At 62.1% G+C, this 53,973-nt stretch carries 54 protein-coding genes, 2 tRNA genes and 1 riboswitch; of the genes, 31 read left to right on the forward strand and 25 right to left on the reverse strand.

Going from position 1 to position 53,973, the window contains the following annotated elements:
• Positions 1-117 precede the first annotated feature (117 nt).
• Positions 118-570, reverse strand: coding sequence for a hypothetical protein (locus B5F94_RS10360; RefSeq protein ID WP_158100277.1), 453 nt, complete (start codon positions 568-570; stop codon positions 118-120).
• Positions 571-765: 195 nt separating this feature from the next.
• Between B5F94_RS10360 and B5F94_RS10365 the strand changes: the two genes are divergently transcribed.
• The gene (locus B5F94_RS10365) at positions 766-1,860 is read left to right on the forward strand and encodes an aldose epimerase family protein (protein ID WP_242965655.1); all 1,095 of its coding nucleotides are present in this window, start codon (positions 766-768) and stop codon (positions 1,858-1,860) included.
• A gap of 60 nt (positions 1,861-1,920) precedes the next feature.
• Here the strand turns inward: B5F94_RS10365 and B5F94_RS10370 are convergent, their stop codons facing one another.
• The gene (locus tag B5F94_RS10370) at positions 1,921-2,874 is read right to left on the reverse strand and encodes a hypothetical protein (RefSeq protein ID WP_087329957.1); all 954 of its coding nucleotides are present in this window, start codon (positions 2,872-2,874) and stop codon (positions 1,921-1,923) included.
• A 128-nt stretch (positions 2,875-3,002) separates the two neighbouring features.
• Here B5F94_RS10370 and B5F94_RS10375 point away from each other — a divergent pair, with 128 nt between their 5' ends.
• Together B5F94_RS10375 and B5F94_RS10380 are read left to right on the forward strand one after the other, a co-directional pair.
• A complete protein-coding gene (locus tag B5F94_RS10375; protein ID WP_087329959.1) occupies positions 3,003-5,174 on the forward strand; it encodes a Tex family protein in 2,172 nt (723 codons plus the stop codon).
• Entirely contained in the window at positions 5,171-5,539 is a 369-nt protein-coding gene (locus tag B5F94_RS10380; protein WP_087329961.1) for a metallopeptidase family protein, read from the forward strand. Before B5F94_RS10375 ends, B5F94_RS10380 begins: the two co-directional genes overlap by 4 nt.
• A gap of 37 nt (positions 5,540-5,576) precedes the next feature.
• On the opposite strand, the gene B5F94_RS10385 is transcribed toward B5F94_RS10380, so the two are convergent.
• The 5 genes from B5F94_RS10385 to B5F94_RS10405 all read right to left on the reverse strand — a co-directional run bounded on the left by B5F94_RS10385 (position 5,577) and on the right by B5F94_RS10405 (position 7,378).
• Positions 5,577-5,909, reverse strand: a complete 333-nt coding sequence (locus tag B5F94_RS10385) for a cupin domain-containing protein (protein WP_087329963.1) — start codon at positions 5,907-5,909, stop codon at positions 5,577-5,579.
• A gap of 13 nt (positions 5,910-5,922) precedes the next feature.
• Positions 5,923-6,282 carry a DUF6483 family protein gene (locus B5F94_RS10390; protein WP_087188356.1) on the reverse strand — a complete coding sequence of 120 codons (360 nt, stop codon included), beginning with the start codon at positions 6,280-6,282 and terminating at the stop codon, positions 5,923-5,925.
• Between the two features lie 15 nt (positions 6,283-6,297).
• Positions 6,298-6,927: a LexA family protein gene (locus B5F94_RS10395; protein WP_087329965.1), complete on the reverse strand. Its 630-nt coding sequence runs from the start codon at positions 6,925-6,927 to the stop codon at positions 6,298-6,300.
• 278 nt (positions 6,928-7,205) lie between these two features.
• A tRNA-Tyr gene (locus B5F94_RS10400) sits at positions 7,206-7,290 on the reverse strand.
• A gap of 12 nt (positions 7,291-7,302) precedes the next feature.
• Positions 7,303-7,378 (reverse strand) — tRNA-Thr (locus B5F94_RS10405).
• A 259-nt stretch (positions 7,379-7,637) separates the two neighbouring features.
• Here B5F94_RS10405 and B5F94_RS10410 point away from each other — a divergent pair.
• The 4 genes from B5F94_RS10410 (at position 7,638) to B5F94_RS10425 (ending at position 10,302) form a co-directional block, all read left to right on the forward strand.
• A complete protein-coding gene (locus B5F94_RS10410; protein ID WP_087329967.1) occupies positions 7,638-7,871 on the forward strand; it encodes a hypothetical protein in 234 nt (77 codons plus the stop codon).
• Positions 7,852-8,169, forward strand: a complete 318-nt coding sequence (locus B5F94_RS10415; protein ID WP_242955389.1) for a sigma-70 family RNA polymerase sigma factor — start codon at positions 7,852-7,854, stop codon at positions 8,167-8,169. Before B5F94_RS10410 ends, B5F94_RS10415 begins: the two co-directional genes overlap by 20 nt.
• A 97-nt stretch (positions 8,170-8,266) precedes the next feature.
• Positions 8,267-9,631, forward strand: coding sequence for an RNA polymerase factor sigma-54 (rpoN, locus tag B5F94_RS10420; RefSeq protein ID WP_087329969.1), 1,365 nt, complete (start codon positions 8,267-8,269; stop codon positions 9,629-9,631).
• 14 nt (positions 9,632-9,645) lie between these two features.
• Positions 9,646-10,302 carry an HAD family hydrolase gene (locus B5F94_RS10425; protein ID WP_087270005.1) on the forward strand — a complete coding sequence of 219 codons (657 nt, stop codon included), beginning with the start codon at positions 9,646-9,648 and terminating at the stop codon, positions 10,300-10,302.
• Between the two features lie 150 nt (positions 10,303-10,452).
• On the opposite strand, the gene B5F94_RS10430 is transcribed toward B5F94_RS10425, so the two are convergent.
• From B5F94_RS10430 to rd, 8 genes are all read right to left on the reverse strand, one after another.
• Positions 10,453-11,241 (reverse strand): OAM dimerization domain-containing protein, encoded by a 789-nt coding sequence (locus tag B5F94_RS10430; RefSeq protein ID WP_087188351.1) that lies wholly within the window; start codon positions 11,239-11,241, stop codon positions 10,453-10,455.
• Complete coding sequence (locus B5F94_RS10435; RefSeq protein WP_087188350.1) at positions 11,238-12,806, reverse strand: lysine 5,6-aminomutase subunit alpha; 1,569 nt, start codon at positions 12,804-12,806, stop codon at positions 11,238-11,240. The genes B5F94_RS10430 and B5F94_RS10435 overlap by 4 nt, the downstream gene beginning before the upstream one ends.
• 83 nt (positions 12,807-12,889) lie before the next feature.
• The gene (gene ablA / locus B5F94_RS10440) at positions 12,890-14,143 is read right to left on the reverse strand and encodes a lysine 2,3-aminomutase (RefSeq protein WP_087329971.1); all 1,254 of its coding nucleotides are present in this window, start codon (positions 14,141-14,143) and stop codon (positions 12,890-12,892) included.
• A gap of 429 nt (positions 14,144-14,572) precedes the next feature.
• Positions 14,573-15,613, reverse strand: a complete 1,041-nt coding sequence (locus B5F94_RS10445) for an L-erythro-3,5-diaminohexanoate dehydrogenase (RefSeq protein WP_087188348.1) — start codon at positions 15,611-15,613, stop codon at positions 14,573-14,575.
• Positions 15,614-15,692: 79 nt separating this feature from the next.
• Entirely contained in the window at positions 15,693-16,511 is an 819-nt protein-coding gene (locus B5F94_RS10450; RefSeq protein ID WP_087269889.1) for a 3-keto-5-aminohexanoate cleavage protein, read from the reverse strand.
• A 121-nt stretch (positions 16,512-16,632) separates the two neighbouring features.
• A riboswitch (Lysine riboswitch) is annotated at positions 16,633-16,810 on the reverse strand.
• Between the two features lie 204 nt (positions 16,811-17,014).
• Positions 17,015-18,514 carry a MutS-related protein gene (locus tag B5F94_RS10455; protein WP_242965656.1) on the reverse strand — a complete coding sequence of 500 codons (1,500 nt, stop codon included), beginning with the start codon at positions 18,512-18,514 and terminating at the stop codon, positions 17,015-17,017.
• Positions 18,495-19,511 (reverse strand): hypothetical protein, encoded by a 1,017-nt coding sequence (locus tag B5F94_RS10460; RefSeq protein ID WP_087329975.1) that lies wholly within the window; start codon positions 19,509-19,511, stop codon positions 18,495-18,497. The genes B5F94_RS10455 and B5F94_RS10460 overlap by 20 nt, the downstream gene beginning before the upstream one ends.
• 399 nt (positions 19,512-19,910) lie before the next feature.
• Positions 19,911-20,069, reverse strand: a complete 159-nt coding sequence (rd, locus tag B5F94_RS10465) for a rubredoxin (protein ID WP_087188344.1) — start codon at positions 20,067-20,069, stop codon at positions 19,911-19,913.
• 133 nt (positions 20,070-20,202) lie between these two features.
• Between rd and dusB the strand changes: the two genes are divergently transcribed.
• The 7 genes from dusB to B5F94_RS10505 all read left to right on the forward strand — a co-directional run bounded on the left by dusB (position 20,203) and on the right by B5F94_RS10505 (position 28,201).
• Complete coding sequence (gene dusB, locus B5F94_RS10470; protein ID WP_087329977.1) at positions 20,203-21,189, forward strand: tRNA dihydrouridine synthase DusB; 987 nt, start codon at positions 20,203-20,205, stop codon at positions 21,187-21,189.
• Between the two features lie 39 nt (positions 21,190-21,228).
• A complete protein-coding gene (locus B5F94_RS10475; protein WP_087329979.1) occupies positions 21,229-21,825 on the forward strand; it encodes an RNA polymerase sigma factor in 597 nt (198 codons plus the stop codon).
• A 41-nt stretch (positions 21,826-21,866) separates the two neighbouring features.
• Positions 21,867-22,826 (forward strand): anti-sigma factor family protein, encoded by a 960-nt coding sequence (locus tag B5F94_RS10480; protein WP_087329981.1) that lies wholly within the window; start codon positions 21,867-21,869, stop codon positions 22,824-22,826.
• 120 nt (positions 22,827-22,946) lie between these two features.
• Positions 22,947-23,447 (forward strand): RNA polymerase sigma factor, encoded by a 501-nt coding sequence (locus B5F94_RS10485; protein WP_242965657.1) that lies wholly within the window; start codon positions 22,947-22,949, stop codon positions 23,445-23,447.
• Positions 23,440-24,321, forward strand: a complete 882-nt coding sequence (locus B5F94_RS10490; RefSeq protein ID WP_087329983.1) for a DUF4179 domain-containing protein — start codon at positions 23,440-23,442, stop codon at positions 24,319-24,321. The genes B5F94_RS10485 and B5F94_RS10490 overlap by 8 nt, the downstream gene beginning before the upstream one ends.
• A 172-nt stretch (positions 24,322-24,493) precedes the next feature.
• Complete coding sequence (locus B5F94_RS10495; RefSeq protein ID WP_087329985.1) at positions 24,494-26,572, forward strand: elongation factor G; 2,079 nt, start codon at positions 24,494-24,496, stop codon at positions 26,570-26,572.
• A 762-nt stretch (positions 26,573-27,334) separates the two neighbouring features.
• The gene (locus B5F94_RS10505) at positions 27,335-28,201 is read left to right on the forward strand and encodes a DUF6612 family protein (protein ID WP_087329989.1); all 867 of its coding nucleotides are present in this window, start codon (positions 27,335-27,337) and stop codon (positions 28,199-28,201) included.
• A gap of 63 nt (positions 28,202-28,264) precedes the next feature.
• On the opposite strand, the gene B5F94_RS10510 is transcribed toward B5F94_RS10505, so the two are convergent.
• Entirely contained in the window at positions 28,265-29,749 is a 1,485-nt protein-coding gene (locus tag B5F94_RS10510; protein ID WP_087329991.1) for a DUF1846 domain-containing protein, read from the reverse strand.
• Between the two features lie 173 nt (positions 29,750-29,922).
• On the opposite strand from B5F94_RS10510, the gene B5F94_RS10515 reads away from it, so the two are divergent.
• The 6 genes from B5F94_RS10515 to B5F94_RS16480 all read left to right on the forward strand — a co-directional run bounded on the left by B5F94_RS10515 (position 29,923) and on the right by B5F94_RS16480 (position 36,138).
• Complete coding sequence (locus B5F94_RS10515) at positions 29,923-30,288, forward strand: BlaI/MecI/CopY family transcriptional regulator (RefSeq protein ID WP_087329993.1); 366 nt, start codon at positions 29,923-29,925, stop codon at positions 30,286-30,288.
• A gap of 3 nt (positions 30,289-30,291) precedes the next feature.
• The gene (locus B5F94_RS10520) at positions 30,292-32,217 is read left to right on the forward strand and encodes a M56 family metallopeptidase (protein ID WP_087329995.1); all 1,926 of its coding nucleotides are present in this window, start codon (positions 30,292-30,294) and stop codon (positions 32,215-32,217) included.
• Complete coding sequence (locus B5F94_RS10525; protein WP_087329997.1) at positions 32,214-32,750, forward strand: hypothetical protein; 537 nt, start codon at positions 32,214-32,216, stop codon at positions 32,748-32,750. Before B5F94_RS10520 ends, B5F94_RS10525 begins: the two co-directional genes overlap by 4 nt.
• Positions 32,751-33,028: 278 nt before the next feature.
• The gene (locus B5F94_RS10530; protein ID WP_087269844.1) at positions 33,029-33,388 is read left to right on the forward strand and encodes a BlaI/MecI/CopY family transcriptional regulator; all 360 of its coding nucleotides are present in this window, start codon (positions 33,029-33,031) and stop codon (positions 33,386-33,388) included.
• 6 nt (positions 33,389-33,394) lie between these two features.
• A complete protein-coding gene (locus B5F94_RS10535; RefSeq protein WP_087330000.1) occupies positions 33,395-35,980 on the forward strand; it encodes a M56 family metallopeptidase in 2,586 nt (861 codons plus the stop codon).
• Complete coding sequence (locus B5F94_RS16480; protein ID WP_158100278.1) at positions 35,977-36,138, forward strand: hypothetical protein; 162 nt, start codon at positions 35,977-35,979, stop codon at positions 36,136-36,138. The genes B5F94_RS10535 and B5F94_RS16480 overlap by 4 nt, the downstream gene beginning before the upstream one ends.
• A gap of 43 nt (positions 36,139-36,181) precedes the next feature.
• Here the strand turns inward: B5F94_RS16480 and udk are convergent, their stop codons facing one another.
• The 5 genes from udk to selD form a co-directional block, all read right to left on the reverse strand.
• Positions 36,182-36,799, reverse strand: a complete 618-nt coding sequence (udk, locus tag B5F94_RS10540) for a uridine kinase (RefSeq protein ID WP_087330002.1) — start codon at positions 36,797-36,799, stop codon at positions 36,182-36,184.
• Positions 36,800-36,874: 75 nt separating this feature from the next.
• Positions 36,875-37,135: a DUF3343 domain-containing protein gene (locus tag B5F94_RS10545; RefSeq protein ID WP_087330004.1), complete on the reverse strand. Its 261-nt coding sequence runs from the start codon at positions 37,133-37,135 to the stop codon at positions 36,875-36,877.
• Positions 37,113-37,316 carry a sulfurtransferase TusA family protein gene (locus tag B5F94_RS10550; protein ID WP_087269832.1) on the reverse strand — a complete coding sequence of 68 codons (204 nt, stop codon included), beginning with the start codon at positions 37,314-37,316 and terminating at the stop codon, positions 37,113-37,115. Before B5F94_RS10550 ends, B5F94_RS10545 begins: the two co-directional genes overlap by 23 nt.
• A gap of 10 nt (positions 37,317-37,326) precedes the next feature.
• A complete protein-coding gene (gene yedE / locus B5F94_RS10555; RefSeq protein WP_242965658.1) occupies positions 37,327-38,400 on the reverse strand; it encodes a YedE family putative selenium transporter in 1,074 nt (357 codons plus the stop codon).
• Between the two features lie 198 nt (positions 38,401-38,598).
• Positions 38,599-39,642, reverse strand: a complete 1,044-nt coding sequence (gene selD / locus B5F94_RS10560) for a selenide, water dikinase SelD (protein WP_087330006.1) — start codon at positions 39,640-39,642, stop codon at positions 38,599-38,601.
• 72 nt (positions 39,643-39,714) lie between these two features.
• Here selD and B5F94_RS10565 point away from each other — a divergent pair, with 72 nt between their 5' ends.
• On the forward strand, positions 39,715-40,620 hold the full coding sequence (locus B5F94_RS10565; RefSeq protein ID WP_087269826.1) for a selenium metabolism-associated LysR family transcriptional regulator: 906 nt from the start codon (positions 39,715-39,717) through the stop codon (positions 40,618-40,620).
• A 68-nt stretch (positions 40,621-40,688) separates the two neighbouring features.
• A complete protein-coding gene (locus tag B5F94_RS10570; RefSeq protein WP_242965659.1) occupies positions 40,689-41,777 on the forward strand; it encodes a hypothetical protein in 1,089 nt (362 codons plus the stop codon).
• Positions 41,778-41,813: 36 nt separating this feature from the next.
• Here the strand turns inward: B5F94_RS10570 and B5F94_RS10575 are convergent, their stop codons facing one another.
• From B5F94_RS10575 to B5F94_RS10590, 4 genes are all read right to left on the reverse strand, one after another.
• Positions 41,814-41,993 (reverse strand): hypothetical protein, encoded by a 180-nt coding sequence (locus B5F94_RS10575; RefSeq protein ID WP_087188327.1) that lies wholly within the window; start codon positions 41,991-41,993, stop codon positions 41,814-41,816.
• Positions 41,994-42,054: 61 nt separating this feature from the next.
• Complete coding sequence (locus tag B5F94_RS10580; RefSeq protein WP_087330008.1) at positions 42,055-42,465, reverse strand: DUF3842 family protein; 411 nt, start codon at positions 42,463-42,465, stop codon at positions 42,055-42,057.
• 15 nt (positions 42,466-42,480) lie between these two features.
• Positions 42,481-43,494, reverse strand: coding sequence for an aspartate--ammonia ligase (gene asnA / locus B5F94_RS10585; RefSeq protein WP_087330010.1), 1,014 nt, complete (start codon positions 43,492-43,494; stop codon positions 42,481-42,483).
• 71 nt (positions 43,495-43,565) lie between these two features.
• The gene (locus B5F94_RS10590; protein WP_087330012.1) at positions 43,566-44,885 is read right to left on the reverse strand and encodes an MATE family efflux transporter; all 1,320 of its coding nucleotides are present in this window, start codon (positions 44,883-44,885) and stop codon (positions 43,566-43,568) included.
• Positions 44,886-45,056: 171 nt separating this feature from the next.
• On the opposite strand from B5F94_RS10590, the gene B5F94_RS10595 reads away from it, so the two are divergent.
• The 9 genes from B5F94_RS10595 to B5F94_RS16245 form a co-directional block, all read left to right on the forward strand.
• Entirely contained in the window at positions 45,057-46,271 is a 1,215-nt protein-coding gene (locus B5F94_RS10595; RefSeq protein WP_087330014.1) for an NADP-dependent isocitrate dehydrogenase, read from the forward strand.
• A gap of 93 nt (positions 46,272-46,364) precedes the next feature.
• Positions 46,365-47,768, forward strand: coding sequence for a transglutaminase domain-containing protein (locus B5F94_RS10600; protein WP_087330016.1), 1,404 nt, complete (start codon positions 46,365-46,367; stop codon positions 47,766-47,768).
• Positions 47,769-47,920: 152 nt separating this feature from the next.
• Complete coding sequence (gene thiS, locus B5F94_RS10605) at positions 47,921-48,118, forward strand: sulfur carrier protein ThiS (protein WP_087188322.1); 198 nt, start codon at positions 47,921-47,923, stop codon at positions 48,116-48,118.
• A gap of 3 nt (positions 48,119-48,121) precedes the next feature.
• Positions 48,122-48,751 carry a sulfur carrier protein ThiS adenylyltransferase ThiF gene (gene thiF, locus B5F94_RS10610; protein ID WP_087330018.1) on the forward strand — a complete coding sequence of 210 codons (630 nt, stop codon included), beginning with the start codon at positions 48,122-48,124 and terminating at the stop codon, positions 48,749-48,751.
• A gap of 24 nt (positions 48,752-48,775) precedes the next feature.
• The gene (locus B5F94_RS10615; RefSeq protein ID WP_087188320.1) at positions 48,776-49,540 is read left to right on the forward strand and encodes a thiazole synthase; all 765 of its coding nucleotides are present in this window, start codon (positions 48,776-48,778) and stop codon (positions 49,538-49,540) included.
• A 14-nt stretch (positions 49,541-49,554) separates the two neighbouring features.
• Positions 49,555-50,742, forward strand: coding sequence for a 2-iminoacetate synthase ThiH (thiH, locus tag B5F94_RS10620; protein ID WP_242959008.1), 1,188 nt, complete (start codon positions 49,555-49,557; stop codon positions 50,740-50,742).
• A complete protein-coding gene (locus B5F94_RS10625; RefSeq protein ID WP_087330020.1) occupies positions 50,729-51,325 on the forward strand; it encodes a thiamine phosphate synthase in 597 nt (198 codons plus the stop codon). The genes thiH and B5F94_RS10625 overlap by 14 nt, the downstream gene beginning before the upstream one ends.
• A gap of 165 nt (positions 51,326-51,490) precedes the next feature.
• Positions 51,491-53,770, forward strand: a complete 2,280-nt coding sequence (locus B5F94_RS10630) for a VWA domain-containing protein (RefSeq protein WP_087330022.1) — start codon at positions 51,491-51,493, stop codon at positions 53,768-53,770.
• A gap of 14 nt (positions 53,771-53,784) precedes the next feature.
• Positions 53,785-53,973: hypothetical protein (locus tag B5F94_RS16245; RefSeq protein WP_204247483.1), on the forward strand; the 189-nt coding region annotated here is incomplete at its 3' end.

The following is a 53,973-nucleotide window of genomic DNA, read 5'->3' on the forward strand; positions in this document are numbered from 1 at the left end:
GCAAGTAACAGTCCTTACGCAGCTGGCAGACCGTATTACGCGTTGCACGCGTCCGCGAGGAACAGAGGGCTATGCCCGCATAGTGACAACCACCAGCTTCGCTGGTGGATGTGTTCATTAGCGAAAGGCGACATAGTGGTAGGTGACTCCCGCAGTGTTAAATCCGCGCCCCTGTGCGAAAGCGTTGCCGTTGATTTGAAACCCTGAGGAGGTCATATAGAAGATTCCATCCCGGACCCAAGTACTGCCAGTGCCATCAAATGTACATTGGATATCCCCGGTACCCAGAGCAAACTTGTAAATGTAATTGTCGTTTTTGGAATCACAGTTGAACAGATACAACAGCGACGGCTGAAAGGCAAGAGGGATATCCTGCAGTCCCGTGCCGCCGTCCCCGATATAACTGCCCAGGACAAAGACCTTTTTGTCCTCGCCGTATTTTTGGGAAGCCAGCTGGAAAAGAGCCTCATCCACTTTGCTGAGGTCCTCATTGAAGTCCGTCCGCAGAAATGCGTCCCCCGGTTCCCACTGGTGCAGCTGATAATGTTCCGTATAGCTTGCCATGTACATTCCTCCTTGTTTTCGCTTGGGCCGTTATGATCCATCAACAGCGTCAGATGGCGATCTGTTGCACAGGCAAAAAACAACTGGCAGACTGCCGGCAAGGAGTGCCCTTGCGGAGCGTCTGGCTATTGGCATGGGACGCAAAATATGTTATCATTTCCTGTAAGGCTGTCCCGGGAACGGGACCAGATATGGAGTGGAATGATCAGGCGGAACGGGCTGTGCTCACAGGAAGGGGAGGCCCGCTTCGGCCGGGAGAAAGGTGGAACCATGGCAGACTGGACAAGAGAACCTTTCGGCGTCACCGCCGGGGGCAAGGAAGTGGAACAGTGGACCGCTCAGGCGGGCAGCTATACGGCCAAGATCCTCACCTATGGCGGCATCCTCCGCAGCTTTATGGTGGAGGACAGAGACGTGGTGCTGGGGTGCGACACCCTGGCCGACTATGAGAAGCAGGACAAATATTTCGGCGCCCTGGTGGGCCGGGTGGCCAACCGCATCGGCGGCGCCTCCTTTGACCTGAATGGGAAGCACTATTCCCTGGCCGCCAACAACGGCCCCAACTGCCTCCATGGCGGCGTTCACGGCTTTCATGAGGCCGTGTGGGAGGCGGCGGTCCGGGAGGGCAGGCTGGTGCTCTCCCACACCAGCCCCGACGGAGAGGAGGGCTTCCCCGGCACCCTGGAGGTGCGGGTGAGCTACGACCTCACCGCCGACGGCGTACTCTCCCTGGATTACTGGGCCAAGAGCGACAAGGATACCCTGTGTAACCTGACCAACCACAGCTACTTCAATTTGATGGGCCACAACTTCGGGTCCCTGGAGGGCCAGCGGGTCCAGGTGTATGCCAGTGCTATCACCGAAAACGACGCCGACAGCACCCCCACCGGCTCCCTGCTGGCGGTGGAGGGCACCCCCTTTGACCTCCGTTTCCCCCGGGCGTTCCTGCAGGGACTGGCCATGCAGCATCCCCAGCTGACCCTGGGCAACGGCTACGACCACAACTTTGTGCTGCGGACCCAGCCCAATGCCCCTCTGGGGCTGGCCGCCCGGGTCATGGGCGGCGGGCTGTGCCTGGAGTGCTACACCACCCAGTGCGGCCTCCAGCTCTACACCGCCAACTATCTGGACGGCGTGTCCGGCAAGGACGGGGCGGTGTACGGGCCCCGGTCGGCCTTCTGCCTGGAGACCCAGGGCTGGCCCGACGCCATCCACCACCAGGGCTTCCCAAGCCCCATCCTGCGGGCGGGGGAGGAGTACCGCCACACCACCACCTACCGGCTGGCTACCATTTAAGCCGGGCGAACGCAAGCAAAGAGCCGGTCTGCCCCATTGGCAGGCCGGCTCTTTTGCGCTTTAAGATGAGACCGAATCCAGCAACTCTTCCCGCTCTCGCTTCAGAGAAGCCTGCTGGTCGTTCAGGTCCTGAGAGGTGGCCTCCAGATCCCGGAGTGCGGCGGTCAGCTTCATGTGGACCTCCGATACCCCCTCCTGGGCCTTTTTGATGCTGGACTGGACGTACCAGTCGGAGAAAATGCCGTCAAAGAAGTAATCGGCAAAGGTGGCAAACTCCCCGATCTGGATGCTGGGCACCTGGAGCTGACTCACATCGGCCAGCTCGGTGCGGAAGTCGCTCAGGGCCCGCTGAGCCGCCCGGATGCTGGACTGGGCGCTGTCCAGCCGGTCATACTTGGCCATGGTGGCGATGAGTCCGCCCCCCAGCATATCCCAGGTGCCCCAGCCCCGGGCGCTGTCCAGATCGTCCTGGACCTGGCCCAGCAGCCGCTTGGCGTTCTCGCCGGCGGAGAGTGCCTCCTCCAGTTCCTTCTGCTGATGGGTCACGTCAGACAGCTGGCGGTCCAGCTCCACCAGCCGGGCCCCTGTCTGGCCGCCCATGGCCTTCACCAGCTCTGCCTTCTCCGTCCACAGTGCCTCCAGCTGCTCGGGGGCGTCCCGCAGGCCGTCCCGCTCCCGGATCAGGCCGTTGAGCTTGTTCTCCAGATATTCCAGGTCCGACCTGGCCTGGTCGTACTGGAGTTTGGCGGCCAGAGCCTCCCGGCGCTCCTTGTCCAGCCGCTCCTCCTTATGACCAATCAGGGTAAGGAGAAAGGCGTGCACGCCGCCCTTCTCCAGCTTGTCCACGTCGTCCTGCTCCTTGCGGAAGCTTTGGGTGGTCTCGTCCACCTTGGCCTGCCGCTCCCCCCGCTGACGGTGGAGTTCCTCGATCTGGGCATCCAGCTGCTTGCGGCGGGCCTGGGCGGCGGTCAGGGCCTCGATGGCCTGGTCGATCTCATAAAGGCGTTGATTCATGACGTCTCTCCCCCTTCTTTCCCCTTGATTTTACACGCAACGACGGGGGAAAGCAAGGAGATACCCTGGACTTGCGGTCCAAAACCGGGTAAAATATTGATGACAAGCCCGCTGCAAAGGAGAACGCTATGGATACCATCATTCAGATCCTGGCCAGGGAACTGGGCCAGAAGGAGACATACATTCAGAACGTGGTGAACCTCATCGACGAGGGCAACACCATTCCCTTTATCGCCCGCTACCGCAAGGAGCTCCACGGCGCCATGGACGACACCACCCTGCGCACCCTGGCCGACCGGCTGCAATACCTGCGGAACCTGGACAAGCGGCGGGAGGAGGTCAAGGGGGCCATTGAGGCCCAGGGCAAGCTGACGGAGGAGCTTTCCGCCGCCATTGACTCCGCCGCCACCCTGGCGGAGGTGGAGGACCTATACCGCCCCTACAAGCAGAAGCGGCGCACCCGGGCCACCATGGCAAAGGAGAAGGGGCTGGAGCCCCTGGCCGATCTGCTCTTCGCTCAGGCCATGGACGGCCCTGTGCCGGAAGAAGCTGCCGCCGGGTATGTTGACCCGGAGAAGGGTGTGGAGACGGTGGAGGACGCCCTCCAGGGCGCCAACGACATCATTGCAGAGCGCATCTCCGACGACGCCGACATCCGCAAGCTGCTGCGGGAGCTGGTGTGGAAGAAGGGCTATCTGGCATCCGCCGCCGCGGCTAAGGAGCGGTCGGACACGGTATACCGGCTGTACTACGACTTCCGGTCTCCCATCAACCGCCTCCAGGGCCACCAGATCCTGGCCATCAACCGGGGCGAGCGGGAAGATATCCTGAAGGTGAGCGTGGAGATGGACCGGGAAGCCGCCCTCATCCCCGTTCGTCGGCGGGTGCTCAACCCCGGCACCCCCGCTATGGCCTTTGTGCGTGCAGCCGCCGAGGACGCCTACGACCGGCTCATCTTCCCCTCGGTGGAGCGGGAGATGCGCAACCTGCTTACCGAACAGGCCGACGAGGGGGCCATCAGGATGTTTGGCCTCAACCTGAAACCCCTGCTGATGCAGCCGCCGGTGAAGGGCTTTGTCACCATGGGCCTGGACCCGGGCTACCGCAACGGCTGCAAGGTGGCGGTGGTGGACGCCACAGGCAAGGTGCTGGACACGGCGGTGGTGTACCCCACCTTCAATGAAAAGAAGAAGCAGGAGGCCATTGACATCCTGTCCAAGCTCATCCGCAAGCACGGCGTGGCCCACATCGCCATTGGCAACGGCACCGCCAGCCGGGAGACCGAGCAGATGGCAGTGGAGATGATCCGCAAGCTGGGCGGCGGGGTGAGCTACATGATCGTCAACGAGGCGGGCGCTTCGGTGTATTCCGCCTCCAAGCTGGCGGCCGAGGAGTTCCCCGACTATGACGTGAACCTGCGCTCCGCTGTGTCCATTGCCCGGCGGCTCCAGGACCCCCTGGCCGAGCTGGTGAAGATCGACCCCAAGTCCATCGGCGTGGGCCAGTACCAGCACGATATGCCCCAGGCACGGCTGGACGAGACGCTGGGCGGCGTGGTGGAGGACTGCGTCAATGCGGTGGGCGTGGACCTGAACACCGCCTCGGCGCCCCTGCTGGCCTATGTGGCGGGCCTCAATAACACCACCGCCAAGAACATCGTCAAGTACCGGGAGGAGAATGGCGCCTTTGCCACCCGGAAGGGGGTACTCAAGGTGCCCAAGCTGGGCCCCAAGGCCTTCGAGCAGTGCGCCGGCTTCCTGCGGGTGCCGGAGAGCAAAAACGTGCTGGACCACACCGGCGTCCACCCGGAGAGCTATGAGGCGGCCCAGAAGCTGCTGGAGCTGTGCGGCTACACCCTGAAGGATGTGGGGGCCGGGAACATCGCTGACCTGGACCAGCGGGTGCAGGCCTATGGCCGAGAGAAGGCGGCCCAGGACTGCAGCGTGGGCCTGCCCACCCTGGATGACATCGTGAAGGAGCTGCTCAAGCCGGGCCGGGACCCCCGTGACGAGCTGCCCAAGCCCATTCTGCGCACCGACGTGATGGAGATGAAGGACCTGAAGCCGGGGATGGAGCTCACCGGCACGGTGCGCAACGTTATCGACTTTGGCGTGTTTGTGGACATCGGCGTCCACCAGGACGGACTGGTCCACATCTCCCAGCTGTCCAACCGCCGGGTGCGCCACCCCAGCGAGGTGTGCGCCGTGGGGGACATCGTCACCGTCTGGGTGCTGGAGGTGGACGAGAAAAAGAAGCGCATCTCTCTCACCATGAAAAAGCCCAAGGAGGGAGCGGTATGATCCTCAGCTTTGACCAGGTGGGGGACCTGCTGGACGAAATGGCGGAGGAGTTCCCGGAGGAGTTCTATCAGGACCTGAACGGGGGCATCTCTCTGCTGCCTGAGGCGGTGGAGGACCCGGCGGGGGAGGACCTCTACATCATGGGGGAGTACTGCAACGACATGATGGGGCGGTACATCAACCTCTACTACGGCTCCTTTGCCGCCCTGGCGGAGCAGGAGGACTGGACGCATGAGGACTGGGAGGACGAGCTGTACACCACCCTGTCCCACGAGTTTACCCACCATGTGGAGGGCCTGGCCGGCGAGCGGGGCCTGGAGATCAAGGATGAGCTGGAACTGGAGCAGTACCGGCGGGAACAATAAAAAAGCGGCGGACGCATCGCGTCCGCCGCTTTTTTGTTTAGTTGTGCTGAGGTACCACAGCAAAAAAGACCAGGTCGGCCCCGCCGTCGTTGATGAGGGTATGGGCGTGGCCCTCCGGGCAGTAGTGGCAGTCGCCGGGGCCCAGACGCTCCTCCACGCCGTCGCAGATGGCTTTTCCGGTGCCGGAAAGGATGTACATGACCTCGCTGTTGCCAGTGTGGGTGTGCAGGCCGATGGAGGCGCCGGGTTCCAACCGGTTCATCATGATGCGGTTGACGCAGTCGTCCACAAAACGGCTGTAGGTAGTCTTTTCGCCCCCCTTGAACTGAGGCATGGGGGTCTCTTCCATCTGGGAAAAACAGAGTTTCATAGGGGTATCCTCCTTACAGAATCACGCCGTAACGGGCCGCCAGCTCCTGCAGGCCCTCCTGCAGCTCCTGCCGGTCAAAGCCGGCCTGGTCCAGCTGGTCGTCGGTGAGGGTGTTGGCGCGGGCATAGAAGTCCACTGCCACCTCCAGGTAGCGCAGGTCGTCCCAGTCGCTCTCCTGAAAGAGCAGATCTTCTCCGCCGCCCACATCGCCGGCGGCCAGCCGCTCCACCAACCGGAGATGGAGGGCATCCAGCGCTGCGTCCTCCTCCGCACCGGTGGGCAGATAGTCGGCAGAGTCCTTCTTCAAAACCAGCTTGGCCAGGGAACGGGCCAGCCCGTCCACCTGCCGCAGCATCCAATCATCTGTCAGCATGGTATCGCTCCTTTGTTATAATTCCCGCACCAGTTTGACGGCTATGCCCACGATGCGGGCCAACCCCTGCTCGAAGTCCCGCAGGGGAATGATTTTGGGCTCATAGCAGGGATTTTCCGGCTGAAGGATTACCATACCCTTCTGGCAGCGGAACCGCTTCAGGGTGGCATCCTCGCCGTCCACCAGACAGGCCACGACCTGGCCGTTCTCCGCCGTGGATTGCCGCCGGATGAGGACCAGATCCCCGTCCCGGATACCGGCGTTGATCATGCTGTCGCCGGTGACCCGAAGATAGAAATGCTCCTCCGGATCGGGCACGTCGGCAGCGGCATAGCCCTCGATCTGCTGGCTGGCCAGAATAGGGGAGCCCGCCCGGATGACACCGAGTATGGGTACCACCGGCTCCCGGCGAGCAGGGCAGGGGGGCTGGCGGGGGACGTTGAAACCCTGCAGCCACAGCGGGTCTACCCCAAGGGAGCGGGCAATGGCGGCGGCGGTGCCGATTTTGGGCTCACGCTGGCCCAGGACATAGCGGTTCAGAGTCTGGGGATTCATATTCAGCCGGTCCCCCAGCTGTTCATAGCTGAGGCCGGACTCTTCCATCAGGCTGCGCAGACGGGCGCCGAAGGTGCTCTCCTGCTCCATACCATGTTCCCTCCTGTCCAATTTGTGGGTCTATTCTATCACATTTTATCACCAAACGCAACATACTTCGACAAAAAATGATTGACTTTTATCTCCGTTTGGTGTTATTATGGCTATGCGATGGAATGAAAGTTCCATATTTGGATAAGTTCATCACCAATCGGAGATTTATTTCGGAGAGGGGAGAAACGCAGGGGAAGAAAAAAGCCCCGCCGTCCGGCGAGGGATCCGATTGGGGAGGAAAATAAAAAATGCCCCGCCTTCTGGCGAGACATTTTTGGTGGAGGAGGGTGGATTCGAACCACCGAAGCGAATCGCAACAGATTTACAGTCTGCCCCCTTTGGCCACTCGGGAACTCCTCCATATGAACTTGTTGGAGCTGGTGGACGGACTCGAACCCCCGACCGGTTGATTACAAATCAACTGCTCTACCAACTGAGCTACACCAGCAGACCAGCTCGTCCACAGCGAATTTTATTTTATCAGGGAGAGGAGGATTTGTCAAGAGAAAGAACAAAATTTTTTTAAAAAATTTTTGGAGGAGGAATGGGTATCCGGCCACGGGTGTGGACAGACCCGCTGCGGGATGTGCAGCGGGTACCGCCGGCAGAGTGGTGCCGCCTTTGCGGCGCGGAGCTGTATGGCCAGGAGCGGGAACTTTGCCCGCTCTGCCGGGCGGAGCTTATCGACAGAGAGAAGGGGACTAGGCATGACATTACAGGAGTTATCGATTCAATATCGGGCAGGTGCGCAGACCCTGCGGCAGCGGGTGCGGCTGCTGGAGAGCCGAAGGACGGCCGCGGTGGACGAGCACGGACGCCGGCTGCTGGAACAGCGCATTCGCCATCTGGAGGCCATGTGGCGAGAGGCCCGGGACCTGGCGGTCCTGTGTGAGCGCTATTACGACAGGGGGTATCACTGCAATGTCCGGTACACGATATAGGAGAGGGAAAGAGTTTGCCGCCGATATGGCAGTCTATGCTCAGGTCATGGCGGAGGATAACTCCGAGCAGATGGGGCGGCTGCGCCGCAATGTGATGCGGGCCCTCCAGGAGGATGTAACCCCCCGGCAGCGGGAGTGTATGCTGCTCTATTATGAAAAAGGGCTCAATATGCGGCAGATCGCCGAGCTGACCGGTGTGGATAAATCCACCGTGTCCCGCAACATCAAGCGGGGAGAGTCCCGGCTGCGCCGCTGCCTGCGCTATGGAGCCGAGCAGCTGCTGGCGCCTCGGGAGTGAAGTATTTTCTACCGGGCGAGATGTTGAAATGTGAGGGGGTTCCATGATATACTTTCTTCCGAGAAACCGCGAAAATGGGCGAAGGGAGGAAGTTACCTTGGAATTGAACCTGACACAAAAGCAGACACAGACCCTCTCTCCCCAGATGATGCAGTCCATGGAGATCCTTCAGATGGGGTCTCAGGAGCTGCTGGAATACATTGAGGAGGCCGTGCAGGAGAATCCGGTGCTGGAGCCGGAGGAGCGGTACGACAAGGCGGATGAGAGCGATCAGCTCCGCCGCAAGCTGGAGTGGCTGGAATCCACCGACCCTCAGAACCGTTACTATCACCAGCAGGATACCGAAGAGGAGGACGACCGGCTGGGCAATTACGGTACCATGGAGGACCGGGAGGACAACCTGTATTACTATGTGCTCTCCCAGCTCAAGGTGCTGGATCTGCCGCCGGAGGTCATGGAGGCCGGTACCTTCCTGGTGGAGAGCCTCAACGCCAACGGCTGGCTGGATGAGCCTCTGGATGCCCTGGCTGCCGATTACGGCTGCCCGGTGGAGGTGCTGGAGCAGGCGCTGACCGCCGTCCAGTCCCTGGAGCCCGCCGGCGTGGGGGCCCGGGACCTGTCCGAATGCCTGCGGCTCCAGCTGGTGCGCCGTACGCCGGTGGACGAGCTGGCAGTGCGTATTGTGGAGAGCCAGCTGGATGCCCTGTCCAAGAGCCGCTACGGCCTCATTGCCCGGGAGCTGAAGGCAACCCCGGAGGAGGTGCGGGCCTCCTGCGAGTTGATCCGCACCCTGAATCCCCGGCCGGGCACCGGATTTGCCGCCAGAGAGAACCTGACCTACATCAATCCCGATATCATCGTGGTCAGCTTTCCCGATCACTTCGAGCTGCTGACCAACGACTACTATTTCCCCACTCTGGGGATCAGCGGGTACTATACCCGTCTGCTGAAGGAGAGCGATGACCAGCAGGTGAAGGATTATCTCACCGGAAAGGTCAAGCAGGCCAAGTGGATGGTCCATGCCATTGAGCAGCGCCGCTCCACCCTCATGTCCTGCGCCGGGTGCATCCTGGAGCTGCAGGAGGCCTTCTTCCGGCAGGGACCGGGCCATCTGGTGCCCATGTCTCTGGCCGACGTGGCCGGGCGCATCGGGGTCCACGAGTCCACGGTGAGCCGGGCGGTAAAGGACAAGTACATCCAGTGCTCCATGGGGGTGTATCCCCTGAGCTACTTCTTCTCCCGCAGCCTGGGGACCAGCAGTGAGGACGCCGCCTCTCCCGACGCGGCCAAGGCCCTGCTGAAAAAGCTCATCGCCGGAGAGGACAAGAAAAAGCCTCTGTCCGACCAGAAGTTGTGTGAGATGATGACCGCCCAGGGCTGCCCTCTGTCCCGGCGCACCGTAGCCAAATACCGGGATGAGCTGCATATCCCCAGCACCACAGGGCGGAAGCAATACGAATGATTTTTGGAGGAATCATGAGTTTTCAAGGGGTATTTTTTGATTTTGACTATACATTGGGGGATGCCACAGAGGCCATTGTGGCCGGTTTCCAGTACGGCTTTGAGCAGATGGGTCTGCCGGAGCCGGAGCGGGAGGCGGTGCGCCACACCATCGGTATGACTCTGGAGGACGGCTATACCACCCTCACCGGAGACCAGCGGCCCGAGCAGCGGGCCCTGTTTCGGAAGCTGTACACCGAGAAGGCTGGACCGCTCCAGGTGCAGGTGACCAAACTCTTCCCCGGCGCGGCGGAACTGCTTGCCGCCCTGAAGGAAGCGGGCATCCCGGCGGGTGTGGTAAGCACCAAGCGCACCGACACACTGACGGCAGTGCTGGAGGCCAGAGGAGTGCGGCAGTACCTGGTGTCTCTCACCGGAGGTGACAAAGTGGACCGGCCCAAGCCGGATCCCCAGGGGCTGCTGGCAGCCCTGGCAGAGCTGGGCCTGAAGCCGGAAAATGTGCTCTACTGCGGGGATACCCTCATTGATGCGGAGACCGCCCACCGGGCCGGGGCCCATTTCTGCGCCGTTCTCAACGGTACCACCACCCGGCAGGACTTTGAAGCCAGCGGCCTGCCGCTGGATCATGTGGCGGAGGACCTTGGGGATCTGAAGGCCTGGCTGGGGCTGTAATTCTATTATATAAGGTAGCAAAAAATGCCGGGGCAGCAGCCCCGGCGTTTTTTTACGCAAAACGGACAACGGGGCCCCGTCTGGGGCCCCGTTGTCCTACAGAGAAAAAGAGGGGAAAAAGAGGAAAAATCGAAACAATTGAGATTTGGGTTACTTACCCAGGCGGCGGACCATTTCCTTGGCGCAGAAGGTGGCCACGTCGTCAGCGTAGGTACCGGCACCAAAGCCGGCGTCATAGCCCAGCTCCTTGGCCAGAGCGTGGGTGATACGGGCGCCGCCGCAGCAGAAGATGTACTTCTCGCGGACACCCTCGGCCTCGGCCAGCTCGATGAGCTCGGTGAGGTTCTGGATGTGGACGTCCTTCTGGGTCACGGTCTGGGACACCAGCAGCACGTCGGCGTTGACCTCGGCAGCCTTCTTGAGGAACTCCTCGTTGGGCACCTGGGAACCCAGGTTGTAGGCCTCGATCATCTCATAGCGCTCCAGGCCATAGTGGCCGGCAAAGCCCTTGCGGTTCATGATGGCGTCGATGCCCACGGTGTGAGCGTCGGTGCCGGTGGAGGCGCCTACCACCACCAGCTTGCGGCCCAGCCGCTCCTTCAGGAACTCATCGGTCTCGTCCATGCTCATGGCCTCGTCGGCCACGGTCTGCACCACGATCTCGTTGTAGTTGATGGAGTGGGTGAGGGAGCCGTACACCACATAGAAGGTGAAGGCCTCGTCCAGCTTCTGGCGGAGAGCCACGTTGGGATCGGCCAGGCCCATCTTCTGAGCCATCAGCACGGCAGCCGCGGCGCCCTTGTCGTCGTCCTTAACGGGCAGGGTAAAGGAGAGCTGCACCTTGCCGTCGTTCATGGTGTCGCCATAGGGTTTCAGCCGGGTCAGGTCCAGCGTGGTGTCAAGGTCCTTATCGCGAATCTGATACAGTCCGGAACTCATTTGCCGGCACCCCCTTTCATCATGGGCTCAAGGAAGGGGTTGAAGTACCCGGCGGCCTTGGTCACAACGCCGTCCAGGCCCTTGCCGCCGTCGCGAGGACGCTTGATGTCGGCAAAGATGCCCCGCTCCAGGGTCTCGAAAATGCCCAGCTGCTCGATCTGGCCCAGCAGATCGGTAGCCTTGTGCAGCACGTCGGCGGCACGGTTCTGCATGATGCCGCCTTCCTTGAACACGATCTCGCTGCCCAGGTCGTGCATGGTGCGGAAGATGTACTGGGCATTCTGGATGGCCAGGAAACGGTCGGACAGGAAGGGAGTGTGAATGGCCTCGGTCATCATGCCCAGCAGGTGGATCTTCTGGTTGGTCAGGATGGTCACCATGTTGAACAGGGCGTCCTGAACGTGGCCGCGGAAGATGTTGCCGGTCATGAACTTGGTGGGAGGCATATACTTCAGGGGAGCGTTGGGGAAGATCTCCCGGGCCATCTCGGCCTGGGCCAGCTCATACAGGAAGCCATTCTCCACGTCGGGGTCAATCTCAAAGGCATGACCCAGACCCATCTGCTCCTCGGGCAGGCCGGCCCGCAGGGCGAAGGCCTCGTTAAGGAACTGGGAGGCCAGCACGGTGTGAGCCTCTTCCACAGCGTCGGCGGTGGTCAGGTAGTTGTCCTCGCCGGTGTTGATGACCACGCCGGCATAGGCGTTGATGGCGCGGGAGAAGGACTGGTCCACCAGGGTGCGCTGCATATTGATGTCGCGGAACAGGATGCCGTACAGAGCGTCGTTCAGCATGACGTCCAGACCCTCGAAGGCGCCCATGGCGGCGATCTCAGGCATACACAGGCCGGAGCAGTAGTTACACACGCGGATGTAACGGCCCAGCTCCTCGCCCACCTTGTCCATGGCCTCGCGCATCAGGCGGAAGTTCTCCTGAGTGGCGTAGGTGCCGCCGAAGCCCTCGGTGGTGGCGCCGTAAGGCACATAGTCCAGCAGGGACTGGCCGGTGGTACGGATCACGGCGATAACGTCGGCGCCCTGGCGGGCGGCGGCGGTAGCCTGCACCACGTCCTCATAGATGTTGCCGGTGGCAACGATCAGGTAGATCCAGGGGCCCTGCTTCTCGCCGCCGTGGGTGGCGATGAAGTCCTCGCGGCGCTTGCGGCGGGCGCGGATCTTGGCCAGGCTGGCCTCCACAATGGGATCCAGAGCGGCGTGGATCTCGGCCTCGCTGTGGGTGGGCAGAGCGGTCAGGTCCAGCTTGTCGTTGGCCACGTCCTCGGCGATGGCCTGGGGATCCTTACCGGTCTCCACCATGGCGTTGCCGATCCAGAAAGCGGCGCCCTGGGGCAGAGCGCCCTTGTCCATCAGGTGCTCCACAACCACGTTGGGCAAAGGCACGTCGCCGGCGTCCACACCGTCGATGCCCAGCAGGCGGCAGATGGTACGCTCCACGGCCACGGTGGTGCAGCCGTCGATGAAACGCTGGGTGTCGTCCGCCACACGGGAAGCGTGAGCGCGTGCCTGTTCCACCAGCTTAAAATCAAGGTTCAGCTTGGATTCCAACATCGATCACTTCCATTCTTTGTCAGTTCAAAACGGGGGGCAGCGGATCGCCGCGGTTGGGCGGCGATCCGCTGTATTTATCTGGATTACTCCTCGTGGTGGGAGCGCTTATGACGCTCCAGACCGGCGGGCTCCATGGACAGCGCCTGGCCGCGCTCCAGGCCGGCCACGCCCATGAGCTCCTTCTTCTTCTTGCCGGTGCAGTAGTCGCACTGACAATCGGTGTAGTGCTCGGGCTCGGTGTAAGTGGTGATAACACCCTCGTAGTTGCGCAGGATGACCTTCTTGGGGGTCTGGGAGATGACGTACTGAGGCATGACGGGAGTCTTGCCGCCGCCGCCGGGGGCGTCCACCACGAAGGTGGGCACGCAGTAGCCGGAGGTGTGGCCCCGCAGGCCTTCGATGATCTCGATGCCCTTGCTGACGGGAGTACGGAAGTGCTCCAGGCCCATGGACAGGTCGCACTGATAGATGTAGTAGGGACGCACGCGGATCTTGACCAGCTCGTTGACCAGCTTCTTCATGGTGTAGACGCAGTCATTGATGCCGGCCAGCAGCACGGACTGGTTGCCCAGGGGGATACCGGCGTCGGCCAGACGGGCACAGGCGGCGGCAGCCTCGGGGGTGATCTCGTTGGGGTGGTTGAAGTGGGTGTTCAGCCAGATGGGATGATACTTCTTCAGCATATTGCACAGCTCGGGAGTGATACGCTGAGGCAGCACCACGGGGGTACGGGAGCCGATGCGGACGATCTCCACGTGGGGGATCTCACGCAGCTTGGCGATGATGTACTCCAGACGCTCGTCGCTCACCAGCAGGGCGTCGCCGCCGGACAGCAGCACGTCGCGGATCTGGGGCGTGTTGCGGATGTACTCGATGGCCTGATCCACCTGATCCACGGGCAGGCCGGCGTCGTTCTGACCGGCGAAGCGGCGGCGGGTGCAGTGACGGCAGTACATGGAGCACTGGTCAGTGATCAGCAGCAGGCAGCGGTCGGGATAACGGTGGGTCAGACCGGGAGCGGGGGAGTCCTCATCCTCGTGCAGGGGGTCCAGCAGGTCGGCGGCGGACTGATGCAGCTCCTTGGCAGTGGGGACGGCCTGCAGCCGGACGGGATCGTGAGGATCGCCGGGCTGAATCAGGGACAGATAATAAGGAGTGATGGCCATGCGGAGGGTGCCGAGGCAGGCCTTAACGCCTTCCTCTTCCTCGGGGGTCAGATCCACATACTTCTTCAGGTCCTCCAGAGTCTCGATGCGGTTCTTGACTTGCCAATGCCAGTCGTTCCACTGCTCGTCAGTCACATCGGGGAACAGGATCTTACGGCGGGACTCTACCATAACAAGGTCATCCTTTCTAAATCAGTGTGGGGATGTGCCATCCGCAGGCGTCGGGGACCGGGAACCGGAACGGGGGGAGAAAGGGTTGGGGAGGAGAGTTTCTCCGGCAGGACCGGACCGGAATCGTCGGCCGCAGAACGATCACATCAATCAGCTCATCTGTCGATGGGACAGGTAAGTCACAAAGTAAATGGGAAATAATCTGGAAATCGGTAAAACAGGAACTTACAGGTACTTCTTCTCGAAGTAGGCCTTCAGCTGGGGATTCTCACGCAGTGCCCCACGCAATGTTCCATTGCGCGGGGGCCCCGTGATTTGACATCCTCGGGGCAACTGAATTGCCCCTGCGGGAACGCTGCGCGTTCTGCGCGCCAAAAGGCGCGGCCAGCTGGCGCTGGTGTCCGAGCTGCACAGACAGCTCAGAATATCTTACAGATATTTCTTCTCGAAGTAGGCCTTCAGCTGGGGATTCTCACGCAGCTCGGACAGGGTGATCTCGGCGTGGTCCTTGGTGTAGCCGTTGCCGACGATCATGGTGACGTCCTTGCCGCAGCCCTCGGCGCCCAGGGCGGCCTTGGCGAAATCGGTGGCCATGGAGAAGAAGTACACCACGCCGTTGTCATGGACGGGCAGGATGGCGGCCATCTCGCAGGCGGGCACGTTCACGATCAGGATGGAGACATCGTACTCCTTGCCGTTGTTGACGGCCAGGGACTTCTCCAGCACCTCGGTGGGGTTGGTGGCGGAGCCCACGATGGCGTGGTGGCACAGGTTCATGCTCTTCAGCAGGTCGGCGTCCTCCTGGCAGATGACCAGGGCAACCACGTTACCGGTGGGGCCAACGCGCTTCATGGCCTCGTAGCAGCACATCATGCCGCCCTTGCCGGCGCCGCCCAGGATGAGCACGGAGTCACCGGGCTTCACCAGCTTAGCGGTCTGGGCAGGAGCACCGGCCACGTCCAGAGCGGCCAGAGCCAGCTCCTCGCTCATGTCGTCGGGCAGCTTGGCATACAGGCCGGACTCAAACAGGATCGCCTGGGCATCCACGTCCACGCGGTCGATCTCGGGGTGGATGGCCTTGATCTTGTTGATCTTCAGGGGGGTCAGGGACAGGGAGACCAGAGAAGCGATCTTGTCGCCCACCTTCAGGTCGATCTTGCCCTGCAGATCCTCGCCGATCTCACGGACGGTGCCGATGAACATACCGCCGGAACCGGTGACGGGGTTCTGCATCTTGCCGCGCTCATTGACGATATCCAGGATCATCTGCTCGGTCTTGGCCAGGTCCTTCTCGCAGGCCTCATAGATCTGGGTGAAGGAAGCGGAGTCAATGTTCAGAGCGGAAACGTCGCACAGGATCTCGTTGGAGTAGCACTCCATGGTGTTGTCGATCTTCTTGGCAGCCTGGGTCAGCAGGCCCTTGGGCTCGATGACGCGGTGAGTGCCGTACTTGTTGCCTTTCTTCTGCATAGAAAGTTCCTCCTGTTTCGTTTAATGTTTGGTTGGGGAGATATATGGTTGGGGAGATAAGTAAAACAAAGGAATGAGATCAGGCCAGGGACAGGATCTTCCGGGCCTCGTCGGGGGTGGCGATCTCGCGGCCCAGCTCCTTGGCCAGGCGGACCACCTTGGCGACCAGCTCGCCGTTGGAGGCGGCCTTGTGGCCCTTCTCCAGGTAGATGTTGTCCTCGAAGCCCACGCGGACGTTGCCGCCCATCACGATGCCGGCGGCAACCATGGGCCAGGCGCCCCGGCCGATGCCGGTGACGGTCCAGGTGGAACCGGCGGGGATCTGCTTCACCAGGTAGTCCAGGTTGCCCACGGTGGCGGGGGTGCAGCCGGACACGCCCAGCACGAAGTTGAATTGCATGGGAGCGCCGGGGACCAGACCCTTGTTGGCCATGTTCACGATGGTGTCCAGGTGGCCGATCTCGAAGCACTCATACTCGGGCTTGATGTTGTTTTCCAGCATCCGCTTGCCGAAGGCCCGCATGGTAGGCATATCGTTGACGAAGATATCGTCGCCGAAGTTGCAGGTGCCGCAGTCCAGCGTGGCCATCTCGGGGCACAGCTCGGTGGGCTGGAGCCGTTCCTCAGGAGTCATGCCGGTGGCGCCGCCGGTGGAGGGGATCAGGATCACGCCGGGGCAGGCCTCCTTGATGGCGTCCAGGATCACCCGGAACCGCTCGCGGTCCTGAGTGGGGGTACCATCGTCCTCACGGACGTGGACGTGGATGACGGCAGCGCCTGCGTCAAAGGCGCTCTTGGCCTCACGGACCATTTCCTCCACGGTATAGGGGACAGCGGGATTGTGCTCCTTGGTGACCTCTGCGCCGCAGATGGCCGCGGTAATGATAAGCTTTTCCATGACACGCCTCCTCGAAAAAATAAAGCTACCCCGCCGGCAGAAGATGTATTCCTCCGGCGAGATAGCGCTTCATGAACAAAAAAACACTACTCATGTCCGCGGGAGGGGAAACTCTCGTTCAGACACAAATAGCGCTTCATGTGACTCATGACAATCCGTAAGCACTGGGCCCACGGCTCAGGGGGAGGGCTGTACGATTCACGTCCCCCTTCGGCGGAGCGGACATTCACAGAGTACATCGGGCTCGCCTGCCCTTATCATTGCTCTGCTACCTTGCGCTCCGCGCCTCTATCCATGCGTGTTATTTACTTTTGACAAAAACACTATAACCCAGCCAATTTTGTTTGTCAACTATTTTTTGAAAAATTAGGCTCACAAAATTTTTCTCTGTTCTGTAGACTTTTGTACGCTACAGCGGGATAGTGCTTACCAAATGGTAACCAGAACTGGAAGGGCAAAAACTCCGGCAGGCGGCGTGAACCGCCTGCCGGAGCAGGGAAAATTTACAGGTCGGCCTGGAAGAGTTCCATGAGGGTATCGTCCAGTTTGAGCAGCCGGCACACCCGAAGCGCGTCCCGGGGACAGGGGGCTCCAGGAGGGGCGGGAAGGAGCCGATAGTCCATCCGGCGGGCGATCCGCTTGCGGGGATCGTCCCCCTCGTCGCCCTGGATGTCCCGTACCAGACCGGCCACCTGGTAGTGGGCGGCGGCCACGTCGGACACCCCGTCATAGTGGGTGGTCATGAGAGCCACGCAGTCCAGACTGCTCAGGTGACGCACCAGAGCACGGGCCAGGGCCGCGCCCTCCTGGGGGTTGGTGCCCCGGGCAAATTCGTCCAGAGCCACGAAGAAGAACTGGCCGTGGGTTTCCCGCAGCAGCTTGTCCAGCAGGTGGACCTCCTTGCCGAAGGAGGACAGGCCGCCGGCGCCGGGGCCGCTGTCGGCCAGGATGAGCTCCACCCGGTGGAACAGGGGAAGGGTGGCGGACTGGGCAAAGACGAAGAAGCCGCACTGGCACAGAAGCAGGGAGAGCACGGTGGAGCGGAGAGACACGGTCTTGCCGCCCATGTTGGCGCCGGTGATGACGGTGCAGCCCGGTTTCAGATCCAGATCCAGCAGGGTGAACTGTTCGCCCCGCTCAGCCAGATCCTCCTCCACCTGAGGATGGCGCACCCCCCGGAGGGTGATGGATTTGTCGGCGCTGAGGGCGGGCCGGACACAGTTGTACCGCAGAGCCAGCTTGGCCTTGGCCACGATGAGATCCAGACGGCCCAGAGTCTCCATGTTGTCCAGGAAGGCCTGCTTGTAGGCCATCAGCTTGCCGGTGAGCATCCGGCGGACCTCCAGCTCCAGCTTATCCTCCTCCACCGCCAGGACACGGCGCTTTTCCATCAGGGGGCCCCGCTTGTCCTCCATGGTCATGCGGATGGCCTTCTCCAGCTTGGCCTTCTCCGCGCGCAGAGGAGCCAGGTCGTTGTGGTAGGAATTGACAACGGAGAAGGTGGGCAGACGGCGGCCCTCCGGGTCCATCAGCTCCAGGGCGTCGGCCAGGGAGGGGAAGGACAGCCCGGCCATGGGGGGCAGAGCGGCATAGGCCTGGACCAGCTGCTCCAGGGTGACCAGGAAATGCTTGATCTCAAAGAGCTCCACCAGATCGAAGGGGGCGCCGGGGTCCCGGTCGAAGGAGCCCCGGATGTCGTGAAACAGGGGCAGGCAGCGGGTGACACCCCGCAGAGCGGCGGCGGCGTCCTTGCGCTCGGCCTCGGTGAGCTGCACCGGGCCGCAGCCGCAGCCCTCGGTCTGAGGGGCGGTGGTGCCTGCGTTCCAAAGCTCCATGGCCAGAGCCACATTGTCCAGCTCCTCCTCCAGGGCGGCCTCCTCTCCGGGGCCGTACCACCGCAGGGAACGGGCAGCCGCCTTGCCGAACGGCGACATGGGACTCAGCCGGTTCAGTACCCACTGAAACCCTGCGTTTTCCCGCAGTTCATGCGTCAGTTCCATCATGATCCTCCTTCACGTTGACCACCGGCAGGTGGATGGCCTGCCGCAGGGCGGAGATGAATTTATCCGGTTCAAAGTGCCAGCCGTAGGCAGACCAGGGGTTGGCCGCCACAGCGGCGATGGTCAGCTCCCGGCGGACAGCCAGTTGGCCGCCGTTGCGCTGGAACAGCTCCAGGGCGGCCCGGCCCGCCAGCAGGTGGGTGGCGTCCTGAGTGACCAGGGTAGTGGGAGCGCCCCGGCGGGCCAGGGTTTTGAGCAGGGGGTCGGTAACCCCTCCCGACGCCCACACCGCCAGGGGGCGGCGAGGCAGCTTGTTCCACTTGGGGCTGCCGCCTTCGTCCAGGGGCAACTCCAGAGGGGTGCCGTCCAGCTCGAACAGGGCGAAGCGGTCCTCCACGCCATCCAGGGCGGAGCGCAGACCGGCGCGCTCCGGTACTTTCCGGTCAAAAAGCCAGCAGGTGTGGGCGGTCTCCGATACCACCAGGTCCATATCCCGGTCCAGAGAGGCACCGGTACACAGCAGGGCCACGCCCTCCACACCGGCGCCAGCCAGAGACTTCCGTCCGGCGGCCCCGTCGATGAGGACCCGCTGGGCCCCCAATTCCATGAAGCGAGCGGTGAGGGGGCGCAGCTGCCCGGCGGCAGAGGGTCCGGCCAGCTGCACATAGCCGTCAGACAGAGTGCGGAAAATAGCCACCGGTCCCAGGGGGGTCATCACGTCGGTCAGGTCCACCACCTCCAGGGTGGCGTCGCACAGCGTGATCATGCCCCGGGCGGTAGCGAACAGATCGCCGGCTTTCAGGTACAGATCGGGCTTCTCGGTCCCGGTGACCAGGTCGGTGCGCTCTCCGTCCCGGCCCACCGAGGTGAGGGCCAGCCGCTCGTCCCCCAACTCGGCCATCAGGCGGCGCATGGCGGTGGTCTTGCCCGCGTTCTTGCACAGGCCGATCACGGTCACGGGGGAGGCATCCCCCACCAGCGGCGCTAACAGATGTTCCAAAATAGGGCCTCCCTTCCATAGGAAAATTGGGTCATTTTTGAGTTCGTCGAGGCCATTATAAGAGGCCCCCATCGGTTCTGTCAATGGGGAGAAGCAGAATTCCAGCCGCCTGAAATCAGATGCGAGGAGTAGCAGAAAATGAAAAAAGCATACATCAATCATGCAGAGCCGGGGAACGGACGAAAGAAATATATAGCATAATGGCAGGGTGGACGATTACTTTTTGGAATATAGAAAATAAAATTTACAAAATAACCGAGGAAAACCAAACGAGAATCATTTGACAGAAAAGAGGAACGCTTTTGTACATGAAATTTTGGAATGGAATTGATGCAAAAAAGAAAACCGCCTGTCCGACGGAACAACCGTCAGACAGGCGGAATGCGGCGGGGGAAAAGCTTACTGCTTGGAGAACTGGTCCTTGCCGGCGCCGCACAGGGGGCACACCCAGTCAGCGGGAACCTGCTCCCAGGCAGTGCCGGGGGCCACGCCGTTATCGGGGTCGCCCTCAGCGGGGTCGTAAATATAGCCGCACAGATCGCAGACGTACTTATCCATGTTGGAACACTCCTTGTTTTCAATCAAAATCAAGCGGCAGATACCGGACGGGGGGAAACAACCTTGCCGGATTTCCTGTCCTGTGGTATGATACGCTTGTTACGCTACTATTTATACCACATCGGGGGACACTGTGAAAATTGGCAATATCACGATAAATTCGGCCCTGGCGCTGGCTCCTATGGCGGGAGTGACAGACCTGGCCTTCCGGACCATCTGCCGGGAGCTGGGGGCGGGCTATACCATTACGGAGATGGTGAGCGCCAAGGCCCTGTGCTATCAGGACAAAAAGTCGGTTCCGCTCCTTCAGCTGGGGGAGGGGGAACACCCGGCGGCGGTGCAAATCTTCGGCAGCGACCCGGCCTGTATGGAGCAGGCAGCGGGTATGGCCGCGGAGCGCTCCGGCGCCGATATCATCGACATCAATATGGGCTGCCCGGTGCCTAAAGTGGCCAATTCCGGAGACGGCTCGGGGTTGATGAAGAACCCGGAACTGGCGGTCAAGGTGGCGGAGGCGGTAATCCGGGGGGCTGGCGGCAGGCCGGTGACGGTGAAGTTCCGCCTGGGCTGGGACAAGGGCTCCATCAACTGCGTGGAGTTTGCCAAAGCCATGGAGGAGGCAGGGGTGGCCGCCGTGGCGGTCCACGGCCGCACTCGGACCCAGATGTACTCCGGCACCGCCAACTGGGACTACATCCGGGCGGTAAAAGAGACGGTTTCCATTCCGGTGATCGCCAACGGCGATGTATTTGAGCCCAAGGATGCGGTACGCATCCTCAAGTACACCGGGGCGGATATGGCCATGATCGGCCGGGGCTGCTTCGGCAATCCCTGGCTGTTCCAGCGGGCCCAGGCGGCTCTGGCGGGGGAGGAGATCCCGCCCCTGCCCCCGCTGGCCCAGCGGTGCGACACGGCGGTGCGGCAGTTTGAGCTGTCGGCGGCTCAGAAGGGGGAACACATTGCCTGCCTGGAGGCCCGGAAGCACTACGCCTGGTACCTGAAGGGGGTGCCCCACGCTGGGTACTATAAGGAACAGATCAGCCATGTGTCTACCCTGGAGGATATCTACAAGGTGACGGCGGGCATCAAGCGGGATCTGAAAGACGAGCCGGACCGGTAACGGCGCCGGGCACAAGACAGACAAGGGGGTGAGAAAGGCATGAAAGCGGAATGGGAACTGGTCCAGCGGGCCAAGCAGGGGGACGAGGAGTCCTTTGCCGCCCTGGTGGAGCAGAATCAGGGACGGATTTACAATCTGGCCCTGCGGATGACGGGCAACCCGGACGATGCCCTGGAGCTGAGTCAGGAGGCCTTTCTCAACGCCTGGAAGGGGCTGGGCAAGTTTCAGGGGGACAGCTCCTTTGCCACCTGGCTGTACCGGCTGACCAGCAATGTGTGCATTGATTTTCTCCGCCGGGAAAAGCGGAGAAATGCCCTGTCCATGACTATCTCCCTGGACGATGAGGAGGAGGCCCGTCAGGCCGAGCTGCCCGACGAGCGGTTCTCCCCCCATGTGGAAGCTGAGCGCCGGGAGCGGCAGGAGACGCTCCGGGCGGGCCTCAGCACCCTGTCGGCGGAGCACCGGCGGGTGCTCATCCTCCGGGAGCTGGAGGGGCTGTCCTACGGCGAGATCGCCCAGGTACTGGGTCTGGAGGAGGGCACGGTGAAATCCCGCATTGCCCGTGCTCGGCTGGCTCTGCGAAACTATTTGAAAAAACAGGGGAACTTTTTTGATTCGTCCACGTCTATACCATGAACAAGGGGGAACTTCCCCCAAAACGGAGAGGAGGGAACGATATGCTGAGCTGTGACGAGGCGCTGGAACTAATCAGCGCCCGGTTGGACGGACCTCTGACCCAGGAAGAGACTGCCCGGCTGGAGGAGCACCTGTCGGCGTGCCCGGCGTGCCGGACCCTTGCGGAGGATCTGAAGGAGCTCCATGAGGAATTACCCCAGCTGGCCGCTCAGCCCCCTGTCGGGCTGAAGGAGGGGGTTATGGACCAGATCCACACCTCCAAGGTCACCCCCTTCCAGAGCAAGAAGCGGCAGTGGCGCTGGCGGAGCCTGGCCTCCCTGGCGGCGGTGGCCGCCCTGGTGCTGGTGGGCGCTGGGGTTATGGACCAGTGGCGCACCGGCGGCTTCCGGGGCGGCGAGCAGGCCCCCGGCAGCATTTCCGTGGCGGTGGAGAGCAACCTGCCTGCCGGAGGCGATGAGGAGGGACCGGTGACCCGAGAGATCGTGCCCCAGCCCACCCAGGCCCAGGCAGAGAGCGGCAATCAGGAGGATCAGACTGCCGGCGGCAGCTCCGGTCAGGGGACAGACAGCCAGCAGGGCGGTCAGAGCTATTCCGGAGAGGGCAGTACAAAGACCACGGAGCCTGCTGCTGCGTCCCAGACACCTGCTGGAACTGGAGCTGAACCCTACAGCGTGACCCCGGACGACCGGGGAGTCCAGACGACCCAGGCCACCGTGAATCCCACGCTTACCCAGATCGGTCTTACCCAGACGGAAGCCCTGTACAAGCTGGCCGCCTGGCTGGGCTGGAACACCGACGAGCTGACCGTGGGTGAGGACGGTACCATGACCGGCCCCACTGCTCAGGACGGCACCACCACCAAGCTGATGTGCGCCGGACTGAACCAGGAGGGTACCGGCTGGCTGTGCCAGCTGGAGCAGGTCACCCCTGGCCCTGACGGTACCGCCAGCTGCACCGCCTACACCGTGCCGCTGGACGGCAGCGAGATCGTGCAACCGTAATTATTTTGAGAAAGCGCAGGCCGCGGGCCTGCGCTTTTTCTATTTGGATGTGACGAAACAGAGGGCTGGCGCGTAGTTCAGGTGAAAGGCCTTTTCAAACACCTGGAGAGGAGGGGTCATGTGAAGGATGATGTCAGTGGGTTCAACGCCCGGGCGGAGGAACTGCTGGAGCGGTACGCCGGGCTGGTCTACCGCCTGGCCTTTGCCCGCACCCGCAGCAGGGAGGGGGCGGAGGACGTGTTTCAGGAGGTGTTTCTCCGCCTGGTGGCCAAGCGTCCCCAGCTGGAAACTGAGGAACACGAAAAAGCCTGGTTCTGCCGGGTGACCATCAACTGCGCCAACTCATACTGGCGCAATCCCTTCCGCCGGCGCACCGAGCCGCTGGAGGCGGCGGAGCACCTCCCGGCCCCGGAGACGGCGGAGAGCGGATTGGACGCCTGCCTGGACAGGCTGTTCCCCGAGCTGCGGGTAGTGGTCCATCTCTACTACTACGAGGGGTACTCCACCTCTGAGATTGCCGGGCTGCTGGGCAAGAAGGAGTCCGCCGTGCGGATGCGCCTGATGCGGGTCCGGCGGCAGCTGCGGGACTATCTGGAAGAAGGAGGGGATTCCTGTGTTTGAGCATGACTATCGCGCCAAATTTGACGAGATTGCTCCGGACCGGGCGCTGGTGGAGGGTACCCGGGACCGGATGAGAAAAGCGTTGTCCGGGGAGAAGGCCCGGCCCCGCCGCCTTACCCGCCGGGGGCTTGTGGCGGCAGCCGCTGCCGCCGTCCTCACGGTTTCGGCCCTGGCGGCGGGGCCCACCCTCTGGCAGGCCATCCAGAACGACCTGGGCAGCCGGGCCCCCTATGCCACAGAGGTGGAGGCCGCCTGTGAGGATCAGGGGGTCCGGATCGAAGGAGTCCGAGCCCTGGCTGACGGCAGGATGGTGCGGGTCTATTTCACGGCTCGGGACCTGGACGGGAATCGGCTGGATGAGACCACGCAGATCAGTTGTTCCCTGATGAGGACGGACAGGGATGTCTGGCCCTACTGTCTGGAGGGCTTTGGCCCCGAGCAGTTGCCCAGGCTGACCCAGGTGGAGATGCTGGTGGACTATTCTGCCCTGAGCAAACCGGTGGAAGGGGAGTGGACCATAGAAATTCCACTCCAGACAGTGGAATCTGAGCATTTTTCCATCTCCCTTGCATTGCCTGCTGATCTTGGGGCGGAGGGCTCTGTCATGGCCCAGTCCTTGGAACTCTCCCCGCTGAGCCTTACTCTGGTTTGTGATCAGGATACCATGTACCTGGAGGATGGAAAGACCCTCCCCTTTATTACACTGGAGAAATTTACTCCTACGGTCGTTTTGAAGGACGGCACCGTCCTGACCCCAACGTATGCGGATGGAAACAGCTGGTGGGCCACCTGGGCCTTCGATCAGCCCGTCGACCCGGAGCAGGTGGTTTCCATTACCCTCAACGGCCAGACCATCCCCGTGGACCAAAGCTGAACTGTCCCAAGGCCCCGCCCCTTCTGCGGCGGAGCCTTCCTCTGCCTTACCCGGGAGTTTGCGCGATTTTTCTAAAGTTTTAGTTGTAACTGACGGAACTTTCATGTATAATGGACAACAGCAGTTTACCATGCTGCTCCGCGATTCCAAATGTAAGGAGAGGAAACAAGTTATGAGCTATTCCGTACAAAATATCCGCAACGTCTGTCTGCTGGGACACGGTGGCAACGGAAAGACCTCCCTGGCCGAGAGTATGCTGTTTTTGACCGGTGGTACCCCCCGTCTGGGCAATCCTGCCGACGGAAACACCGTTTGTGATTATGATCCCGAAGAGACCCGCCGCCAGATTTCCATCTCCACCGCGGTGGCCCCCATTGAGTACAATGGCTGTAAGATCAACGTGCTGGACACTCCCGGCTACTTCGACTTCTCCGGTGAGGTCATGGAGGCCATGCAGGTTTCCGACGCCGCCATCATCGTCTGCTCCGCCAAGGGCGGCATGAGCGTGGGCGCCGAGAAGGCCTGGAAGCTGTGCCAGCGCCGCAATATGCCCCGTCTGCTCTACATCTCCAAGACCGACGAGGATAACTCCGATTACAACGCCGCCTTCGACACCCTGCGGGAGCGCTTTGGCAAGAACATCGCCCCCGTGGTGGCCCCCATCTGGGACGCCGACAAGAAGGTCATTGGCTTCATCGACGTGCTCCATAAGCGTGCCTTTGAGGCGGGCCCCAAGGGCGAGCGCGTGGAGATCGACGTGCCCGACGAGAAGTTGCCCGTGCTGGACGAGCTGTACGACGCCCTGAAGGAGTCCGTGGCCGAGACCAGCGAGGAGCTGATGGACAAGTATTTCTCCGGCGAGGACTTCACCTACGCCGAGATGATCCAGGGCCTGCGCCAGGGCGTCAAGGAGCTGTCCCTCTTCCCTGTGGTGTGCGGCTCCGCCATCACCGGCCTGGGCACCCGTATGCTGCTGGACATCATCGTGGAGCTGCTGCCCTCTCCCCTGGAGGGTCATCCCCTCATGGGCGAGAACGAGAAGGGCGAACTGGACGAGTTCGTGGCCTTCCCCGGCGCTCTGCCCTGCGCCTTTGTGTGGAAGACCGTGTCCGACCAGTACGGCAAGTACTCCTATGTGAAGGTGCTCTCCGGTAACCTGAAGCCCGATATGCAGGTGGTCAACGCCCGCACCGGCGCCACCGAGAAGCTGGGCCGCCTGTACGTCATGAAGGGCAAGAAGGCCGAGGAGGTCAAGGAGCTGGAGTGCGGCGACATCGGCGCCATCGGCAAGATGGACAAGGTCAAGACCGGCGACACCCTGTCCGACCCCCGCAAGGTGGTCAAGATTGAGCCCATCCCCTTCCCCGAGCCCTGCTATTCCGTGGCCATCAGCCCCAAGACCAAGGGCCAGGAGGACAAGATCGCTGCCGGTCTTACCCGCCTGAACGAAGAGGATCTCACCTTCAACTGGGTGAACAACGCCGAGACCCACCAGATGGTGGTTTCCGGTACCGGTGATATGCAGATGGACGTCATCGTCTCCCGCCTGAAGAGCCGCTTCGGCGTGGACGCCGAGCTCTCCGAGCCCCGTGTGGCTTACCGTGAGAAGATCCGCAAGAAGGTGGAGGTCCAGGGCCGCCACAAGAAGCAGACCGGCGGTCACGGCCAGTTCGGCGACGTGTGGATGCGCTTTGAGCCCGGCGACACCGAGGAGCTCCAGTTCTGCGAGGAGGTCGTGGGCGGCGCTGTGCCCAAGAACTACTTCCCCGCTGTTGAGAAGGGTATGCGTGAAGCCGTGGTCCACGGCGTGCTGGCGGGCTATCCCGTGGTGTACCTGAAGGCCACCCTGTTCGACGGCTCCTATCACCCCGTTGACTCCTCCGAAATGGCCTTTAAGACCGCCGTGCAGCTGGCTTACAAGGCCGGTATGCCCCAGGCCAGCCCCGTGCTGCTGGAGCCCATCGGCGAGCTGAAGGTCACCATCCCCGACAGCTACATGGGCGACGTCATCGGCGACCTGAACAAGCGCCGTGGCCGCGTGATGGGTATGAACCCCGACGGCGAGGGCAACCAGGTGGTGGAGGCCGAGGTGCCTATGGCGGAGATGAGCCGCTATGCCATCGACCTGCGGTCCATGACTCAGGGCCGCGGTTCCTTCACCTTCCACTTTGTCCGCTACGAGGACGCTCCTCCCGCCGCCCAGGAGAAGGCCATCGAGGCCGCCAAGGCGATGCAGGACGAGGCAGACTAATAGAATGCACAAGGGCCGGGCTGATATCAGCCCGGCCCGTTTTTTCGGCGGGAGGAAAAGCGTCCTCGACCAAGCGTTTTGCCCTATGGGCAAAACCTTGATGCCGGGGCAATTCACTTGCCCCGAGCAGGTGAAAAGAAGTGGGGACCCCGGCGGGTCTTGACCCGCTGGGGCGGACGCACCTCCCGCCGCCCAGGAGAAGGCCATTGAGGCCGCCAAGGCGATGCAGGAAGAGGCAGACTAATAAGAGCACAAGGGCCGGGCTGAAATCAGCCCGGCCCGTTTTTTCGGCGGGAGGAAAAGCGTCCTCGTCCAAGCGTTTTGCCCCAAGGGCAAAACCTTGATGCCGGGGCAATTCACTTGCCCCGAGCAGGTGAAAAGAAGTGGGGACCCCGGCGGGTCTTGACCCGCTGGGGCGGACGCACCTCCCGCCGCCCAGGAGAAGGCCATCGAGGCCGCCAAGGCGATGCAGGACGAGGCAGACTAATAGGACCACAAGGGCCGGGCTGATTTCAGCCCGGCCCGTTTTTGCGGCGGCAGGAGGACGCGTCCTCGTCCAAGCGTTTTGCCCACAGGGCAAAACCTTGATGCCGGGGCAATTCACTTGCCCCGAGCAGATGAAAAGGAATGGCGCGGACAGGAACCTTTCAGAAAACTTTCAGAAATAAGAGAAGACAAGGGAAGAAAACTGTGGTAAACTTGAATACACCTCACCCGCGCCTGCATAAGAATGTGAAACACAATCACAAGGAGGAAACTTTTATGCGTACTGGAAAGAGAGCTGCAGCCCTTGCGCTGGGTGCCGCTTTGACCCTGTCCATGACTGCCTGCGGCGGCGGGACTGCCAACAAGGAAGATGCTACCGCGAAGATCCGGGCGGCCTCTGAGAAGGTCAATGCGGTGGAGAGTATGGAGGCCACCATGGTCATGGAAATGGATATGACCGCCATGGGCCAGAAGGTGGAGACTGATACCACCATGGATATGGTGTGCTTCAACGACCCCATGAAGATGAAGGCCGACATGACCATGGACATGGGTTCCCTGGGCTCGGTTTCCATGAGTATTTTTGCCGAGGCTGACGGGGATACCTACAATATGTACCTCTATGACGGCAACACCTGGACCAGCCAGACCGCCACCGTCAATATGCTGGAGCAGTACGACGCCCAGCAGAGTGTGAACCTCTATCTGGACAGCGGCGCGGAGTACATCAGCGTGGGTACCGAGGAGATCAACGGCGTGACCGCCGACAAGTATACCGGCGTGATTCGGGGCGAGGCCATGGAAGAAGTGCTTAAGGCCAGCGGCGCCACCACCAATCTGGAGTCCAGCCTGGGCGGTATGGTGGATGTGTCCGACTTTTACAGCGATCTGGGCGATATGCCCATCACCGTGTGGATCGACCAGGAGAGCGGCTATCCCGTGCGCTACTTCATGGATATGACCGACGTGATGCAGTCCATCATGGGCAAGGCACTGAACGCGGCGATGGGAAGCGTGGAAGGCGCGGAAGGTGTGGATGTCAGTGGCATGATGACCATCGACAAGGTGGAGGTCATCATGGATTGCACCAACTACAACAACGCCGCCGATTTTGAGATTCCGGCGGAGGCCCTGGGCGCCTGATCCCAGATACAGACATTAAAAATGGGTGCTGTCAACAGACAGCACCCATTTTTTGTTCTAAATTCATTTGTGATACAGCTTGTTGGTCTCATACTGGGGCTCGCAGGTGAGGCGCAGGCCCAGACGGCTGTAGGTGTGGGAGTCCACGGGAGAGAGAATGACGGAGGAGTGGGCCTCACACCCCCGCAGGGCGGAGAGCTGATCCAGCGCCTGCTTGGCCAGAGGATTGGTGGTGGCGGAGATGGCCAGGGCAATGAGGATCTCGTCAGAGTGGAGCCGGGGGTTCACCGAGCCCAGGTGGTGGACCTTCACCTGCTGGATGGGCTCCAGAGCCTCACGGGAGATCAGGTGGTGTTCATGGTCGATGCCTGCCAGCCGCTTGAGGGCGTTGAGCAGGGTGGCGGAGGAGGCGCCCATCAGATCGGTGGTCTTACCGGTGACTACCTCGCCGTCGGGCAGCTCGATGGCTCCGGCGGGGTTGCCGGTCTCCTCAGCCACCTGGGCGGCAGCGGCCACCACAGACCGGATGGACACATCCACATGGGCCTGCTGCATAACGGTCTCCAGCTTGTACACCAGATCGTCGGTGGCGGTGCCGATGCGGCGGTCGCACAGGGCGGTGTAGTACCGGCGGACGATCTCCTGACGGGCGGCGGCACACACCGCGTCGTCGTCCACGATGCACTTGCCCGCCATATTCACGCCCATATCGGTGGGGGACTTGTAGGGACACTCTCCCATGATCTTCTCAAACATGGCGGAGAGGACGGGGAAGATCTCCACGTCCCGGTTATAGTTCACCGTGGTCTCCCCGTAGGCGGCCAGGTGGAAGGGGTCGATCATGTTCACATCCCCCAGGTCGGCGGTGGCGGCCTCGTAGGCCAGGTTCACCGGATGCTGGAGGGGCAGGTTCCAGATGGGGAAGGTCTCAAACTTGGCGTAGCCCGCCTTCACGCCCCGCTTGTACTCGTGGTACAGCTGGGACAGGCACACCGCCATCTTGCCGCTGCCGGGGCCGGGGGCGGTGACCACCACCAGAGGCCGCTGGGTCTCGATATAGTCGTTTTTGCCGTAGCCCTCGTCGCTGACGATGAGGGTGGTGTTGTGGGGGTAACCGGCAATGGGGTAGTGGAGGTAGGTCTTGACGCCCAGGTGTTCCATCCGGCGCTGGAAGGCGTCGGCGGCGGGCTGGCCGGCATACTGGGTGATGACCACGCTGCCCACCAGCAGGCCCTGGCTCCGGAACGCGTCGATGAGCCGCAGCACGTCCACATCGTAGGTAATACCCAGGTCGCCCCGGACCTTATTTTTCTCAATGTCATTGGCGCAGATGGCGATGACCACCTCCACCGAATCCCGCAGCTCCTTCAGCATCCGGATCTTGCTGTCCGGCTCAAAGCCGGGCAGTACCCGGGAGGCGTGATAATCGTCAAACAGCTTGCCGCCAAATTCCAGGTAGAGCTTGTTGTCGAACTTGCGAATCCGCTCCCGGATGTGCGCCGACTGGAGCTCCAGATATTTTTGATTGTCAAACCCGATTTTGTCCATTTCCGGTCTCCGTCCCTTCTCATATCATTTTTCACTCAACGGCTATTGTACCACAATTCCGGGACGGTCTGTAGGCTTTTTTTCTGTTTGCGGAAAATTTGGCGAAAGTGTTGACATTATACTCCTACAGCTGTAGTATCTATGTAGATACTACAGCTGTAGGAGGGGTGGAGATGAAGCTGAGTGACAAGGAGTGGCGGGTGCTGGAGGCCCTGTGGACGTCGCCGGATGGGCTGGCTCTGGGCGAGGCGGTGGAGGCGCTGCGGCCCGCCACCGGCTGGAGCCGCAACACGGTGCTTACCTACCTGACCCGGATGGAGGCAAAAGGTTTGGTGACCATTGACAAGACCCAGGCGCCCCACCGCTACCGGGCGGCGGTGGACCGGGAGGCCTGTGCAGCTCAGGAGCGGCGGGGGCTGCTGGACCGGGTGTATCAGGGCTCGGCGGGCAAGCTGGTGGCCGCCTTTTTGAAGGAGGAGAAGCTGACTGCCCAGGAACGGGAGGAGCTGCGGAAGCTGCTGGACGACATGGAGGTGTGATCCATGGAAAACATCTGGGCCTTTTTGATGCAGACCCTTACCGCCTCGGTGGCGGCGGCGATGCTGCTCATTGCCAAGCGGCTCTTTTTGGACAAATTGTCTCCCCGGTGGCAGTATGGAGTGTGGGTCATTCTGGCCCTGCGGGTATTGCTGCCTGCCGGGCTGCTGGGCCGATCCCTCCTGCCGGAGGGGCGGATGGTGCTGGAGACCGCCAGACTGACGGTGGAGGCCAACCTGTCCTCTGCGCTCACTCAGCCCTATACCGGGACGGAGGTGGTGGCCCCCGTCCCGCTGCTCCGGCCTGTCATGCCCACCAGTGTGACCGACTGGCTTTTTATCATTTATGTGGCCGGGGTGGTCCTTACTCTGCTATGGTTTTTGCTGACCTATGTGGCTCTGCGCCGGAAGGTGGCCCGGGGAAGGGCCCCTGCACCTGAGGTGACAGCCCAGCTGGAGCGGGTGGCGGTGGGGTACGGCCTGAAGGTGCCCAAGCGAGTGGTTGTGCTGGCGGAGGCGGAGAGCGCTTTTGTGTGCGGGCCGCTCTCCCCGGTGCTGGTGCTGCCGGAGCGGGCGGTGGATAACAAGGTGCTCCTCCACGAGCTGCTCCACCTGAAATATGGGGATTTGTGGGCCGGCGTGGGGATCTGCCTGCTGCGCTGCCTCCACTGGTGCAACCCCCTGCTGTGGTACTGCTGGAACCGGGCCCAGAACGACAGCGAGGCACTGTGCGACCAGCGGGTGCTGGAACGGCTGGAGGGGGAGCAGCGGCGGGAATACGGCGTGATCCTCCTGTCCATGGCGGAGGACAAATATGCCCGGGCGCCGGGTACCACCTCCATGGCCAACGGAGGCCGCAACATCAAGGACCGTATCGGGGCCATTGCCCGGTTCAAGCGTTACCCCAGAGGGGTGGCTTTAGGGGCCCGGTGCGTGGCGGTGGTATTGGCGGTGACCTGTCTGGCGGGCACCGGCGGGGCGGTGGCGGTGCCTGAGTATGACCAGCGGGGGAGTTTTGCAATGACCGCCGCCATGCTCAACCGGCCCACCACTGTGGCCGGAGCGCTGGACACTTACGCCAAGGCGGTGCTGTGCGACAGTCCGGTGTATTTTGCTATGGTGACCCCGGAGAAGGAACGGGCCCAGGTGGTTCAGGCGGTGGGGAAACCATTTGAGAATGTGGAAAATGATTATCTGGAAGGGTCTATCTTCGGGAAATTGAATTTCCGGTGGTCCCGGCCCGCCTGGCAGGCGGAGTGGTCGGTGATGAACCTGCTGGCCGATGGAGCGGGCGGCTACACCGGGGTACTCTTCTTCACCCCCTTCAGCCATGACGAGACCCAGGGCCTTGTTTACCAGTCCGTGGCCATCCGGCCCCTGGGGGATTACTGGACGGTAGAACCCGTCGGGGAACTGACGCTACAGCTGCGGGAGGACTGGTGGCTCTGCCCCAGCACGGATACCCCCTATGCCACCTATACGGCGGAGGGAGAAGGGCTCTATCTGGAAGTGGACTTCCAGTGCCGGCTGTGGGGAGACAGCACTGTCTGGGACACCTCCTACGGCTCCTTCTCCTTCTCCGACTCTGGCTATCTGGATCCCAAGCCCCTCCCACATCTCTCTTTTACACAGCTTCGGACGGGGGTAGGGGCCCGGCTGGTGTTCGCCGAGACGGGGGAGGCCGTCTCCCTGCCCATCACCGTGGCTCCCATGCAGCCCGGTGAGGATCCCCTCCGGGCTCTGGAGGAGAGTTTTTACACCTTTACCCTGAACCCCGGCAGTCTGGACGAGGATCCCGTCCAGGCCAGCACCGGGATTACCAGTGGAACCAACCTCACCCTTACCGAAATGCCCGCCGCCCTGGCGGTGGCCGTTGAGGACGGGGATCGAACCTACATCTGCGTGGCTCTACCGGAGGAGGTGGTCCCATGAGCAGTACCTATCGTGGCCTGACCAAAATTGCCTGGGGCTATGTATTTCTCCATCTGAATCTGAACCTGGGTACCCTGAACGTTCTGCCCAACTGGGTGGGCTATCTGCTCTTTTTCTCCGCCATCACCCTGCTGGGGGATCAGCTGCGGGACCTGACCCTGCTCAAACCCTTCTGCATCCTGCTGGGAGCGAGGGAGCTGGCCGACTGGTTGGCGGTGTTTGCCACCGGACAGACACTGATGGGGCAGTTTTTCCTGCTGGATGCGCTGCTTACCTGCATCGGCCTGTATTTTCACTTCCAACTGCTCACCGACCTGGCTATCCTGGCGGATGGAGCAGGGGAGAACGGGAGCGGCCTGCGGACCTGCCGCAATGTGGACGCGGTGCTGCGTACCCTCATGTGCCTGCCCCTGCCCTGGGAGGAATGGGATACCCTGGGCACGCTTATTCTGATGGGTGTGCTGGTGGTATGGATCATCGTCATGTTCTGCATCATCTGGCAGCTCTTCCGCCTGCGGAAGAAATTTGCCTGAAAAGGGCCTGTTGCAAAATAGCTGTTTTGCACAAACCTGTCATTGCGAGCCAGTGCGCACACTGGCGTGGCAATCCGTTTCCCCGGCAAAAGGGGCGGATTCCCGAGAAAAACGGCCGCCCGGTGGGCGGCCGTTTTTCTCGGAATGACGGGTCTTTGTACGAGCTGCACATTTTGCAACAGACCCTTTTTTGTAACCGGATTGTCATTGACAGAATGGTCTATAGACTGTAGACTACAGGTGAGGACGACAAGTAGTAGACCAAAGGAGGCGATCCTATGAGCGATTGGAAACTGGGGGCGGTGGAGTCCCGCTTTGCCGATCTCATCTGGCAGGGGGAACCCATGACCTCCACCCAGCTGGTGCGCCAGGCGGAGGAGGCCCTGGGCTGGAAAAAGTCCACCACCTATACGGTGCTCAAGCGGCTGTGCCAGCGGGGCATTTTTCAAAATCAGGACGGGGTGGTGACCGCCCTGGTGTCCAAAGAGGAGTTCTACGCCCGGCAGAGCGAGGAATTTGTGGAGGAGACTTTTTCCGGGTCTCTGCCCGCCTTCCTCACTGCCTTCACCCGCCGGAAAAAACTGTCCCAGGAGGAGATCACGCAGTTACAGCAGCTCATTGATGAGAGCAGGGGGTGACCTAAAATGACGGCATTCTTGTCTCAGACGCTGTTCCCGACCCTTTTGAACATGAGCCTCACGGCAGGCATCGTGATCCTGTGTGTGATAGCGGCCCGACTGGCCCTGAAGCGGGCCCCAAAGGTCTTTTCCTATGCCCTGTGGGCGGTGGTGCTCTTCCGGCTTCTGTGTCCGGTGTCCCTGCCCTCCGGCATCTCCCTGCTGGGGGCCCTGGACGCCCCGGCCAGACAGGCAAGCCCGGTGGTGAGCACCGTCACCTATGTGCAGCCCCAGCGGCAGCCGGAGGCTATCCAGCCCCAGACCGAGCAGGTGCCGGTGGAGCCCCAAACACCCGCCTCTGATTCCTTGGCTCCTGTAGTCCCGGAACAGCAGGCTACTTCCACTGTGGACTGGGCCGCTGTGGCGGCCTGGGTGTGGTTGGCCGGCGTGCTGGGCATGGCGGGGTACAGCATCTTCGCCTTGCTTCGGCTGCGGCGTAGACTGGTGGGCAGTCTGCGTTTGCGAGACAACATCTATCTGGCCGACCACATCTCCACCCCATTTGTGCTGGGACTGGTACGGCCTAAAATCTATCTGCCCTCCACCTTGACGGAGGGGGAGATGGGCTACATCATCCGCCATGAGCGGTACCACATCCGCCACGGGGACCATGTGGTAAAGGTGCTGGCTTTTGCCGGCCTGTGCCTCCACTGGTTCAACCCCCTGGTGTGGGCGGCCTTCATTCTGGCGGGCAAGGACATGGAGATGCGGTGCGACGAGGCGGTGGTGCGGCAGCTGGGCGAAAAGGTAAAGGCAGACTACTCCGCTTCCCTGCTGGCTCTGGCCACCGGACGGCTCACCATCGCGGGTACCCCCCTGGCCTTTGGGGAGGGAGACCCCAAGGGGCGTATCCGCAACCTGCTGCGGTGGAAGCGGCCCCGGGTGTGGCTGTCCGCTGTGGCCTGCATGGCCTGCGTGGCGGTGATTGCCGCCTGCGCCGCCAATCCCGCGGGGCAGACCAGTCAGACGCCGGCCGGGGAAAGCGGGCAGTATGAGAGCATGGAGGACTTTGCCCAGCAGACCTTGGACAGTGTCAAAGAGGTAACCTACTATAAATTCTCCAACGGGACAGCTACCACCGAGGAGGCCACTGCCCAGGTCACCGGCACCAAGGTGGCCTGGCTGGACAAGATGGGCGAGGTGGAAGGACTGGCCCCCGAGGGTACCCTGGAGGCCTGGACATTTAACTACCTGGTGCAGCTGGACGTTCCCGCCGAAGAAGTTGCCCTGGTGGGCGGTATGTACGAGAAGGACGGCTGGTTTGACCTGGAGGGCCAGGGTGGGCACAACATCGTCGCCTTGCGCTACCCCGACGGCACTTATGACGTTCTTTACGATCAGGTCGTCAACGACAACTTCGATTTCTTGGGCTATCACAAAAGCTATGAAGAGGCTATCTACGACTGGTATGTGACCGACCAGGGCCTGGATCTGCCGCTCTATGTGGGGGACTGGATCGAACAGATCACCTATCCGTCGGAGGACTCCAAGCCCAGCAACTATCCGGTCCACCGGTACGACGGGGACGGCTGGTATCTCTATATTCCTGTGATGGCCTGGACCCAGTGGTCGGCGGACCCGGTCCACAGCGTATGGGTGTCCCAGTACAATACCGGCTCGGCCATCACGGTGGACTACACCAAGACCAACCTGGCCGACTATCTGGCGGGGGATACCCAGGGCATGACCCCTGCCGGTGACAGCGGACGGGTCTTTGAGGCCCAGTGGTACGGCTGGAACTACCGCTACTACTATGTGGAGGGGACAGAGGGATGCTGGAGGATCACCATCCAGTGGCAGGACACCGCCATTACCGATTATCCTCACATCGCCATTGAGCCCCAGGTGATGGCCCTTATGGCGGAGAGCTTCACCCCGGACAGCCGGATTACCCTGTCGGGGCAAGGGCTGGCCATGGAGTCTGTACTGAAGAATGCCAGCGGGCTGACCAGCCGCCTGGTGTGGGTAGATTGTAACCAGGAGACCGAGCTGACCCGTACCGGAACAGAGGCAGAGGTGCTGGAAGCAGCGGCGGCCAGGCTGGAGTCCATTGAGGACCCGGAGTCTTATATGGACGCTGACGGCGGGCTGTGCCTGTACCTGAACGGCCCGGGGGATTCCCACATCAGCGTCTACGCCATCCAGTCCCAGCCCTATACGGTGCTGCTGCGCTATGTGGGAGATATGGTCAACGAATCGGCCATCGTGGAGGACCCGCAGCTCTATCTCTACCTGATGGCCGCCGGGGAGAACACCAATGTGGAGCTCTACGACCTGGACGACGATGGATTCCAGGAGGCCCTGACCTGGCCCACGGGTGAGAAAAATAATGTGATCATCTATGATTTCTATGGCGATGAGATCCACAAGACCGACGCCGCCCGGGAACTGGGGGCCGACTTTGCCGACATCACGAGGCTCATCGGGAATATCCAGCTGGAATACGGTGATTTGGTGCTGGCCAGAGTGGATGGAGAAGAGGGCGTATACCAGTACAAGGACGGAACGCTGACCTATGTCTGCACCCTGGAGGAGGCGCTGCTGAAAACATGACAGGAACAGAGACGCTCCATCAGCTGTGGCTGGACGATGAGGCCCGCATCGTCTCCTTCCACCCCATGGAGGGCTGGCGGCTGCTGGACTTTTGGGACCATGGGCATTTCATGGGATTTCTCCAGAGTTTGCAGCAAAAGGGCTACCGGTTTCAATGAGAAAAGGGGATCTGCCGCATGGCAGGTCCCCTTTTGCTGTCTGTCAATCCAAAGAAATATGGCTGCGGATGCGCTGAATGATCATCTCCATGGCCACCTGGTTGCGGCCGCCCTCGGGCACGATCAGGTCGGCGTACCGCTTGGAGGGCTCCACAAACTGCTCGTGCATGGGCTTGACGGTGGTGAGGTACTGCTGCACCACCGAGTCCAGGGAGCGGCCCCGCTGTTTTACGTCCCGCATGATGCGGCGGAGGATACGCACGTCGGCGTCGGTGTCCACAAAGAGCTTGATGTCCATCCGCTCTCGCAGGGCGGGCTCCACGAAGATGAGGATGCCCTCCACCAGGATCACCCTGGCAGGGCGGACCTCCACCGTCTCGGCGGCCCGGTTGTGCATGGTGTAGTCGTAGGTGGGGCTGTACACCGTCTCCCCCCGGCGCAGAGCGCCCAGATCTTCCACCAGGCGCTGGGTGTCGAAGGCGTCCGGATGGTCGTAGTTCAGCTTGCACCGCTCCTCATAGGGCATCTCGTCGTGCTGCTTGTAGTAGTTGTCGTGGTAGAGGATGGAGACCGAGTCCCCAAAGCGCTCCTTCAGACCCAGAGTCAGGGTGGTTTTGCCCGAGCCGGTGCCCCCGGCGATGCCGATGATCATGGTGTCCATTGCGTCCGCTCCCCCATTTTTTTATTTAGTATAGCATAATCCCCCCGGATGCTACAAGACATCCGGGGGGATTTCTCAGGTTTCCTCGTTCTCGAAGAGCAGCCGGTAGTCCCCCTCTTCATGGAGGTAGACCGCCTCCAGATCCTCATCGGCCCAGGCGTGGTCGAAGGGAAGGGAGAACTTCACGCAGGTGCCGCAGGAGGCGGACAGCTTGCGGGGTACCGGCATCATCACCGCGTTGTCTCCCAGGGCTTTCAGCTTCTTGTGGAAGGTGAGGGCCCCGAAGTGGGTGTGGAAGGTGGCGATGTGCTCCTTACTTGGTGATGGTGAGCTCATAGTCCTCCCCCACCTCTTTCCAGGTCACCTGGTAGCCATTGTTGGCGGCAAACCGGCGCACGTTCTGGAGAGGAGTCTCATTGTCTACCAGCACCACCAGGGGGGTGCCGTTTTGCAGGGCCTTCTTGGTCATGAGCACCGGCTCAGGACAGGAGTAGCCTCTGGCGTCCACTTGATTCATACCGTTCACCTCACGCTTTCTTGGTGTTGCCCGCGCCGATGGCGCAGACCAGGACCAGACCGATGATGACGGCCACCTTACCGGCAAAGCTGGGGCCGTCGGTGGAGGAGGCCAGGCCGAAGTTATGGCAGAAGGCGGCGCCCACCACCATGCCCAGCACGGCCACGGAGGAGTCGCTGTTGCCGCTGCCGGAGAGGATGAGCTGACGCAGGGGACAGCCACCCAGCAGCACGGAGCCCAGACCCACCAGCACCATGCCCAGCAGGTTCCAAAGCCCGTCGGTGTGGGCCACGGCCTGACCGGCAAAGCCGGGGTTGAAGCCGCCCTTGAGGCCCATGTCGCCCACGATCAGGTTGCCCACCAGCACGGCCACGAAGATGGCCACGAAGCCCATCAGCAGGTGGAAGTCCTTCAGCATCATGGCGTCCCGGATGCCGCCGGCCATGCACAGACGGCTGCGCTGGGCGATGGCGCCCACCACCAGACCGGCGATAAGGGCGGCGGCGATGGGAGCCCGCATGGAGCCGGGACCCTCAGTGGAGAAGAAGATGAAGGCGGGAGCGGCGATCACCAGGATGAGCAGGCCCACGTTGACGGCGGGCATGAGCACACCCTCGATCTTGGGCTGAGGCTGGGACTTCTTGAGGGAGAAGCCTGCCTTCAGGAACAGGGTGCCCACGAAAATGCCGATGATGAAGCCAATGAGGCCCAGGATGGCGTTTCCGTCGCCGCCGCCCAGGCGGATGACCATCCGCAGGGGGCAGCCCAGGAACATGAGGGCGCCCACCATGACGCAGAAGCCCAGCACGAACCGGGTCATGGGGGAGGAGCCGCCCCGCACCTTGAATTCCTTGCCTGCCAGGGCCATGATCATGGCGCCCAGCACCAGGCCAATGATCTCGGGCCGGATGTACTGCACAATGGCGGCCCGGTGCATCCCCACGCCGCCGGCGATGTCCCGCAGGAAGCAGGCGATACAGAAGCCCATGTTTACCGGGTTGCCCAGGGCAACCAGCACCACCGAGGCGATGCCTACCACCAGTCCGGCCAGAATGACCGGCAGGTGACCTTTAAGCTTTGTCACACACAACACCTCTCTAACTTTTTTTCAGGAAAGCAAACAAACTTTCTCTCAAGCAGATTATAGCGCCGGGGTACAAAAATTTGAAATACGAATTTTCCATAAACAAAATGAAAGATATAGAAAAAATCAATAAAGAGAGGTATAATGGGAAAACGCACAAAGGGCTGCCGCACAACGTGCGGCAGCCCTTTTGTCTGCTTATGGCTTGATGTGGACCAGCTTTTCCCCTCTGGGACGCACCGCGCCCACGGCCACGGCGGGCACCCCGGCGTCCATCATCCGGCCCATGAGGGCGTGGAGCTGGCGCTCGGGTACGCTAAACAGCAGTCCGCCGGCGGTCTGGGGGTCGTAGAGACAGTCCAGCACCTCCCGGGGGACGGCGGAGTCCTCCAGGGTGTCGCCGGCGGTAAAGTCCATGTTGCGGTAGGCGCCGGCGGGGATGATGCCGTCCCGTGCCAGCTCCAGAGCCTTGGGTACGATGGGCACCTTGCCCGCCCACAGCTCCATGGTGGTGGAGCTGCCCTCCGCCATCTCCTTCACATGGCCCACCAGGCCGAAGCCGGTGACGTCGGTGCAGGCGCTGAGGGAAATAGACCCCACCGCCTGGGCGGCGTACTTGTTCAGGGTGGTCATCAGTTCCACCATCTGCTTGTAGTCGGTCTCCTCCAGCAGCTCGGCTTTGGCGGCGGTGGACAGGATGCCGGTGCCCAGCGCTTTGGTGAGCACCAGGATATCCCCCACCTTTGCCCCACTGTTGGTGAGGATGCGGCGGGGATGGACCAGCCCGGTGACGCACAGGCCGTACTTGGGCTCCTGATCCTCAATGCTGTGGCCGCCGGCGATCACTGCTCCGGCCTCAGTTACCTTGGAGGCGCCTCCTGCCAGAATATCTCCCACCGCCTCCACCGGCAGGCAGGAGGGGAAGGCCAGCAGATTCATGGCCAGACGAGGCTCGCCTCCCATGGCGTACACGTCGGAGAGGGCGTTGGTGGCGGCAATCTGCCCGAAGGTATAGGGGTCGTCCACCACCGGAGGGAAGAAGTCCACCGTCTGGATCATGGCCACGTCGTGACTGACCTTGTAGACGGCGGCGTCGTCGCTGGAGTCATAACCCACCAGCAGGTTGGGGTCCGCCGCTTTGGGCAGGCCCGCCAATACATTCCTTAGGACACCCGGCCCTATTTTGGCCCCTCACCCACCGGCCGTGGTCATGGCGGTCAGGCGCAGCTTCTCATACGGCATCTCATCACCCCCTGAATGTTTGTTAGCAACAGTGTATCTTATTTCAACGAAAAAAGCAATCGGAGGCTTACCATGCAATTCAAACAACTGGAGGCATTTTTACAGGTGGCCCGCCAGCGCAGCTTTTCCAAGGCGGCGGAGGCCCTCTATCTCACCCAGCCCACCGTCAGCGCCCATGTAGCCGCCCTGGAAGACGAGCTGGGGACCCAGCTGGTGGTGCGCTCTACCCGGGAACTGCGGCTCACCGCCGCCGGGCGGGTGCTCAGCCGGTATGCCGCCGAGATTTTGGGCCTGTGCCAGCGGGCGGCCCAGGATGTGCGTACCGCCGCCTCCTCCATCTCGGGGACTCTGTCGGTGGCCGCCTCCACCGTGCCCTCCCAGTACCTGCTGCCCCAGATTCTGCCCCTGCTGCGCCAGCGCTACCCAGACGTGTTTTTCCAGGTCCGGCAGGGGGACAGCGGCCAGGTGGTCCAGTGGATGGTGGAAAACGGAGCCGAGCTGGGGCTGGTGGGGGCTCCGGTCCAGCGAGCGGGACTGCTGTGCGTCCCCTTCTTCGCGGAACAGCTGGTGATTGCCACCCCCAACACCCCGGAGTATCAGGCCCTGGGAGGCCAGATGACGCCGGAGATCCTGAGACACGCCCCCTTCCTTATGCGGGAGCCGGGGTCCGGCACCCGCAAGCAGGCCGAGCAGTATCTCAAGGGCATCGGCCTGGAGGTGAAGAGCCTGACCATGGCCGCCCAGCTGGAGAGCACTGAGAGCATCCTCCAGGGGGTGAAGAATGGCCTGGGCATCTCCATCCTGTCGGGCTGCGCCGCCAAAGAGGCGGCTCAGGAGGGCAAAATCCTGGTGTTTGCCCCGGAGAGTCCCCTGCTGGAGCGGCAGTTCTATTTGCTCTACCGGCGCTCCAGCCCCCTGTCCCCGGCGGCGGCCATGCTGGTGGAGGAATTACTCTACTTTTACCGGGACAAGATGTGACCGGCGCACCGTCCAACCTGCCCACGCATACCCTGAGAGTGAGAAACTTACTCTTGGAGGGTCTTTTTATGGAAGCAGAGGCAAGGATCTGTTATTACTTAGGGGCCAATGCCCCCACCGGCTTTTATTCCCTTTACGATCAGATGCTGGACCCGGAGAAGGCCCGGGACATCCGCATTTTGAAGGGCGGGCCGGGCTGCGGCAAATCCACCCTGATGAAGCAGGTGGGGCGGGCCATGGAGGAGGCGGGCCATTCGGTGGAGTACATCTACTGCTCCGGCGATCCCGACTCCCTGGATGCGGTCATCATTCCTGCCCTGGGTGCGGCGGTGGTGGACGGCACTGCCCCCCATGTGGTGGAGCCCAAATATCCCGGCCTGGTGGAGAGCTATGTGGATCTGGGGGCCTGCTATGACCGGGCCGCCCTCCAGGCGGTGGGTGCGGAGCTGAAAGGGTGCATGAAGGGCTATAAGGCCTGCTACGCCCGGGCCTACCGCTGCCTCACCGCTGCCGCCCAGCTGGAGGAGGACGGGTGGGCCCTGCTGCTCACCCCTGCCCTGGAGGCCAAGATGGCCAAGCGGGCCAAGGGCATCCTGTCCCGGGAACTGAAGCGGGAGGGAGAACAGGCAGGCCGGTCGGTACAGCGGTTTTTGGGGGCGGTGACCTGGCAGGGGGTGCTGCGGGAGTACGGCACGGTGGAAGCCCAGTGCAGCAGGGTATATGAGTTGAGCGATACCTATGGCCTGGCCCACACCATGCTCACCTGCCTGGCCGCCGGGGCCATGGCAGCGGGCCACGACGTGGTGGCCTGCCCCGATCCCATGTTCCCTGACCGGATGGCCCATCTGATTGTCCCCGATCTGTCTCTGGCCTTTGTGAGCACCACCCCCGAGCAGCCTTGGCCCCGCCGGCCCTACCGCCGTATCCGGCTGGAGGCCATGGTGGACACCGAGCTGCTGCGGCGCAGCCGGGCCCGGCTGCGCTTTGCCCGGAAGGTGACTGCCGCCCTCATGGAGGAGGCGGTGGACGCCCTGGCTCAGGCCAAGGCCATGCACGATGAGCTGGAGGCCATCTATAATCCCCATGTGGACTTTGACCGGGTACACGCTCGGGGGGAGGAGATCATAGAGAATTTTCTGGCCCTGGAGCAGGCGTAAAGAAGAGAAGCAGCCGCCTTTCGGCGGCCGCTTCTCTTATGCAGACTGATTTTTCTGTGCCTGACTGCCAAAATAGAAGGCAATCACCACCGAGAAGATGGTGAGAAACTGATCGGCAGCCACCTTGCCGGTGATGGCCAGGTGGAGAAAGGCAATGGTCAAAATCAGGGTGACCAGATTTTGGACCTGCATGATGCAGTGCAGGATCTGCTTCACGGTGAGCACCTCACAAAAAAGGATCGCGGAGCGTGGCTCCGCGATCTATTCTATGCAAGATTCAGCCCTTCAGCAGCAGGTCCAGCTCCTCCAGGGCACTGTCCAGCAGCTTGCTTACCGGCATATCTTCTACGCCAGCCACGATGTTGTCGCACTGATTCATGGGAACCAGGATCTTTTTGGCGGGCGACTGGCCCACCGCCACCGCCATAGCCGGGGAGATCTCTCCCAGCAGGGCGTCGGCAATGACAATACCCAGAGGGCCCAGGATCACGTCCGCCCGGCGGCAGGCCACCAGCAGGGCATTTTCTCCGGTGGCGCCCTGAGAGGCGCCCCCCTTCAGCATGGCCGCCGTGGCCAGGCTGTTGGTACCAACGGCAAAGACCTGCAATTTGGGGTGGCGGGCCACGATGCCCCGCACCAGCTGCTGGCCGATCCGGCCGCCCTGGCCGTCCACTACCAGAAGTTCCATAACGATCCCTCCCGCTTACAGCAGGATGACGCCGGCGTCCTGGCAGGCCTGGATGGTCTGCTCATCCCAGACGCTGGCCTGGACTTCGCCGATGTGGGCCTTGCCCAGCAGCAGCATACACAGCCGGGACTGGCCGATACCGCCGCCGATGGTCAGGGGCAGCTTGCCCTCCAGCAGCATCTTGTGGAAGGGCAGCTCCCGGCGGCTGTCGCAGCCGGCAATGGTGAGCTGGCGGTCCATGGCGGCGGGGTCCACCCGGATGCCCATGGAGGACACCTCAAAGGCCCGCTCCAGCACCGGGTTCCACACCAAAATATCGCCGTTCAGGTTCCAGTCGTCGTAGTCGGGGGCACGACCGTCGTGGGGCTTACCCGACTTGAGGGCGCCGCCGATGCCCATGAGGAAGGTGGTGGGATGCTCCTTGACCCAGGCGTCCTCCCGCTCCTTGGGGGACAGGTCGGGCCAGCGGTCCTCCAGCTCCTGGGTGGTGACGAAGGACACGTCGGTGTCCAGGGGGGGCAGGGCGGTGAGCTGGGGGAAGACGGAGCGCAGGGTGGACTGGGTCTCCGCCATGGCCTTCACGATGGTGGACACGGTGGCCTTCAGATAATCCACCGTCCGGTCCCGGGGGGCGATGACCTTCTCCCAGTCCCACTGGTCCACATACACCGAGTGTAGGTTGTCCAGCTCCTCGTCCCGGCGGATGGCGTTCATGTCGGTGTACAGGCCCTCGCCCACCGAGAACTGATAGCGGTACAGGGCCATGCGCTTCCACTTGGCCAGGGAGTGGACCACCTGGGCGTCCCGGCCGGCGTCGGGAATGTCGAAGGAGACTGCCCGTTCCACACCGTTCAGGTCGTCGTTGAGGCCGGTGGAGGCCTCCACGAACAGGGGAGCGGATACCCGGCGCAGGTGGAGGGCGCCGCCCAGGGTATCCTCAAAGAGCCGCTTCAGCAGGCCGATGGCCTTCTGGGTGTCATATAAATTGAGACAGGGGGCGTACCCCTGAGGGATCACGGTTTGCAGCATGGCGCAGCACTCCTTTTGTCTGGAATTACAATGTAACACATTATACAGGAAAAGTAACCGGCATACAACCCCTACCGATGCTCCAGCCACAGCTTTTGCCGGGCTCGGAGCACAAAGAAGAAGATCCGCACGATCCAGTCTCCCACCATGGCGATCCACACGCCGATGACCCCCAGGCCAAAGTGGACCCCCAGGATGTAGCTGCATCCCAGCCGTACGATGATCATGGAACAGATGGAGATGACCATGGGTACCTTCACGTCGCCGGTGGCCCGCAGGGCGTTGGGCATGGTAAAGGCCATGGGCCAGAACAGCATGGCGCAGCCGTTGTGGATGAAGATCAGTACCGTGGCATACCACTGGGTCTCTGGGGTCAGGCTGTACAGCATGAGGATCAGGGGCAGGCCCAGCAACAGGACGCCGTTAAGAATCCAGGTAAAGAGGTAGGTCATCTTCACCAGCTTGACGGTGTAGGCGCGGACCTGGTCCCAGGCCTCGGCCCCCACGCACTGGCCCACCACCGTGATAAGGGCCAGGCCCATGGCGGTGCCGGGGATGACACCGAAGTTGTCAATGTTGTTGGCCACCGCGTTGGCGGCGGTCTGGGCGGTGCCGAAGGTGGAGATCAGGCTCACCAGCAGCACCCGGCCCAGCTGGAAGAAGCAGTTCTCCAGCCCATTGGGCACGCCGATGCGGAGGATGCGGCCCATCATGTTCGGCTCAAACCGGAACTTGAGCAGGCCGGACACCCGCACCGGGTTGCGGCGGCTGTGGAGGAGCACCAGCATAATGCCGGCGGCCACCATCCGGGAGAACAGGGAGGACAGGGCCACGCCGTCCACCCCCCGGTGAAAGACAAACACAAAGATGGCGTTGCCCACAACATTCTGTCCGTTCATCCAGGCGGAGACGTACATGGAGGCCTTGGAGTTGCCCATGGACCGCAGCAGGGCGGCGCAGCCGTTGTACAGGGCAATGAAGGGGTAGGACAGAGCGGAGATGATAAAGTAGGTTACCGCACCCTCCATGACGGCGGGCTCCACCTGGCCGAAGAGCAGCCCCAGCAGGGGGCGGCATAGGGTCAGGGACAGGGCCATGATGATGAGGGCGGCGGCGGTGACGATGTACATCAGCTGATTGGCGGCCCGGTTGGCCCGGTCCAGGTTTTCCGCCCCGATGGACTGGGCGCACACCACCGCGCCGCCGGTGGCCAGGGCGGAAAAGACGTTAATGATGAGCACGTTGATCAGGTCCACCAGGGCCACGCTGGACACGGCGGCTTCTCCGGCGGAGGACACCATCATGATGTCGGCCATGCCCACCATGACGGCCAGGAACTGCTCGATGATCAGGGGAATGATGAGTTTTTTCAGGGCTTGCTTGTGAAACACGGGGGTTCCCTCTCTCTGGTTGGGTTACATACCAAAAAAGTATACTACCGGCGGCAGCAGGGCCGCAATGGGCAAAACCCACAGGATTGCGGGGGATGTGCCGCTTGCCTTTTCGCCGGATTGGAGGTATAATTTTCTGCGAAATTGGATCAAAAGCATAAGGAGGAGACCATGGAAAAGATTCAGATGACCACCCCCCTGGTGGAAATGGACGGCGACGAAATGACCCGGGTGCTGTGGCAGCAGATCAAGGACGAGCTGCTCCTGCCTTTCATCGACCTGAAGACCGAGTATTACGATCTGGGCCTGCCTCACCGGGAAGAGACCGGCGACCAGGTGACCGTGGACTCCGCCGAGGCCACCAAAAAGTACGGCGTGGCGGTCAAGTGTGCCACCATCACCCCCAACGCCCAGCGGGTGGAGGAGTACAAGCTCTCCCAGATGTGGAAGTCCCCCAACGGTACCATCCGCGCTATCCTGGACGGCACCGTGTTCCGTGCCCCCATCATGGTCAAGGGTATCTCCCCGGTGGTCAAGACCTGGAAACGCCCCATCACCATCGCCCGTCACGCCTACGGCGATGTGTATAAGTCCACCGAGTACCGGGTGCCCGGCCCCGGCAAGGCCGAGCTGGTGTTCACCGGCGAGGACGGCAAGGAGCAGTTCCGTCAGACCATCTATGACTTTGAGTGCGGCGGCGTGCTCCAGGGCCAGTACAACAAGGACAGCTCTATCTCCTCCTTTGCCCGCTCCTGCTTCCAGTACGCCATCGACACCAAGCAGGACCTGTGGTTTGCCACCAAGGACACCATCTCCAAGAAGTATGACCACACCTTCAAGGACATCTTCCAGGAGATCTTCGACGCCGAGTACAAGGCCAAGTTCGACGAGCTGGGCATCGAGTATTTCTACACCCTCATCGACGACGCCGTGGCCCGTGTGGTTCGGTCCCAGGGCGGCTTTATCTGGGCCTGCAAGAACTACGACGGCGACGTGATGAGCGACATGGTGTCCACCGCCTTCGGTTCCCTGGCCATGATGACCTCCGTGCTGGTGAGTCCCGACGGCAAGTACGAGTACGAGGCCGCCCACGGCACCGTCACCCGCCACTATTACAAGTACCTGAAGGGGGAGGAGACCTCCACCAACCCGGTGGCCACCCTCTTCGCCTGGAGCGGCGCCCTCCGCAAGCGGGGCGAGCTGGACGGCATCCAGGCTCTGGTGGACTTTGCCGACAAGCTGGAGAAGGCCACCATCGACACCATCGAGGGCGGCGTCATGACCCGGGACCTGGTGGGCCTGTGGGAGGGTGAGACCCCCGCTCAGGGCGTCAACTCCCTGGACTTCCTGAAGGCCATCCGGGCCAAGCTGGAGGCCAGCCTGTAACAGCCAAAAAGCAACTCTGACCAACAGGGGCAGCGGAGCGGCGGTCTGCCGTACCGCTGCCCTTCTTTGATCCGGGGAGAAAGGAGGAAATCCATGAAAAAGCAGCTTCTGGTGGGAGCTCTGTCCCTGGCTCTTCTGGCCGGGCTGGTACCGGCGGCGGGGGCGGATTCCACCCAACAGGCCCAGCAGGCGGCGGAGCACCTGTACTGCCTGGGCCTGCTGGACGGCGCGGGTACCGGCAGCGACGGGACGCCCAACTTTAATCTGGGGGGCACTATGACCCGGGGGGAGGCCATCACCATGGTGGTGCGGCTCACCGGCGGGAAGGAGGCCGCCCTCACCGGCGGCAGTACCCACCCCTTCACCGATGTGGACAGCTGGGGGGAGCCCTATGTGGCCTACGCCTATGCAAACGGTATCACCACCGGGGTGAGCGATACGGCCTTCGGCTTCCACAGTACCATTACCCAGGAGGAATACCTGACCCTGCTGCTGCGGGCCATGCGCTATGACGGTGTGGACTGGCGTGACCCATATGCCGCCGCCGACCGGCTGGGCCTGCGGGAAGGGGAGGACTATGTCCGGGACCAGACCTTCCAGCGCAGTGATATGGTCCTGCTGTCCGACCGGATGCTGGAGGTGACGCTGGCGGGGGAGGAGGTCACCCTCTACGAAAAGCTGGATCTCCAGGGCGCGCTGGAGCGGCGGGAACTGCCTGCTCCCAAGCTGCAGCCCGGGCCTACCGTAACGGTGGAGAGCACCTTTGCAGTCAGCAGCGTGGAGGATATGATCCGCCGGATGGCGGTCCAGGTGGATGCCCGCAATACCGCCCTCACCATCTACACCCCGGTGGGGCAGGAGGGGGCGTACAGCCAGGCCCTGCTTACCGAGGATACCATCGACCGCTTCCCGGACGTGGATTCCATGGCCACCCGGTATTATCCCGATCAGGGCTACTTCACTGTGGAGATCCGCTACCGGGACTCCGCCCGGGTGATGGCCTATGTGGAGGGAAAGACGGATCGCCTGTCGGCCCAGGACATGGCCCTCTATGAGGAGGCGGTGCGGGTCCACGACAGTCTGGTGGACAGCACCATGAGCCAGTATGAACGGGTGAAGGCCTTCCACGACTACCTGTGCGACACCGTCACCTATCGAAAGACCGGGCCGGAGAGTCACACTGCCTACGGCGCACTGGTGAACCACGCCGCCGTGTGCCAGGGGTATACCCAGGCCATGGACCTGCTGTGTTTCCTCAGCGGCATCGACTGCGAGCATATCTTCGGTCAGGCCACCGCCAACGGCGTGACGGAGTATCACGCCTGGGTGCGGGTAAACATCGACGGGAACTGGTACAATGTGGACCCCACCTGGGACGATCAGGTGACCTATATCTCCTACGACTATTTCCTGGTGTCCGACGGGCATATGGACGGCCATATCTGGACCGCCTACCCCAACTGGCCCGTCTGCCCCAGCGACTATCCCCGGCCCTGAGGGCACGGTGGAAAACTGTGCCTTGACAAGTGAAAAGACCAGTGCTATGGTATAGCACAGAGTGAAGCTGAAAGAAGGCGTCACGAAGGGGTACACCACCGCGGGTGTAGTTCTTTCGTGATGCCTTTTTTGCGTTTGGAAGGAGGTAGATTATGCTGCAAGTCAACGGTCAGCCCATGGACCGGACAGGTCTGCATACCGTGCAGGACCTGCTGGACAAGCAGGGCTGGAAGGCCGCCCAGGTGGCGGTGGAGCACAACGGCGCCATTCTCCGCCGGGAGGACTTTTCCACAACCGCCCTGTCCGATGGGGACAAGCTGGAGGTAGTGCGGTTCGTGGGGGGAGGCTGACCCATGGACCGGGAAACGCTGGAACAGGCCCTCATCGCCCGCCACGGGGCGGAGAATCAGAAAAAATTTGCTGCCGCCTCGGTGGGCATCGCGGGCCTTGGGGGCCTGGGCTCCCACATTGCCGTCCATTTGGCCCGGCTGGGGGTGGGGCGGCTGGTGCTGGCCGACTTCGACCGGGTGGACGTGACCAACCTCCACCGGCAGCACTATTTCATTCCCCATCTGGGGCGGTACAAGACCGAGGCCCTGGCGGAGCAGCTCAGAGGGATCAACCCCTGGCTGGACTATGAGATCCACACCTGTAAAGTGACGGCGGACAACGCCTGCACCCTGTTTCAGGGGTGTCAGGTGGTGTGCGAGGCCTTCGACCAGGCCGACCAGAAGGCCATGCTGGTCCAGGCGGTGCTCACCGGCCTGCCGGACACCCTGCTGGTGGCGGGCTCCGGCATGGCGGGAAGCGGCTCGGCCAATACCATTGTTACCCGCAAGGCGATGGGCCGCCTCTGGCTCTGCGGTGACGGAGAGAGCGATATCTCCCAGGGCCAGGGACTCATGGCCCCCAGGGTGGCGGTGTGCGCGGCACACCAGGCCACCATGGTCATGCGGCTGCTGCTGGGACAAATGGAACCATAAACACAAAGAAAGGAACGAACAACCATGGCAGATCAACTGATTTTAGGCGGACACGCCTTTACTTCCCGATTCATCCTGGGCTCGGGCAAATATTCTCTGGACCTGATCCGGGCTGCGGTGGAGCACGCCGGGGCCCAGATCATCACACTGGCCCTCCGCCGGGCCAACTCGGACACCGACAGCATTCTGGATCATATCCCGGAGGGGGTCACCCTGCTGCCCAACACCTCCGGCGCCCGCAACGCCGACGAGGCAGTGCGTATCGCCCGGCTGGCCCGGGCCTGCGGCTGCGGCGACTTTGTGAAGATCGAGATCATGCGGGACAGCAAGTACCTGCTGCCCGACAACTATGAGACCATCAAGGCCACTGAGATCCTGGCCAAGGAGGGCTTTGTGGTCATGCCCTATATGTATCCCGATCTGAACGTGGCCCGGGATCTGGTGGATGCGGGGGCGGCCTGCGTCATGCCTCTGGGTGCCCCCATCGGCTCCAACAAGGGACTGGCTACCAAAGAATTCATCCGCATTCTCATCGACGAGATCGATCTGCCCGTCATTGTGGACGCCGGCATTGGCCGGCCCTCCCAGGCCTGCGAGGCCATGGAGATGGGTGCCGCTGCCGTGATGGCCAACACCGCCATTGCCACCGCCGGGGATATCGCCGCCATGGCCGGGGCCTTCAAATCCGCCATCGAGGCGGGCCGGGCGGCCTATCTGGCCGGGCTGGGCCGGGTGCTGGACCACGGGGCGGCAGCTTCCTCCCCCCTCACCGGATTTCTGGCGGACTGAGAGGAGGAAGAGACATGGATCAGCCTATGGAAGGCATTACCGTGGTGGAGGTCAAGGACAAGATTGACCACATGACCTATCTGCCCGGCATGGAACAGATCGACCCCACCGTCCGACTCCAGGTGACGGCGGCCCGGGACGGCTATGATGAGACTATTTACACCGCCAAGGACGTGCGGGCCGCCCTGGACGCCGATGTGCGTACCCCGGAGCACTTTGCCGCCCTGCTTTCCCCGGCGGCCGAGCCCTTCCTGGAGGAGATGGCCCAAAAGGCCCGGATGGAAAAGCGGCGGTACTTCGGCGACAACGTGTACCTCTTTACTCCCATCTACATCTCCAACTACTGTGAGAACTACTGTATCTACTGTGGCTTTAACTGTCACAACAAGATCCGCCGGGCCAAGCTGGACATGGCGGGCATCGAGGCGGAAATGGCCGCCATTGCCAAAACCGGCCTTGAGGAGATTTTGATCCTCACCGGCGAGAGCCGGAAGATGAGCGACGTGCAGTACATCGGTGAGGCCTGCAAGATCGCCCGGAAGTATTTTAAAATGGTGGGCATCGAGGTCTATCCCATGAACTCCGATGAGTACGCCTACCTCCACCAGTGCGGGGTGGACTATGTGACGGTGTTTCAGGAGACCTACCATGCCGATCGGTATGAGCAGCTCCATCTGGCGGGCCACAAGCGGATCTTCCCCTACCGCATGGAGGCCCAGGAGCGGGCCCTCATGGGCGGGATGCGGGGGGTGGCCTTCGCCGCCCTGCTGGGACTGGACGACTTCCGGAGGGACGCCTTCGCCACCGGGATGCACGCCTGGCTCCTCCAGCGCAAGTATCCCCACGCCGAGATCTCCTTCTCCTGCCCCCGGCTGCGGCCCATCGTCAACAACGACAAGATCAACCCCAAGGACGTTCACGAGCGGCAGCTGCTCCAGGTCATGTGTGCCTACCGCCTGTTCATGCCCTTTGCCGGCATGACCATCTCCACCCGGGAGCGAGCGGGCTTCCGGGACCGGGTCATCGATATTGCCGCCACCAAGATCTCCGCCGGGGTATCCACCGGCATCGGCGGCCACTCCGGCGAGGAGGAGGGGGACGACCAGTTTGAGATCGCCGACAACCGGGACGTGGAGCAGGTGGCCCAGGCCATCCGGGACCAGGGCCTCCAGCCGGTGATGAACGACTATGTCTATGTTTGAACTGGTGTGCGTGACCCACCGGGGGCTGTGTGCCGACGACCTGCCCCAGCGGGTAGCCGCCCTGTGCCGGGGCGGCGTGAGCAAAGTCATCCTGCGGGAGAAGGACCTGTCCGAGGAGGAATATGAGGCCCTGGCCCGGCAGGTGCTGGCTGCCGGGGGAGACAAGGTGGTGCTCCACCATTTTCCACAGGTGTGCCAAAAGCTGGGCGTGCCACGGCTCCACCTGTCCCTGGGACAGCTGGAGGCCGATCCTGACCTGCGGGAGCAGGTGAAGCTACTGGGTGTGTCCATCCATGCCCCTGAGGAGGCCGTCCGGGCCCAGAAGCTGGGGGCGGACTATGTGACGGCGGGCCACGTCTTTGCCACCGACTGCAAAAAGGGTCTGCCCGGCCGGGGGCTTCCCTGGCTGGAGGGGGTGGTGAAGGCGGTGTCCATTCCGGTGTATGCCATCGGCGGCATCGGACCGGACAATCTGGCTGCCGTGGCCCGAACCGGGGCGGCGGGAGCCTGCCTCATGAGCGCTTTTATGGCCTGTCCAGACCCGCAGACCTATGTGGAAGGACTGCGGCAAATAACAGATTGAACGCAAAAGGCGCGGGACTACCCGCGCCTTTTTTATTGCCTCCATATTCGGAAGATGCTTCTAGCCCAGGAATACCTTGACAGAGTTGGCGGGGGTGAGTAAACTGGAAATGACCTCCGTCGAATTCCCCCGAAATGGGGGCGCGGAAGAGAGAGGAAGATGGGTATGTTTTGTTATCGATGCGGCGCCCAGCTGACCGGAACAGAAAAATTCTGCGGGCACTGCGGTGCACCGCTGGAAGAGGCCTTGAAGTCTGTGGGCCAGGACCAGACCTCGCCGCCTCAGGATCAGACTCCTCCGGCAGCGGAGCAGCCGGTTCATGAGCCGGAGCCCGCTCCTGTGGAGGAACAGCCTGTCCAGCAGCCTACGGCGCAAGAGCCGGGTCCTGCTCCGGCGCAGGAGCCCCCCATACAGGAGCCGGGAACCCCGCCCGGATGGGGTGTGCCTCCTACCCAACCGCCCCAGCCGGGGCCTGTTTATGCGCCCGGACCCGGCGGACCTGGGAATGGTCAGTCCCCCGCGCCCAAGGGCGGCAAAAAGAAGTGGCTGCTGCCCGTCATTATTGTGGCGGCCCTGGCGGTGGGCATCGGCGGATTTTTGCTGTACCGAAACATCAGCACCAATCAGGCCTATCAGCAGGCGGTGGAGCAGGGACGGGACGCCCTGAACCGGGGCAGCTACGCCCAGGCGGTGGAGTATTATGAGCAGGCTCGGGACCTGAAGGGTCTGGAGAGCGCCGACCGGCTGGCCCTGGCGGAGGCCTATCTGGCCCAGGACAACCGGACAGCGGCGGCCCGGCTGCTGGAGGAGGGCCCCATCCAGGAGGGGGACGAGCAGTATGCCCTCTACCAGAAGCTGTATGCCATGTGCATTCTCTCCCCTGAAGTGGACGATGTGGACACCGACAACTTCCCGGTGGTCACCCTGAAGCTGGACTGCGATCAGCCCTTCCCTCTGGAACTGTCCGAGGTGGGTATCCGGGAGGATGGCCAGGACTGTGAGGTGCAGGAGGTGACCCAGGAGGATGGCCAGGTTGAGATCACCTACCTGACCTTTGACGCCGAGTACAGTGAGGAGCACCGCCAGCCTGTGCTCACCTTCTCGGTGGACGGCATCTCCATGGAGCGGGAAGGAGACTACTATACCCCCTACTTCGTGCCCGCCCGGCTGCGTCTGGTGTCCACCGACGTCAGCGAATATCCTGTGGTCCGGGCCTATTTCCAGGTGGTGGACGACTACAGCGGCGAGACGGTGGAGGGCCTGGATTCCAACGCCTTCCGCATTATGGAGCGGGTGGAAGGCGGCGAGTATCTGGCTCGTGAGGTCAAGTCGGTGCTTCCTCTGGAGGGCAACGACGGCCTGAAGATCGATCTGGTGGCTGACAAGAGCGACAGCATCACCGAGTACGACATGGGCAAGATCAAGACCGTTATGACCGAGTTTGTGCAGGAGCTGGACTTCGCCCTGGGCGACCGGGCGGAGGTGCTGGCCTTTGACTCCATCGTGCAGCAGATGTGCTACTACACCGACGACGTGGGCCTCTTGGTCAACGGCATCAACAATATGTCCACCGACGGCCTCACCGCCTTCTATGACGCGGTGTACGACGGTGTGACCAACGCCACCCTTCAGGGCGGCGCCCGCTGCGTCATCGCCTTTACCGACGGCATGGACAACCGCAGCCGCCACACCCCTGAGGAGCTCATCCGCTACGCCAACACCCAGCAGACCCCGGTGTACATCATCGGCGTAGGCAACTCGGTGGAGACCAGCACCCTGCGCCATATTGCCGAGAGTACCGGCGGCCGCTACTGGTACATTGACGATCTCTACGACCTGGAGGCCATCTTCCAGCAGATCTATGACGAGCAGATGGACTACTATATCGTGGAGTACGAGAGCGACAGCGCCGCTGACAGCTACGCCACCCGTGACCTGCAGGTCAAAGTGTCCGGCCAGGGCTACCGGGGAGAGAGCGAACTGACCGTTACCCCGGTACGCAGCATCCGGGACGACGGCGGCGTGGGCGGCGGACACCGCTACGAGCTGTTCAAAGAGAGCCTGACCTGGGAGGAGGCCTCCCGCCGCTGCCAGGAGATGGGCGGCCATCTGGCCACCATTACCTCCCAGGAGGAGATGGACCAGATCACTGCCATGGCGGAGGCCCAGGACGTGAAGTATATCTGGCTGGGCGGCTACACCTCCTATGACGACGCCGGCAATGTGTTTGGCCACTGGGTTACCGGTGAGGCATTCAACTTCCAGGCCTGGTCTGCCAACGAGCCCTCCCGTCAGGATCAGGACGGCACCGAGGAGTGGTACATCATGCTGTGGAACATCAAGGCGGTGGGCGGCTGGTGCTGGAACGACCAGCGCAATGATCCGGTCTCTGCTGTGCCCACCATGGCCGACGGCATGGGATTTGTATGCGAATTTGAAGAGTAGGAGTATCGGCTGCCATGAAAGGAAAACGATGTGCCAAATCTTCAGGAGGGCGGATTGCTCTGGTGATTGTGCTCCTGGTTGTTGTGGCGGCAGCAGGCGGGATTGCCTGGTGGCTGCTGGGTTCCGGCGGTCCGGCTCCGGTGGCTGAGAGTACCGACCCGGTGACTTCCGCTCAGCCCACCCCGTCCCCCACACCGGAACCC

Source organism: Flavonifractor sp. An4 (assembly GCF_002161755.1).
Taxonomy (GTDB): Bacteria; Bacillota; Clostridia; order Oscillospirales; family Oscillospiraceae; genus Flavonifractor; species Flavonifractor avicola.

Bases quoted from the DNA above. Each gene is read 5' to 3' on its own strand.
- thiF (WP_087330018.1), top strand. From the start codon at position 48,122: ATGGACCGGGAAACGCTGGAACAGGCCCTCATCGCCCGCCACGGGGCG.
- B5F94_RS10580 (WP_087330008.1), bottom strand. From the start codon at position 42,465: ATGGAACTTCTGGTAGTGGACGGCCAGGGCGGCCGGATCGGCCAGCAG.
- B5F94_RS10380 (WP_087329961.1), top strand. From the start codon at position 5,171: ATGATCCTCAGCTTTGACCAGGTGGGGGACCTGCTGGACGAAATGGCG.
- B5F94_RS16480 (WP_158100278.1), top strand. From the start codon at position 35,977: ATGACAGGAACAGAGACGCTCCATCAGCTGTGGCTGGACGATGAGGCC.
- B5F94_RS10445 (WP_087188348.1), bottom strand. From the start codon at position 15,613: ATGCAGAAGAAAGGCAACAAGTACGGCACTCACCGCGTCATCGAGCCC.
- B5F94_RS10450 (WP_087269889.1), bottom strand. From the start codon at position 16,511: ATGGAAAAGCTTATCATTACCGCGGCCATCTGCGGCGCAGAGGTCACC.
- asnA (WP_087330010.1), bottom strand. From the start codon at position 43,494: ATGCTGCAAACCGTGATCCCTCAGGGGTACGCCCCCTGTCTCAATTTA.
- B5F94_RS10430 (WP_087188351.1), bottom strand. From the start codon at position 11,241: ATGAGTTCCGGACTGTATCAGATTCGCGATAAGGACCTTGACACCACG.
- B5F94_RS10615 (WP_087188320.1), top strand. From the start codon at position 48,776: ATGGCAGATCAACTGATTTTAGGCGGACACGCCTTTACTTCCCGATTC.
- B5F94_RS10435 (WP_087188350.1), bottom strand. From the start codon at position 12,806: ATGTTGGAATCCAAGCTGAACCTTGATTTTAAGCTGGTGGAACAGGCA.
- B5F94_RS10505 (WP_087329989.1), top strand. From the start codon at position 27,335: ATGCGTACTGGAAAGAGAGCTGCAGCCCTTGCGCTGGGTGCCGCTTTG.
- B5F94_RS10455 (WP_242965656.1), bottom strand. From the start codon at position 18,514: ATGATGGAACTGACGCATGAACTGCGGGAAAACGCAGGGTTTCAGTGG.
- B5F94_RS10535 (WP_087330000.1), top strand. From the start codon at position 33,395: ATGACGGCATTCTTGTCTCAGACGCTGTTCCCGACCCTTTTGAACATG.
- B5F94_RS10375 (WP_087329959.1), top strand. From the start codon at position 3,003: ATGGATACCATCATTCAGATCCTGGCCAGGGAACTGGGCCAGAAGGAG.
- B5F94_RS10385 (WP_087329963.1), bottom strand. From the start codon at position 5,909: ATGAAACTCTGTTTTTCCCAGATGGAAGAGACCCCCATGCCTCAGTTC.
- B5F94_RS10630 (WP_087330022.1), top strand. From the start codon at position 51,491: ATGTTTTGTTATCGATGCGGCGCCCAGCTGACCGGAACAGAAAAATTC.
- B5F94_RS10515 (WP_087329993.1), top strand. From the start codon at position 29,923: ATGAAGCTGAGTGACAAGGAGTGGCGGGTGCTGGAGGCCCTGTGGACG.
- B5F94_RS10365 (WP_242965655.1), top strand. From the start codon at position 766: ATGATCAGGCGGAACGGGCTGTGCTCACAGGAAGGGGAGGCCCGCTTC.
- thiS (WP_087188322.1), top strand. From the start codon at position 47,921: ATGCTGCAAGTCAACGGTCAGCCCATGGACCGGACAGGTCTGCATACC.
- B5F94_RS10600 (WP_087330016.1), top strand. From the start codon at position 46,365: ATGAAAAAGCAGCTTCTGGTGGGAGCTCTGTCCCTGGCTCTTCTGGCC.
- B5F94_RS10495 (WP_087329985.1), top strand. From the start codon at position 24,494: ATGAGCTATTCCGTACAAAATATCCGCAACGTCTGTCTGCTGGGACAC.
- B5F94_RS10625 (WP_087330020.1), top strand. From the start codon at position 50,729: ATGTCTATGTTTGAACTGGTGTGCGTGACCCACCGGGGGCTGTGTGCC.
- B5F94_RS10480 (WP_087329981.1), top strand. From the start codon at position 21,867: ATGCTGAGCTGTGACGAGGCGCTGGAACTAATCAGCGCCCGGTTGGAC.
- B5F94_RS10475 (WP_087329979.1), top strand. From the start codon at position 21,229: ATGAAAGCGGAATGGGAACTGGTCCAGCGGGCCAAGCAGGGGGACGAG.
- B5F94_RS10565 (WP_087269826.1), top strand. From the start codon at position 39,715: ATGCAATTCAAACAACTGGAGGCATTTTTACAGGTGGCCCGCCAGCGC.
- B5F94_RS10570 (WP_242965659.1), top strand. From the start codon at position 40,689: ATGGAAGCAGAGGCAAGGATCTGTTATTACTTAGGGGCCAATGCCCCC.
- B5F94_RS10425 (WP_087270005.1), top strand. From the start codon at position 9,646: ATGAGTTTTCAAGGGGTATTTTTTGATTTTGACTATACATTGGGGGAT.
- rd (WP_087188344.1), bottom strand. From the start codon at position 20,069: ATGGATAAGTACGTCTGCGATCTGTGCGGCTATATTTACGACCCCGCT.
- B5F94_RS10410 (WP_087329967.1), top strand. From the start codon at position 7,638: ATGACATTACAGGAGTTATCGATTCAATATCGGGCAGGTGCGCAGACC.
- udk (WP_087330002.1), bottom strand. From the start codon at position 36,799: ATGGACACCATGATCATCGGCATCGCCGGGGGCACCGGCTCGGGCAAA.
- B5F94_RS10550 (WP_087269832.1), bottom strand. From the start codon at position 37,316: ATGAATCAAGTGGACGCCAGAGGCTACTCCTGTCCTGAGCCGGTGCTC.
- B5F94_RS10520 (WP_087329995.1), top strand. From the start codon at position 30,292: ATGGAAAACATCTGGGCCTTTTTGATGCAGACCCTTACCGCCTCGGTG.
- B5F94_RS10510 (WP_087329991.1), bottom strand. From the start codon at position 29,749: ATGGACAAAATCGGGTTTGACAATCAAAAATATCTGGAGCTCCAGTCG.
- B5F94_RS10390 (WP_087188356.1), bottom strand. From the start codon at position 6,282: ATGCTGACAGATGATTGGATGCTGCGGCAGGTGGACGGGCTGGCCCGT.
- B5F94_RS10545 (WP_087330004.1), bottom strand. From the start codon at position 37,135: ATGAGCTCACCATCACCAAGTAAGGAGCACATCGCCACCTTCCACACC.
- B5F94_RS10360 (WP_158100277.1), bottom strand. From the start codon at position 570: ATGTACATGGCAAGCTATACGGAACATTATCAGCTGCACCAGTGGGAA.
- B5F94_RS10595 (WP_087330014.1), top strand. From the start codon at position 45,057: ATGGAAAAGATTCAGATGACCACCCCCCTGGTGGAAATGGACGGCGAC.
- B5F94_RS10370 (WP_087329957.1), bottom strand. From the start codon at position 2,874: ATGAATCAACGCCTTTATGAGATCGACCAGGCCATCGAGGCCCTGACC.
- thiH (WP_242959008.1), top strand. From the start codon at position 49,555: ATGGATCAGCCTATGGAAGGCATTACCGTGGTGGAGGTCAAGGACAAG.
- B5F94_RS10395 (WP_087329965.1), bottom strand. From the start codon at position 6,927: ATGGAGCAGGAGAGCACCTTCGGCGCCCGTCTGCGCAGCCTGATGGAA.
- B5F94_RS10525 (WP_087329997.1), top strand. From the start codon at position 32,214: ATGAGCAGTACCTATCGTGGCCTGACCAAAATTGCCTGGGGCTATGTA.
- B5F94_RS10415 (WP_242955389.1), top strand. From the start codon at position 7,852: ATGTCCGGTACACGATATAGGAGAGGGAAAGAGTTTGCCGCCGATATG.
- ablA (WP_087329971.1), bottom strand. From the start codon at position 14,143: ATGGTAGAGTCCCGCCGTAAGATCCTGTTCCCCGATGTGACTGACGAG.
- B5F94_RS10530 (WP_087269844.1), top strand. From the start codon at position 33,029: ATGAGCGATTGGAAACTGGGGGCGGTGGAGTCCCGCTTTGCCGATCTC.